This window comes from Actinomadura montaniterrae (assembly GCF_008923365.1).
Lineage (GTDB): Bacteria > Actinomycetota > Actinomycetes > Streptosporangiales > Streptosporangiaceae > Spirillospora > Spirillospora montaniterrae.
Genome location: NZ_WBMR01000001.1, coordinates 167,430 through 225,100 on the forward strand (window position 1 = coordinate 167,430; position 57,671 = coordinate 225,100).

The following is a 57,671-nucleotide window of genomic DNA, read 5'->3' on the forward strand; positions in this document are numbered from 1 at the left end:
GCCCCCGAGTCGCCTCCGCGCTGGCCGGCCGGGTCATGAGAGCCCTGTCCGCGACGGGCGACGGCGGCCTGGTCGAGCTGGTCCGGGTGCCCGAACCGTCCGCCGGCACCGGCGAGGTGCTGGTGGACGTGCGGGCCGTCTCGGTCAACCGCGGCGAACTGCACCGCCTCACGGGTGCGGCCGCGGGCTGGCGGCCGGGCTGGGACTTCGCGGGTGTCGTGGCGGATCAGGGAACGTCCGGCGCCGCGCCGGCCGCCGGCCGCCCGGCTCCCGGCACGCGGGTGTTCGGCATCGCGGACGGCGGGAGCTGGGCGGAGCGGGTCGCGGTCCCCGCGGCCAGGCTCGCCGTCGTCCCGGACGGGCTTTCGGTCGAGCGGGCGGCGGCGCTGCCGACCGCCGGCCTGACCGCGCTGCGGGCGTTGCGCATGCACGGTGACCTCGCGGGGGCCCGCGTCCTGGTGACGGGAGCGGCCGGCGGGGTCGGGCGGTTCGCCGTCCAGTTGGCGCACCGGTTCAAGGCCGAGGTGACGGCGGTGGCCGGCCGGCCCGACCGTCGCGAAGGGCTCGCCGCGCTCGGCGCCGCGGAGGTCGTCGTCGGCGTCGAGGGATTGAAAGCGGGGTTCGACCTCGTCCTGGAGACCGGCGGCGGTGAGTCCCTCCGGGAGGCGCTCCGCCTGGTCGCGCCGCACGGCACCGTGGTCTCGTTCGGCAATTCCTCGCGCGCCTCGACGACGTTTTCAGTGAGCGACTTCTATCCGAAGGAGGCGTCTCTGCGCGGCTTCTACGTGCTGAACGACCTGGACAGCCCCCGCACCGCGGACGACCTCGCCTATCTCGCCGGGCTGGCCGCCACGGGCGAGCTGGCGGTGGACATCGCGGCCACGAGCGATTGGCGGGACGCACGGGCGATTCTTCACCGGTTGAGCGACCGGCGCCTGGCGGGGAAAGCGGTGCTCCTGGTGACAAAGGAAAAGCAGAGCTGATGGATCGCGATTTCGAGGGCCCGCATCGCGGTCGGCGAGGCCCCGCCGGATCCGCCGCCCGACTCGGGAAAGGCCGTTCCCCGGCAGCCGGGGACGTCCCGAACCGCGGTTCTAGCATTGCGCCATGCTCGACGTGACGCGTTTGCGCGTGCTCCGGGAGGTGGCGCGGCACGGCTCTTTGACCCGCGCCGCGGAGTCCCTCTCCTTCACCATCTCCGCCGTTTCCCAGCAGATCGCCGTGCTCGAACGGGAAGCGGGGGCGCAGCTGCTCGTGCGGCATGCCCGGGGCGCGCGGCTGACCGAGGCGGGACGGGTGCTGGTGCGGCACGCCGAGGCGGTCCTCGCCGAGCTGCGTGCGGCCGAGACGTCCTTGGCCGCCGTCGCGCACGGTACCGGCGGCCGGCTGCGGCTCGGGTCGTTCACGACGGCGAACGCGACGCTGATGCCCCGGGCGGTGAGCGCCTTCCAGCAGCGTTTCCCCGATGTGGAGGTCGACCTGACGGAGATCGACCGGGACGAGGCGATCGCCGCGGTCGCCATGTACGAGCTGGACCTCGCCCTGGTCTACGAGTTCCCCGTGGTGCCGCTGGAGGTTCCGGCCAACGTGGAGCTCAGCCCGCTTCTCGTGGATCCCCTGCACGTCGCGCTTCCGCTCGGGCACCGGCTCGCGGACCGCGAGCGGCTCCGGCTGACCGACCTCGCAGAGGACCGCTGGATCCAGGGCGTGCACCACGGCTCGACCATCGACGTCCTTCCGCGCGCCTGCCGGAAGGCGGGTTTCGAGCCGCGGATCGCCTTCCGCACCGACGACCAGATGACGGTGCGCGGTCTCGTCGCGGCGGGGCTGGGCGTCGCCCTCGCCCCGTCGCTCACGCTGCCGGCGACCCCGTCCGGCCTGGTGGTGCGCCCGCTGAGCGAGCCGTCCCTGACCCGGACGGTTTCGGCGGCCACGCCGGCCGGCGAGTACCGGCTGCCGTCCTCGTCGATCATGATCGAGCATCTTCGCCGGGTCGCCGCCGGGCTGGGACCGCACTGCCGGCCCGTCGCGGAGCCCGAGCGGCGTGCCGTGCGCCCTGGCCATCGGCTAGAGACAAGAGGGGGCGAATATGTTTGACTGGGTCAATGAATATCGCGCCGGGGCCCGCCGTGCGGTCGCGTGACGGCGACCTCGTCGGCGAGGCGCGGGCGCTCGGCAGGATGTACCGGTATCTGGTGGACGGCCTGCGGCTCAGCTGGGAGAACGCCCCGTACTCCGTGACCGAGGGCTGGGTGATCGTCGAGCTGGCGCAGCGGGACGTCACCGAGGTGATGGAGCTGCGCCGGCGGATCGGCATGGATCCCGGCTACCTCAGCCGCGTCCTTGCCCGGTTCCAGGCCGACCGATTGATCACCAGAGCCAGATCGCCCGAGAACCGGCGCTTCCAGACGGTCCGGCTGACCCGGCGCGGCCGGGCCGCCTTCGAGGTCATCGAGGACCGCATGGCGGAGGCGCTGCGCGTCCGGCTCAGCGCGTTCCCGGAGAGCGACCGGCGGCGGATCGTCGAGGCGATGACGTCGATCAGCGGCGCGGTCGAACGGGCCCTTGGAGGTCGATGTGCCCTTTGAAGCCGATGTGCCTTTCGGAGCCGGTGCGCCCTTTGAAGCCGGTGCGCCCTTTCAAGCGGGTGTGCCCTTTCAGGCGGTCGAGCGGCAGCCCGAATTCCCCGCCATCGAGGAGCGCGTGCTCGAACGCTGGCGGGTCCGGCAGGTGTTCCGGCGGGCGGTCGAGCGTACTGCGGACGGCCCGCCGTTCACGTCCTACGACGGACCCGCCACCGTCGGTGGGAACCCGGGACTGCGGCACGTCCAAGCGCAGGTGTTCAAGGACATCTTCCCGCGCCACCGAATGATGAAAGGTGCGCACGTTCTTCGCGCCGCGGGCCATGGATGCCATGGGCTCGGCATCGAGGTCGAGGTCGAGAAACGACTCGGGATCGACCGGAAGAGCCAGATCGAAGAGTCCGGGATCGCGGAATTCAACGCACAATGCCGGGCTGCCGTTACCCGCTCCATCGCCGAGTTCGACCGGCTCACCTGGCGGATGGGGTCCTGGGCCGACGTCGAGCGGCCGTTCTCCACGATGTCCACCGAGTACGTCGAGAGCGTCTGGTGGTCGCTGAAGACCCTGTTCGAGAAAGGCCTGATCCACCGCGAGGAGCGAGTCGCGCCGTACTGCCCCCGGTGCGGCACCGCGCTGTCCGACCACGAGGCGGCCCAGGGGTACGCGCAGACCGACGACCCGAGCGTCTACGTCCGCTTCCCGCTGCTGGACGGCCCCCTGGCGGACGAGGGAGCCGACCTGCTCGTCTGGACGACCATGCCGTGGACGCTCGTGCCCGCCACGCTCGCCGTGGTCGGAGAGCACATCCGGTACGTCCTGGCCGCCGGAGGACGGGCGGGTGACCGTCCGGTCGTCATGGCCGCGGACCGCGTCGGGACGGTGCTCGGCGACGGAGCCCGGGTGATGCGGGACGTGCCCGTCGCGGACATCGCCGGAGCCCGCTACAAGGCCCCTTTCGACTTCGTCGGCCCCGGGTCCGCCGACGATCCGGACGGCGACCCCGCCTCATGGCGCTTCGTCGTGACCGCGGACTTCGTCAAGGTGAACGAGGGGACCGGGGTCGTGCACACCGGCGCCGCCTTCGGCGAGGACGACATGCGGGTCGCTCGCGAGCACGGCGTCCCCGTGGTCAGGCCGGTGCGGCCCGACGGCCGGTTCGACGACCGGGTCGGCCCCTACGCGGGCATGTACGTCCGGGACACCGACGAGCGGATCATCGAGGACCTCAGGGACGCCGGCCTGCTCTTGCACGCGGGCGTCCATCGCCACACGTACCCGTTCTGCTGCTGGTGCGCCACCCCGTTGCTGTACTACGCCACGCCGTCCTGGTACATCGCGACCACCCGCGTCCGGGACCGGATGCTCGACGGCAACGCCGGGATCGACTGGCGGCCGCCGCACGTCCGCGACGGCCGGTACGGCGAATGGCTGGCCGGCAACGTCGACTGGGCGGTGTCGCGGGAGCGCTACTGGGGGACGCCGCTGCCGTTCTGGTGCTGCGACGCCTGCGACCACGTGCTCGCCGTCGGATCGCTCGCCGAACTGGCCGGGCTCGCGGGAAGGGATCTCAGCGGGCTCGATCCGCACCGGCCCCATGTCGACGAGGTGACGATCCCCTGCGACCGGTGTCCCGGCGGCGTGCTGCGCCGCGTCCCCGAGGTCGCCGACGCGTGGTACGACTCCGGTGCGATGCCGTTCGCGCAGTTCGGCCACCCGCACACGGCCGGCGGCGAGGACCTGTTCACCGCCCGTTTCCCCGCGGATCTGGTCTGCGAGCCGATCGATCAGACCCGCGGCCGGTTCTACGCCCTGCAGGCGGTGGGGACGTCGCTGTTCGGGCACGCCGGTTTCCGCCGCGCGCTCTGCCTGGGGCCCGTCTCCGGCGCGGACGGCCGCGACCCGCAGGAGCTGATCGACGAGCACGGCGCCGACGCGCTGCGCTGGCTGCTCGCCACCGACGGCGCTCCCTGGCAGCCGCGGCCGGTCTCCGCCGAGCGGCTTCGAGAGATCACCCGGAAGACGATCCTCACCCTCTGGAACACCTACTACTTCTTCGTCACCTACGCCGGCCGCGCCGGATGGACGCCGCGCCCCGGCGTCCCGCCGATCGCGCGGCGGCCGGTCCTCGACCGCTGGATCCTCGCGCGGCTCGCCGAGGCGACCGAGCGGACCGACGCGGCGCTCACGGACTTCGACGCGGCGGGCGCCGGCCGCGAGCTCGCCGCGTTCGTCGACGACCTGTCGAACTGGTACGTGCGCTGCAGCAGGAGCCGCTTCTGGAACGAGGACGGCGAGGACAACGAGCACGGCGAGGACGGCGAGGACGCGGGCGCCGCGTTCGCCACTCTCTACTCCTGCCTGACGACCCTGGCCCGCCTCATCGCCCCGATGATGCCGTTCCTCGCCGACGAGCTCCACGAGAACCTGGTCCGCTCGGTCAGCGCGAGCGCGCCGGACTCGGTGCATCTGACCGGCTACCCGGTGCCGGACGAGAGCGCCCGGGACCCGGCCCTGTGCGAGGCCATGGCGGTCGCCCGCCGGCTCGTCACGCTGGGGCGCGACGCACGCGCGAAGGCCGGCGTCCCGGTGCGCCGTCCCGCGCGCCGGGTCCAGGTCACCGTGCCCGCGGACGCCCGGCGGCTGCTGCCCGCGGTGCGCCCGGTGATCGCCTCCGAGCTCAACGTCAGATCCGTCGAACTCGGCATCGGCGCCGCCATGGCCCGGACCCTCAAACCCGACTTCCGCGCGCTCGGCCGCGACTTCGGGAGCCGCACCAAGGCCGTCGCCGCCGCCATCGCGGGCGCCGACGCGGAGAAGGCCGTGGCCGAACTCGAAGCACGCGGGCACTTCACGGTGGAGCCGGACGGGGAGGCCGTCGCCCTGAGCGCCGGGCACGTCCAGATCGTCGAGCGGCCGGTGCGCGGCTGGCAGGTCTCCGCCGACGGCCCGTACGCCGTGGCCCTGGACCTGGACATCGACCGCGATCTGCACCTCGAAGGACTCGCCAGGGAGCTCGTCCGGCTGATCAACGACCTGCGGAAGCGGGAGGGCTTCGATCTCGCCGACCGGATCGCCGTCGACATCGTCCCCGTGGACGACGCCGACGGCGAGATCGGCGCGATGCTCTCCGCGCACGGCGAGGCGATCGCCCGCGACGTCCTGGCCCGCGCGGTCACCCACGACGGCGGCACGGCGGCGGATTCGGCGATACGCCGCCGTTTCGACATCGGACGCGGCGCCGTCCTGGTCACCGTCCTGCGATGACCGCCGACGGAAGCGAGCGACGCCGCATTCGTTATCGCGATGGATATGCCCACCGAAAGAGTCGTCGAGAGGATGCGCGATGACCGACGTACCGGATAATCGGCGAATGGAGGCGTCGCCGTTCGGCGGTTCCCCCTGGTGGGGGCTTGCCGGACCGGGGCTCGCCACGATCATCGGATTGTTCCTGCTGACCGCGGTCTACGGCACCGACGCGTTCTCGCCGATGCAGCGCGCCCTCTATCTGCCCGGCCACGCGTTGCTGATGAAGGCCGTCGTCCCCTACCTGATCGCGGCGGCGGTGGCACTTCCCGCCGGTGTCCTGCTCGGGGCCCGTCAACCGGCGGCGGTGACCATTCCCGCCGTCCTCGCGTCGGCCTTCGGCGGTCTGCTGGTCGCGTTCACCGAGAATGCCGGCGTGCTGTCGGCGGGGCGCGTGCTGGGAGGGCTGGGCACGGGCGCGTCGCTCGGAGCCACGGTGGCGCTGTTGCTGCGATTCGAGCGTCGGCGTGGCCTGGCGTCCGCGGCGATGGCGCTCCTGGGCGCCCTGGCGCTGATCGTGGCCCCGCCGGTCAACCAGGCCGTTTCCGAAGCGATCAGTTTCCGCTGGACGTTCCTGCTCGCGGAGCCATTGCTGTTCGTCGCGCTGGCCGCCGGCGTGGTCAACGGAATCCTGCTCATCACCAGTCGTCGCGCCGCCCGGCCGAACCCGAATGGCATCGCTTCGGGGCCGCCGTACCAGCCGCCATATCCGCCTCCATATCCGCCCCCACCGCCGTACCAGCAGCCGTACCCGCCATCAGGGCCTCACCAGTAGAGGCACCACGGCACTGTGTGCGCCGATGAGAACTCAGCTCGTTCGGGGGGCGTCACAGTGGCTGGTGATCGATCGTGGTGGCCCGCGGCCAGGGATCCGGCCAGGCTGGGGAAGGGGTTGTCGGAGTTGGTGGAGCGGTTGGAGCCGGGTGATCCCGAGCGGATCGGGGAGTTCTGGCTGGCGGGGCGGTTGGGCGCCGGTGGGCAGGGGGTGGTGTACGAGGCCTACGGACCCGACGGGGCGCGGGTGGCGGTGAAGGTCCTGCACGGGGCGAGCGGCTCCTCGGGGGAGCTGGAGCAGATGGCGGCCGAGGCGCGGGCCGCGCAGCGGGTCGCCTCGTTCTGCACCGCGCGGATCGTGCAGGTGCGGTTGAAGCCGCCGCGGCCCTACATCGTCAGCGAGTACATCGACGGGGTGAGCCTGCAGGCCGCGGTCGTCGGCGGGCCGGGACGCGAGCCCCGCCTGTTCGCCGGGGACGAGCTGCACCGGCTCGGGATCGGGATCGCCACGGCGTTGACGGCCATCCACCAGGCCAGGGTCGTGCATCGCGACCTGAAACCGGGCAACGTCATGTTGGGGCCCGACGGTCCCCGGCTGATCGATTTCGGGATCGCGCGGATGGTGGAGACCCACTCGGCGACCCAGGCCGGGGGGCTCACCGGGACGTTGCGCTACATGCCGCCGGAGGTGTACGCCGGGCGGCGCGCCGGGGCCGAGGCCGACGTGTTCGCCTGGGGCGCGATCATGGTGTTCGCCGCCACCGGCCGGCACGCCTTCCCCGGCGACACCCTGCCGCAGATCGCCCACCAGGTCCGCACCCACCACCCTGACCTGTCGGCCCTGCCCGAGCCGCTGCGGGCGCTGGTGGCCGCGGCCCTGGACAAGGACCCGCTGCGGCGCCCGTCGGCGCGCGCCGTCCTGACGGCGCTGACCGGCGACCCCCACCAGGACACCGGCCTGGAAGACCTGATGAACCTGGGGTCCGCGCAAGCCGCTCCGCACACCGGCTGGGAGCCGGGAGACCCCGCGCTGGGCAAGCTCGCCGAGGACGTCTACACAAGCCTGTCCCCAGAAGACCGGTACCTGGTCCCCGAAGTGTTCCTGCGCTGTGTGGTACCCGGGGAAGACGGGGGCTGGTCCATCCGCCCGGCAGCGGCCGAGGAACTGTTCGACCGTCATAGCCCGGCCGAGGCGGCGGCGCTGCGGCGGGTGGTCCGGGCCTTCGCGCCGCTGCTGGCCGTCACCGGTGCCCAGGCATCCGGTTCCCTCGGGCAGCAGCCGGGCTCGCGGACCGGTGAGCGGATCGTCGTGACGCGTCCGGCGCTGCCGCGGGCTTGGCCGCGGCTGCGTGACTGGCTCGACGGCCATCAGGAGCTGGCCGCCCATCACCGGGTCCGCCAGGCCGCCCACACCTGGAAGGCCAACGGGCAGCGCCGCGGTGACGTGCTGACCGGAGTCGACCTCGACCAGGCCATGCATTGGGCCGCCAGCGGGCACCCGCCGTTTCCCAACCGGACCGAACGCGCCCTGCTGGACGCCAGCAACCGCGCCCGGACCACCCGCACCCGGCGCACCCGTGCCACCGCGCTGGTCCTGGCCGTCGCCACCCTGCTGTCCCTGACCGCCACCGGCTGGGCCGTCCGGGCACAACGCACCGTCACCCGCCAGCGCGACTCCGCCGTCTCCGGCCAGCTCCTCACGCGAAGCGAACAGTCGGCCGACCCGGCGGTGGCGGCGCTCCTCGCTGCAGCGTCCCGCAGTGTCCGGAAGACCCCCGAGAACCGTGCGCGCCTCCTCGACATCCTGGCCGGACCGGAACGCGCCGTCCTCACCGGCCACACCGACTTCGTGTGGTCGGTGGCGTTCAGCCCAGACGGCAAGACCCTGGCCACCGGCGGCGACGACAAGACCGTCCGGCTGTGGGACGCCCGCACCCACCAGCCGATCGGCACTCCACTCGGTCACACGGACCCCGTGAGCTCGGTGGCGTTCAGTCCCGACGGGAACATCCTGGCCACCGCGAGCGACAAGACCGTGCGGCTCTGGGACCCCCACACCCGCCGACCGATCGGCGCCCCCCTCACCGGCCATACCGGCAAGGTGAATTCGGTGGCGTTCAGTCCCGATGGCAAGACGCTGGCCACCGGCGGCGAGGACAAGACCGTCCGGCTGTGGGACACCCGCACTCACCAGCCGATCGGCGCTCCACTCACCGGCCACGGCTACACCGTGCATGCGGTGGCGTTCAGTCCCGACGGCACCATCCTGGCCTCCGCCGGCCTCGATCAGACCGTGCGACTCTGGGACGCCCGCACCCATCAGCCGATCGGCAAGCCGCTCGCCGGCCACACCGACTACGTGAATTCGTTGGCGTTCAGCCCCGACGGCGGCACGTTGGCCTCCGCGGGATACGACGACACCGTCCGGCTCTGGGACATCCGCGCCCACCAGCCGATCGGCAAGCCCCTCAGCCACACCGGCCCCGTGACTTCGGTGGCGTTCAGCCCCGATGGCAAGACCCTGGCCACCGCCAGTGAGAACAAGACCGTCCGGTTCTTCGACACCCGGACCCGCCGACCGATCGGCACGCCCCTCACCGGCCACACCGGCTCCGTGTTGTCGGTCGCGTTCAGTCCCGACGGCAAAACCCTGGCCACCGGCAGCGACGACAAGACCGTGCGGTTGTGGGACACCAGCACCTACCAGCCGCCCCGCAATCCCCTCACCGGCCACACCGGCCGCGTGCAATCAGTGACGTTCAGCCGAGACGGTAAGACGCTGGCCACCGGCGGCGACGACAAGACCGTCCGGCTCTGGGACACCCGCACCCGCCAACCGATCGGCGCCCCGCTCAGCGGAACCGGCTTCGTCTACTCGGTGGCGCTCAGCCCAGACGGCAAGACCCTGATCACCGGCGACTACGACAACATCGCGCGGGCCTGGGACACTCGCACCCACCGCCAGACCGGCGGTACCCTCACCGGCTACTACGGGCCCGTGACTTCGGTGGCGTACAGTCCCGACGGGAAGATCCTGGCCGCCGCGAGTTACGACGACACTGTGCGGCTCTGGGACAGCCGCACTTACCAACCGATCGGCAACCCTCTCACCGGCCATACCGGCCCCGTGAGGTCGGTGGCGTTCAGCCCAGACGGCAATACCCTGGCCACCGCCGGCAACGACCACACCGTGCGATTGTGGGACACCCGCACCGGCCACCAGACCGGCCCTCCTCTCACCGGCCACACCGGCTACGTGAATTCGGTGGCGTTCAGTCCCGACGGCCACACGCTGGCCACCGCCAGCGACGACAAGACCGTGCGGTTGTGGGACACCCGCACCCACCAGCAGCTCGGCACCCCCCTCATCGGCTATAGCGGCTTCGTGCTCGCGGTGGCGTTCAGCCCTGACGGCAACATCCTGGCCACCGGCGGATACGACAAGACCGTGCGGCTCTTCGACACCCGATCCCACCAACAGATCGGCGATCCCCTCAGCGGTCATACCGGCTATGTGAGAGCAATGGCGTTCAGCCCGGACGGCAAGACCCTCGCGACCGGCGGCGACGACGAGACCGTGCGGCTCTGGGACATCGCGATGCCCCAGGACAAGGACCTGGTCGGCCTCGCCTGTCGAATGGCTGGGCGCTCGCTGACACGCAAGGAATGGGCCGAGTACGCGCCGACCGGCATCGGGTTCCAGAAGGCCTGTCCATGACGGGCCCAGGTCAGGGAGCGGAATCGGGGGCGCCGAGACCGGCCTGGCGGGCTCGGACGATCGCCTCGGAGCGGTCGGCCACCTGGAGTTTGGCGAAGATGCTGGAGATGTGGTTGGCGACCGTCTTGGGGGAGATGCCGAGCCGCCGGGCGATCTCGGCGTTCGGACGGCCCGCGGCGATCAGGCCCAGGACGTCGCGCTCCCGGCCGGTCAGTTCCGGGAACGGCTCCGTCGCGGCCGGCGGGGCGGCGAAGAAGCCCAGCACGCGGCGGGCGATGCCCGGCCCGAAGATCGCCTCTCCGGCCGCCACGGACTGGATGGCCCGGACGATCTCCGTCTGCTCGGACCCCTTGAGCAGGTAGCCGCGGGCGCCGGCGCGCATGGCGGAGAACACCGAGTCGTCGTCCTCGTACATCGTCAGCATCAGCACGGCCACGCCGGGGGCCGCGGCGGCGATCTGGCGGGTGGCCTCGATCCCGTCCAGGCCGGGCATCTGGATGTCCATGACCAGGACGTCCGGGCGCTGCGTGACGGCCTCGCGCACCGCGGCCCGGCCGTCGGCGACCGCGGCCAGGACGGTCAGGCCGTCGATGGAGCCGAGCAGGGCGGTGAGGCCGCTGCGGACGATCGGGTGGTCGTCGGCGACGACGATGCCGATCATCGGGGGACCGCCAGGGGGAGCGCGGCGGCGACCCGGCCGCCTTGCGGGCCCGGCCCCGCCTCGCAGACGCCGCCCACCTCGGCGGCCCGCTCGCGCATCGACGCCATCCCGACGCCGCCGCACCATGGCCGGTCGCGCGCGGTCCCGTCGTCCGTGACCTGGACGTGGAGCCTCCCGTCCAGGTGGATCCGCACGTCCACCCGGTGCGCTCCGGAGTGCCGCACCGCGTTGGTCAGCGCCTCCACCGCGATCCGGTACGCGGCCGCCTCGACCGCCGCGGGCAGGGCGGGCAGGGTCTCCGGCGCGGTCAGCCGGACGGCCATCCCGTCGCGGGCGAGCCGGTCGATCGCCTGCCGGACGGCGCCGACGAGCCCGAGGTCGTCGAGGGCGGGCGGGCGCAGGTCGTAGACGAGCCGGCGGATGCCGGCGACGGCGCGGGCGACCTCGCCGCGCAGTTCGGCGATCAGCTCGCGGGCGGCGGCCGGGTCCGCGGCCAGCAGGTTGCCCGCCGCGTCGGCCTTGAAGGCGACCCCGGTCAGGGCGGGGCCGAGCCCGTCGTGCAGGTCGCGGCGCAGGCGCCGCCGCTCCTCTTCGCGGGCCATCACGATCGCCTCCCGGGAGCGCTGCAGCTCGTCCGACAGTCCCACGGCGTGCACCGCGACCGAAAGGGGCGCGGCCAGCAGTTCCAGTACCGCCCGGTCGGTGCGGCCGAGGCGCTTCTCGCCCGGGCGCAGCCCGATGACGAGGTCGCCGATGCGGTCGGGCCCGTAGGTGACGGGCAGCGTGCGCAGCAGTTCCGGGGCGTCGCCGGAGGCGGCGATCTCGGTTCCGCCGGCGCGCAGCGCCGCGAACGGCAGGCGCAGCGCCTCCCGTACCGCCTCCAGCACACCGGGCAGCCCGGCCGCGAGCCGCTCACCGACCCGCGACACCGCCCGCACGGGATCGCTGCGGTCGCCGTACAGCACCCGGTCGACCAGGCGTTGCAGGCGGACCCGTACCGGGTTGAACCCGACGGCGATCAGGACGGTCGCGGCGAGCGAACTGCCCAGCCCGACCTGTTCGCGCATGACCCGGTCCAGGAGCGCGACCAGCCCGATGTAGACCCCGGCCACCCCCGTGGTGAGCAGGCCGTACAGGACGGTCCGGGACACCACGAGCCGGATGTCGAGCAGCCGGTACCGCAGGATCGCGATCGTCATCGCGGCCGGCACGAGCGGGATCGAGAACAGCACCACGACCAGCGTTCCGGCGACGAACGCCCACGGCACCCACGCCACCGCCATGATCAGCACCGCGGCGACCAGCCAGAGCAGCTGCCGCCGGCGGCGCTCGTCGCCGCGGCGGTAGCGCACCGCCAGCGCGGCGAGCCCGGCCAGGACGACGAGCAGGGTCCGCGCCTCCGCGACCGGTGTCAGCCAGGCCGCGGGTGAGCCTTGCACGGCGGTGTAACCCAGCGGATAGCCGTCGGCGATCGGGTCGTGCTCGGTGGCGAGCTCGGCCTCGAAGAGCGGGCTGGAGAGCACGGTCGCCCACGCCACCCATCGCCAGCCGCGGCCGAGCCCCGCGTCGCCAGGGAAGAGCTGCAGCAACAGCGGCAGGCACAGCCCGATCGCCCACGGCCACGAACACGTGGCGACCGTGACCAGGCCGCGGACGAGGACGTCAGGCCACCCGTGGGTCAGGCCGTACCTCACCAGCGGCACGGCGCCCGCGGTGACGGCCTGCAGTACGCCGGCCGCGAGCAGCAGCCGGCCGACCGGGTTGCGCGGCCGGTGCCAGGACACCAGGACCCCGCAGGTGGCGAAGGAGACGCCGATCAGCGCGTTGGTCACGACGAAGGCGTCCAGCGCCTCGCCGAAGCTCATCCCGACGGCCGCCGCGGAGACCGCGCCCGTGACCGCGGAGCCGACCGCGGCGCCGAACAGAGCCGCCGACAGGACGCGGCGGCGCCGCGTCCGGCCGTGAGGGTCGCGGTTCATGCCGCCATGATGACCCGCGGCGCCCGGCCTGTCGTGGGGGCCGGGTCCCAGCCGGGCCGGGAGATCCTCCCGGCCCGGACGCGCGGCGCACCCTCCCGGCGGGAGCACACGGGAGCCCACCGTGAGGGCATGACGACCACCACGGCGCCCGCCAGGCAGGGCGCGAACCACATGAGGGCCGGCACCATCGGCCTCGCACTGCTCATCCCGGTCGGACCGCTCGCCGTCGCGGTCCTGCGCGGGATACTTCCGTACCGGACGACCGACTCGATGACCGCGATGGCCGGGAAGGTCGCCGCCCACCAAGGAGCCGAGCAGGCGGTGCTGTGGCTCAGCATGGCGGCGGCCTTCGCCCTCGTCCCCGGCACGATCGCGATCGGGGCCCTGGCGGTCCGCGGCGCCCGGCGCCTCGGCACCGCCGCGACGATCCTGGCGGTGGCGGGCTTCTCCGCGCTGCCGGGCATCGTCGCCCCCGACCAGGCGGCCCTCGCGGGCACCGAGGCCGGGCTCTCCCCGGCGGCCGTCGGGCATCTGCTCGACCAGGTGAACGAGCAGCCCACGATCGCGCTCGCCGGGGTCGTCTTCGTCCTCGGCCACGTGCTCGGCGTGCTGCTGCTCGGCATCGCGCTGTGGCGCGCCGGAGCGATCCCCGCCTGGGCGGGCCTCGTCCTGGCGGTCTCCCAGCCCCTGCACGCGGTGTTCGCCGTCGGCGTCCCCAACCACGCGCTGGACGCCTGCGCCTGGGGCTTGACCGCCCTCGGCTACGCGGTCGCCGCCCGTGCCCTCCTCCTCGGACGGACGCCGCGATGACCCGGCAGGACACCGCCGTGAACGGATAGGGCCCCCGGACGACCGGCCGGTTGCTGTTGCTCACCGCCCGCAAGTCCGCGACCGTCTGACCCCCCGTTCCCATGGACGCGGTCAGGCGGGGTCGGGTCCCGGTGCAGTCAGGTGGGGTCGGGCCCCGGTGGTGAGGTCGCGGGGCGGACCGGCGGGCGCAGGGCCGGGGCGTCGGGGGCGAAGAAGAGCTGGTCGAGGTGCTCGATCGCGTAGTCGATGGCGCCGAGGACGACGCACTCGTCGCCGAGGGTGGACGCGCTGAGCTTCGGCATGCGCAGGCAGACCCGTTCGAGGCGGGAGCGCAGGGGCGGCAGCAGGACGTCGGCGGAGCGGGAGAAGCCGCCGCCGAGCACCACGATCTCCGGATCGAGGAGGAGGACCGCCGCGGCGGTGCCGACCGCGAGCTTGTCGGTGAAGCGGGCGACGGCGTCCAGGGCCGTCGGGTCGCCGTCGCGGGCGGCCGCCAGGGTGAATCCGGCGGCGTCCTCGGGCGGCAGGCCGTCGGGGACGATCGCGGCGTCGTTGAGGTCCACCGGCCCGTCCCGCCAGCCGGCCTCGGGGAGCATGACGATCTCGCCGGCCGCCGCCCCGAAGCCGCGGTGGAGCCGGCCGTCGATGATCAGGCCGGTGCCCATGCGGCGCCCGATGTGCAGGAAGACGACGTCCCTGGCGTCGCGGGCCACGCCGCGCCTGGTCTCGGCCAGGGCGGCGAGCCGGCTGTCGTTCTCGACCAGCACCCGGCAGGGGAACATCTCGCCGAGCAGGCCGCCGAGGTCGAGGTCGCGCCAGGCCGGGATCGAGGCCGACATGATGACCCGGCCTTCGGGGCCGACGAGCCCGGTGGTGCCGACCGCGACCGCCCACAGGTCGGCGATCGTCAGCCCGCCCAGGGCGAGGCAGGTGGCGGCGGCCTGCTCGATCGCCGCCAGCCGGTCCTCGAGCGGCGCGCCGGGGTGCGCCGGGCGGCGCGTCTCGGCGATGACGCCGCCGTCGAGGTCGGCGAGGGCGGCGCGGATGTGGTACGCGCCGATGTCGAGGCCCATGAGGTGCCCGCCGTCGGCGCGGAACCGGTAGCGCCGGGCCGGCCGGCCCATCGTCCCGGACGCCGGGGGGACCTCCTCCACCCATCCCATGGCGCTCAGCTCGTCGATGACCTCCTTGGTGGAGGGCCGCGACAGCCCGGTGCGCTCGGCCAGCGCGGACAGGGTCGCCGCCTCGGCTCCGCGCAGCGTCTTGATCACGGTCAGCGCGTTGAGCTGCCGTAACCGGGACAGGTCGCCACCCATCGGCGGCATCGTCGACATCAGAAGGTTCCCTTCGGAACTGAGGGGCGGGGGCGACAGCGGCTCACTCGATCAGCCTAGGCGGGCGGCAAGTCCAGTGCAAAGCACCCATTGCCATCCACCTCCGGCCCGTGTACTAATGATGGTCTCCTATATAACTCTCCTGGAAGTGAGAGCATCCGATGCCGTTCACCGATGTCGGAGAGATCACCCGTCTCTCGCCCCGGACGCGGGTGTTCGAGTTCGGCTGGCAGTCGTGGAGCCCGACCGGCGCCTACCGGCCCGGCGAGACGCCGCCGCGTCCCGCCGACGACAACGTGCAGACCATCTGCTACCGCCCGGAGACGCCCGTTCCGGCCGGGGCGTTCCAGGGCGAGGGGCTGCTGGCGGTCGACCCCGGTGACGGCGGGCCGGTGTCGGTCTTCGCGGGCCCCGGCCCGGAGGACGTGCCCTCCATCCGGGCCCGCGAGGCCGGCGGCCGGCTGGTCGTGTCCGCCGACGGGCCCGTCACGCGCCACGAGGTCGACGGCGGCCTGGACGCCGCGCTGCGGTGGTGGGCGGACGGCATCGCCGCAGGCCACGCCCCCGAACGGTGGCCGGCCGTGCCGCCCATGTGGTGCTCCTGGTACGGCTACTGGGACAAGGTCACCGACGCCGACATCCTCGACAACCTCGCCCTCGCCGAACGGCACGGCATCGAGGCCGACATGTTCCTCATCGACGACGGCTACGAGGCCGAGATCGGCGACTGGCTGGACCTCCGGCCCGGGTTCGGGTCGCTGGAACGGTCCGTCGGCGCCGTCCTGGAGTCGGGCCGCCGCGCGGGCATCTGGGTGGCGCCCTTCCTCGTCGGCCGACGCAGCCGGACTTTCCGGGACCATCCCGACTGGCTCGTCGGCGGAGCCCACGCGGGCGTGATGTGGGACCAGGACCTCGCCGTCCTCGACGTCACGCACCCCGACGCCGCCGCGCACCTGGCCGGGGTCTTCACGCGGTTCCAGGCGCTGGGCCTGAGCCATTTCAAGCTCGACTACCTCTACGCGGGGGCGCTGCCCGGGCGGCGGCACGAGGACATCGGCTCGATCGCCGCCTACCGGCGCGGTCTCGAGCTGATCCGCACGGCTATCGGCCCGGACGCCGCGCTGCACGCCTGCGGCGCCCCCATGCTGCCGAGCATCGGCCTGGCCGACATCATGCGCGTCAGCCCGGACACCGCGCCCCGGGTGCTGCCGAAGGCGGGCGACCTCAGCCAGCCGTCGCAGCTCGGCGCCCGGCTGACCGGAGCCGCGCGCGAGTTCCTGCACGCCCGCTGGTGGGTGAACGACCCCGACTGCATCATGGCCCGGCCGGAGGTCGAGGCGCGCGAGGAGTGGGCCGAGCACATCGCCGCCGGAGGCGGGCTGCGAGGATCCGGCGACCCGATCGCCGCGCTGGACGCGTGGGGCCTGGAGACGACCCGGCGGCTCATGGTGCCGACCCGGACGGAGCCGTCGTGACGAGCAGCGCCGACCACCTGCCGGGACGAGCCGACCCGGCGGACGGCGCCGAGCGCGACGGCATCGAGCGCGACGGCATCGAGCGCGACCGGGCCGTCGTGACCGCCCCCGCCGCAGGCACGCCTGAGGAGCCGGCCGATGGCCGGACGGCCGCGCGCGGAGCCGGGCACCGCCCGCGCCGCCGCCTGTGGCACACGAACTGGTACGCCTACCTGTTCGTCGCTCCAAGCCTGTTCGGCGTGTTCGCGTTCCTGCTGCTGCCCCTGCTGATCGTGCTCGGGCTGAGCCTGTTCCACTGGGAGCTGCTGTCCAGCCCGTCCTTCGCCGGCCTGGCGAACTACCGGCGGCTCGGAGGCGACGGCGAGACCTGGCACTCGGTCTGGGTGACGGTGCTGTTCGTGCTGCTGAGCATCCCGGCGCAGACCGTCCTCGGCCTGCTGCTGGCGCTGCTGCTCAACCAGCGGGTCAAGGGCGTGGCGTTCTACCGCGCGCTGTTCGTCGTGCCGTGGATGGCCACGCCGATCGTGATGGGCCTGGTGTGGACGTGGATCTTCGACCCGCGGGACGGCGCGCTGAACAAGCTGCTCGGCGTCGCCGGGGTGAGCGGGCCGGACTGGCTGACCGACCCGTCGTGGGCGCTGCCGTCCGTCGCGCTCGTCAACGTGTGGCAGTACAGCGGCTACACCATGCTGTTCTTCCTGGCCGGGCTGCAGGGCATCCCGCAGGAGCTGTACGACGCGGCGGCCACCGACGGCGCGAGCCCGGTCCAGCGGTTCTTCCAGATCACCCTGCCGCTGCTGAACCCGACGACGTTCTTCGTCACCGTGACGAACCTGGTCGGAGCGTTCCAGATCTTCGACACGGTCTACGCGATGACCGACGGCGGGCCGAGCGGCAGCACGGAGGTGCTCAACTTCAGGATCTACGAGACGGCCTTCCGGCAGTTCGACTTCGGCTACGCCTCGACGCTGGCCGCGCTGCTGTTCCTGCTCATCCTCGCGGTGACGCTCGCCCAGGTCCGGTTCTTCGCCAAGCGCACCACCTACGACCTGAGCTGAGGAGGGACCATGGTCAAGCGCACCGCGCTCTACGTCACGCTGGTCGCCGGCGCCTTCGTCTCCGTCTTCCCCTACCTCCTGGTCGCGCTGACCGCGCTGAAGACGCCGCGGCAGCTCAGCGGCACCGAGCCGTGGGAGCCGGGGCTGCCGCCGACCTTCGCCAACCTCGACCGGGTGATGCACTCGGGCTTCGCCGGCTACCTCGGCAACACGCTGCTGATGACGGCCGCGCTGACCGCCGGGCAGCTGGTGTTCACCACCTTCGCCGCCTACGCGTTCGCGCGGCTGCGGTTCCGCGGACGCGACGTGCTGTTCTGGCTGTACGTGGCCACGATGATGGTGCCCAGCGCGGTCACCATGATCCCGCTGTTCCTGATCATGCGCGAGCTGCACCTGGTCAACACCTGGTGGGGGCTGCTCGCGCCGTACCTGCTCGGCACGCCGTACGGGATCTTCCTGATGCGGCAGTTCTTCCGCGCCCTGCCCGCCGGGCTGGAGGACGCGGCGCGCATCGACGGCGCCGGGCCGCTCACCATCCTGCTGCGCATCGTCCTGCCGCTGTCGCGCCCCGCCCTCGGCACGCTCGCGATCATCACCGTCATCTCGTCCTGGAACAACTTCATGTGGCCGCTGATCATCACCAGCGGTGACGACACCAGGGTCGTCACCGTGGGGATCGCCGGGCTGAAGGGCTCCATCGGCGTCGACCCCAACCAGATGACCGCCGCCGCCCTGATCGCCCTGGTGCCCATGGTCGCGGTGTTCGTCGCCTTCCAGAGATACATCGTCCGCTCGGTGGTCCTCACCGGCCTCAAGTAGAAGAGGTCAGCCGCAATGACATCCCCCCGAATCCGCACGATCGCGGCCGTGCTCGGCGCCGCGCTCCTGTCCACCGCGACGGCCTGCGGCGGCTCCGGCGACTCCGGAGGCTCCGTCACGCTCACCTACCGCCTCTGGGACGACCAGCAGAAGGCCGGCTACCAGAAGGTGATGGCCGCCTTCGAGAAGGCCGACCCCGGCGTCCGCGTGAAGATCGAGCTGCTTCCGTACGACCAGTACTGGACCAAGATGACCGCCGACGCGGTCGCGGGCACGGCGCCGGACGTCTTCTGGATGCAGACCTCGCAGTTCCCCGAGTTCGTCACCAAGGGGATCCTGGCCGACCTGGGCGGCCTCAAGCTCGACACCTCCAAGTACAACGCGAACGTCGTGCAGTCCTACACCTACAAGGGCAAGCTGTACGGCGTGCCGAAGGACTTCGGCATCGTCGGGCTCCTCTACAACGAGGACCTGTTCAAGAAGGCCGGCGTCACGATGCCGGACAAGCTCACCTGGGCGCCCGACGGCTCGGGGACCCTGCTGGAGACGGCCCGCAAGCTGACGGTCGACGACAACGGCAAGCATCCGGACCAGCCGGGATTCGACGCCGGCAAGGTGAAGCAGTACGGCTTCGCGTCCTGGAACCATTACCAGACCCAGTGGATGAACTGGGTGAGCTCCAACGGCGGCAAGCTGGTCGACAAGCCGTTCGGCAAGTACGCCTTCAACGACGCCGCCTCGGTGCAGGCGCTGCAGTTCGGCGTCGACCTGGTGAACAAGTACCACGTGGCGCCGCCCGCCGCGCAGACCAACCCGCCCAGCGACAAGATCAACGAGATGTTCAAGCAGGGCCGGGTGGCGATGTTCCCGGCGAACAACGCGCTGCTGCCGTTCGTCGCCCCCGGCGCGAACTTCAAGATCGGCATCGCGCCGATGCCCGCGGGCCCCGCCGGACGCGTCGTGAACATCAACGGGCTCTCCGAGGCCGTCTACGCCAGGAGCCCGCACAAGGAGGCGGCGATGAAGCTGGCCCGCTTCCTCTCGGGTCCCGAGGCCCAGAAGATCATGGCGGACGGCGGCTACGTCTTCCCCGCGCTGGACGGCCTCTCCCAGGGCTACCTCGACTACTGGAAGCAGAAGGGCCTGGACGTCTCGCCCTTCCTCGAGGAGTCGCGGGGCGCCACGTTCAACCTGCCCGTCACGACCGGCTTCACCGCGTTCGAGAACAAGCTCAACCAGACCTTCAACGACATGTACCTCGGCAAGCTCACCCCGCAGCAGGCCGCCGACCAGGCCGTCCACGACGGCGACGCGCTGGTCAAGTAGTCGAGGAGCCTCATGATCACCCGGCGTTCCCTTCTCGCCGGGGGCGCGAGCCTGGGCATCGCCGCCGCACTGGGTGTCCCACCCGTGCGCGCGGCGGCCCGGCGCGCCCCGCTGGGCGAGGTGTTCCGGCTCGGTGTCGCCTCCGGCGAACCGGCCCCCGACGGCGTCGTCCTGTGGACCCGCCTCGCCACGGACCCGCTCGCCCCCGACGGCCTCGGCGGCATGCCGCACCGTCCCGTCCCCGTCGAATGGCAGGTCGCCGAGGACGAGCGGTTCCGCAAGATCGTCCGGAGCGGCGCGCAGGTCGCGGTTCCCGAGTCCGCGCACAGCGTGCACGTCGAACTCGACGGCCTGCGGCCCGGCGCCGAGTACTTCTACCGCTTCAAGGCCGCGGGGCAGGTGTCACCGGTGGGCCGGACGCTCACCGCGCCGGCGCCCGGCACGAGCGGCCGCGCCCTCAACCTCTCCTTCACCTCCTGCGCCGACTACCAGGTCGGCTGGTTCACGGCCTACCGGAGAATGGCGGAGGACCATCCGGATCTCATCGCCTTCCTGGGCGACTACATCTACGAATACGGCGACTACAAGTACCCCGTGCGGGACCAGGCGGGCGGCGAATGCTTCGACCTCGCCGGCTACCGGCTGCGGCACACCCAGCACAAGACCGACCCGGAACTGCAGCTCGCGCACGCGGTCGCTCCATGGGTCACCGTCTTCGACGACCACGACGTCGAGAACGCCTGGGCGGGCGACGTGCCCGAGCAGCCCGATCCGCCGTTCCTGCCCAGGCGGGCCGCCGCGTTCCAGGCTTTCTACGAGAACATGCCGCTGCGCCGCGCGCAGAAGCCCGTCGGCGCGGCGCTCCACCTGTACCGGACGGTGCGGTGGGGATCGGTCGCCAACCTCCACATGCTCGACACCCGCCAGTACCGCGACCTGTACGCCTGCAACGACGGCAAGTCGGGGACGATCGGCGCCGACTGCACCGAACGCCTCGCTCCGAACCGCACCATCCTCGGCCAGGAGCAGGAGGACTGGCTCGCCGGCCAGCTGAAAGAGTCGAGAGCAACGTGGGACCTCCTCGTCCAGCAGGTCTTCTTCATGGAGATGGACTGGACGAACGGCGAGGCGAAGGGCTACTCCAACGAGGGCTGGGACGGCTACACCGCCAGCCGCAACCGCGTGGCCGCGGCGATCGACGACAACAAGCGCAACGGGGTCGTCCTCACCGGTGACGTGCATTCGCACTGGGCGGGCGAGGTCAAGCGCGACTACCAGGACCCCGAGTCGAAGTCGGTGGCGGTCGAACTCGTGAGCACGTCGGTCACGTCCGCGGGCAACGGCCTGGACGAATACCCGAACACCGCGCAGCTGCTCGCCGAGAACCCGCACGTCAAGTTCTTCAACGGGCGGCGCGGCTATGTCCGCAGCGTCATCTCCGGACGGGAGATGAAGGTCGACTTCCGGTCGCTTCCCGTCGTGACCCAGCCCTACGCGCTCGCCTACACCTCCGGCTCGTTCGCGATCGAGCCGGGCGACCCGAGCCTCCACCCGGCCTGACAGGACGATCATGCGCAGACGCGTGACCGCCGCCCTCGCGGCGGTGCTCCTCGCCATGTCCACCGTGCCGCAGTCCGGTGCGATGGCCCGCTCGGCGGCGCCGCCCGCCATCGACACCCCGCCGATGGGCTGGAGCAGCCGGGCCCTCGGCTGCTCCGTCGCCGACGCCTCGGTGCGCCAGGCGGCCACCGGCCTGGCGGCGCTCAAGGCCGCCGGCTACCGCTACGTGATCATCGACGACTGCTGGGAGGCGGGGGAGCGCGACTCCTCCGGACGGCTGGCCGCCGACCCCGGCCGCTTCCCCGACGGCATGAAGGCGCTGGTCGACACGGTTCACGCCGAGGGCCTGAAGTTCGGCCTCAATCTGTCCGCGGGCACCAAGACCTGCGCGGGCGGTGGTCCCGGCTCCTACGGGCATGAGGCGGACGACGCCGCGCTCGTCAAGGAGTGGGGCGTCGACTACGTCAAGTACGACTACTGCTCGATCCCGACCGCCGACTTCCCCGGGCAGAACTCCCAGGCCATCGCTCAGAAGCTCTACCCGCGCATGCGCGAGGCGCTCGGCGACGGGATCGCGTTCGCCATGAACAACGAGGACGGCAACAGCGTCCCGTGGCTGTGGGGCGGGCAGCTCGCCACCACCTGGCGGACGAACGTCGTCACCAAGCCGATCACGGACTCCTACGCGAGCATGCTCGGCATCTGGGAGACCGCGATGCTGCGCCTGCAGTACGCCGGCCCGCACAGCTACGCCGACCCGGACCTGCTGCAGGCGGGCCTCGGCGGCATGACCGACACCGAGTACCGCACGCAGGTCAGCCTGTGGGCGATGGCCGCCGCCCCGCTGATCCTGCAGGCCGCCCCGGCCAAGGCGCCCGCCGCGATCGTCGCCAACCCGCGCGTGGTCGCGGTCGACCAGGACGCGCTCGGCCGTCCCGCCGCCTTCGCCCACACCGACGGCTGGTACCACGTCCTGTCCCGGCCGCTGGCGGGCGGCGACACGGCCGTCGCCCTCTACAACGAGAGCGACCGGGAGAAGACGATCTCCACCACCGCGAGCGAGCTGAAACTGCCCGCCGCGTCCCGCTACCGCCTGGAAGACCTGTGGAGTGGGGCCGCCTGGAGCACCACCGGGGACATCGCTGCGGCGGTGCCCGCGCACGGCACCGTCATGTACCGCGTCAGCACGCGGCGGGATTCGTCCGCGCCTTTGCCGACCTACGAGATCGACCCCGCCACCGTCCTGGGGGAGACCCGGGCCACCACCGTCGAGCCCGGCAAGGACAACTCCCTGCTGACGCGGGTGACCAACACCGGGGGCACCGCACCGGTACGGGACGTCGCCGTCTCGCTGACCGTGCCCGACGGCTGGAAGGCGAAGGCGGTGACCCCGTCCACCTCCGAGAGGCTGGCGCCGGGTGCGGCGTTCACCACCCGATGGACGATCACTCCGCCCGCTGGAGCCGCGCAGCGCGACTATCCGCTGACCGGGAAAGTCACCTCCGACCGCTGGAAGGGCGGGCTCGACGGGAGCGCGGTCGTCCACGTGGCGACCGCCCCCGGCTCCGGTACGAGCTACCTCAGCGACGTGCCGTGGGCGACGATGGTGAACCACCTCGGCCCCGTCGAGAAGGACATGAGCGGCGGCAACGCCGCCGCCGGCGACGGGCACACGCTCACCATCGGCGGCGTCCGGTACGCCAAGGGCCTCGGCGCGCAGGCCCCCGCCGAGATCGGCTACTACACCGCCGGGCGCTGTACGACCGTCGCGTTCTCCGCCGGGATCGACGACGAGGTCGACGCGCCCGGAGCCGTCCGCGGCTCGGCGGACTTCCAGGTGTGGGCAGACGGGGAACTGGCCGCCCGCACCGGCGTCCTCACCGGCGACCAACCGCCCCGGAAGGTCACCGCGTCCGTCAAGGGAGCCCGGTACATCCGCCTCGTCGCCACCAACGGCGGCGACAACGCCTATTTCGATCACACCGACTTCGCCGACGCGAAGATCACCTGCGACTGACGGGGGCATCGATGGTCATTCCGAAACCGGTACGTCTCGACACGCGTCCGGGACGGCTCGTCCTCGACCGGCACACCACCCTGACCGCCGCCCCCGCGCTCGCCGAGGTCGCCGCCTGGCTGCGCGGCGAGCTGAGCCCCGTCACCGGCGGCGAGCTGCCGCCCGGGCCGCGGCCGGGCGGGATCACGCTCGCGGTCCGGGAGATGCCGCCGGAGGCGTACCGGCTGAGCGTCGAGGACGGCGGCGCGCTCATCGAGGCCGCCGACGCCGCGGGCGCGTTCTACGGCGCGCAGACCCTCCGGCAGCTCCTCCCGCCCGAGGCGTACCGGAAGGCGGCCGCCGGCCGGAGCCTCCCGCTGCCGCATGTCCGGATCGAGGACCGGCCGCGGTTCGCCTGGCGCGGCTGCCTCCTCGACGTCGCCCGGAACTTCCTCCCCAAGGCGGACCTGCTGCGCTTCATCGACCTGATGGCCGTGCACAAGCTCAACGTCCTCCACCTGCACCTCACCGACGACCAGGGCTGGCGGCTGGAGATCAGGCGCTATCCGCGGCTGACCGGGGTCGGTGCGTGGCGCCGGGAGAGCCAGGTCGGCTGGAACGGTCCCGGCGACGGCCGCCCCCACGGCGGCTACTACAGCCAGGACGACGTCCGCGAGATCGTCGCCTACGCCGCCCGGCGGCACATCACCGTCGTCCCGGAGATCGACCTGCCCGGCCACACCCAGGCGGCGATCGCCGCCCACCCCGAGCTCGGCAACCTCGACACCCCCCTCGACGTCGCCACGACCTGGGGCGTGGGCCCGAACGTCCTCAACGCCGAGGAGCACACGGTCGCGTTCTTCCAGAACGTCCTGGACGAGGTCGTGGAGCTGTTCCCGAGCCCGTACATCAGCATCGGCGGCGACGAGTGCCGCAAGGACCAGTGGCGGGCGAGCCCGGCCGCGCAGCGCCGGATCCGCGAGCTCGGCCTGCGCGACGAGGCGGACCTGCAGAGCTGGATCATCGGCCGGATCGCGAGCCACCTCGCCGCCCACGGCCGGCGCACGGTCGGCTGGGACGAGATCCTGGAGGGACGGGGCGCGCCCGAGCACGCCGTCATCACCTCGTGGCGGGACGACCACGGCACCGTGGTCGCCGCCAAGAGCGGACACGACGTCGTTCCCTGCCCCAACACCTCCGTCTACCTGGACTACCGCCAGGCGCCCGGCGACGAGGAGCCGGTGCCGTTCGGCACCGTCCTCACGGTCGACGACGTCTACGCCTTCGAACCGATCCCGTCCGCGCTCGCGGGGGACCGGGCGGCCCGGCGCGTCCTCGGCGCCCAGTGCTGCCTGTGGACCGAGCTGATCGACTCCACGCGGCAGCTGGACTACATGGCCTTCCCCCGGCTCGCCGCCTTCGCCGAGACGGTGTGGAGCAGCGAGGACCGGGACCCGGCCGGGTTCCGGCGGCGGCTCGGCGCCCACCTGGACCGCCTCACCGCGCTCGGCGTGGAGTACCGTCCCGAAACGGGACCGCTGCCCTGGCAGCGCCGCCCCGGCGTGGCCGGGCGTCCCGAGGAGGACGACGCCTGGCAGGCGAAGGTCTCCGAATGGACCCGTCCGCTCCGCGAAGGCCGCTGAGGCGGCCATGCCCGATCTCCACGATCTGCGGCTGTCCGACTATGCGCCGCGCCCGAGCGTCGCCATCCCCGGGAGCCGTGTTCCGCGGCCGCGGTACCGATGCGTCGACGTCCACAACCACCTGGGCCGCTGGCTCACCGGAGACGGCGGATGGATGGCGCCGGACGTGGGCCGGCTGCTCGCCCTCATGGACGAGCACGACGTGGCCGCCATCGTGAACCTCGACGGCATGTGGGGGGAGGAGCTGTCGGCCAACCTCGACCGCTACGACCACGCCCACCCGGGCCGGTTCCTCACGTTCTGCCAGCTCGACTGGGGCCTGCTCCGCGAGCGCGACGGCGTCGGACGGCTGGTGAGCAGCCTGGAGGACTCACGCGCGCGCGGGGCCCGCGGCCTGAAGGTCTGGAAGATGCTCGGCCTGCACCACACCGGACCCGACGGCCGCCTGGTCCTGCCGGACGATCCGCGCCTCGCCCCCGTCTTCGCCGCGGCGGGAGACCTCGGCCTGCCCGTGCTGATCCACACCGCCGATCCGGTGGCGTTCTTCCACCCCGCCGACCGGCACAACGAGCGGCTCGAAGAACTGCTGGCCCATCCGGACTGGCACTTCGGCCGCCCCGGCCTTCCGTCCTTCCCACGACTCATGGACGCCCTGGAGGGCCTCGTCGCCGCCCACCCGCGCACCGTCTTCATAGGCGCGCACGTCGGCTGCTACGCCGAGGACCTCCGCTGGGTCTCGCGCATGCTGGACGAGCATCCGAACTTCCACATCGACATCGCCGGCAGGCTCGCCGAACTCGGCCGCCGCCCGCGCGCGGCCCGGACGCTGTTCACCCGCCACCCGGACCGCGTCCTGTTCGGCACCGACGCGTTCCCGCTCTCGGCGTCCTCGTACCCCACGCACTACCGCTTCCTGGAGACCGCCGACGAACACTTTCCCTACGCCCCCGACGAGGAGATCCCGCCCCAGGGCCGCTGGGCCATATCCGCACTCGACCTCCCTGACGACGTGCTGGAAAAGGTGTACAGCGGCAACGCCTTGCGCCTACTCCGGTAGCGGCAGGCCGACGTGAACGCGGAGGCAGCACCCAGAAGGGACTGGAAAGTGACCCAGGCAGGAAAAATCACCTGGCCCAATAGCGGAACGCTGCGAGTCAACTTCCTCGGCGACTCCGTCGGCTACCGGGGATCCTTCGCCAGCACGCTGGAGAACTCCTGGCGGTATCTCATGCGGGCCCGCCTGGAGTCGGTCGGCCCGGTCGCCTACGGCAGTTACGACCACACCCACAATGCCAATGGCAACACCGTCTTCACCTCGGTCTCCAACGTCAGCGGCGGCGAGGACCTGACGTTCGTCATGCTGGGCACCAACAACGTCCGGGAGGCGCAGGAGTACAACGCCTTCTCCTCCGACTGCGCCTCTGCGCTGGACCGGGTTCGCGCCGCCGCGCCGGACGCGCTGCTGGTGGTCGGAGGAACATGGATGCCGAGCAACGGAGGACCATGGGCCGACTGCGAGCGCGTCGCGCACTACAACGTGCTGATCGCGGAGCAGGCGCACAAGCACGACGGCCTGTACGTCCCGTTCACCGACTTGTTCGACCACGCCCCGAACCGCCACCCGACGGGAGATCCGGCATTCGGCGGATACACCACCGACGGATTCCACCCGAACGACACCGGGCATCGAGCGATCTATGACCGGTACCGGATCGCGCTCAGCCTCTAGCCCCCCGAAAGGCCCAACGACCGGACCCGCCAGCGGTTCCGTTGGAGGCCCGACCCTGCCGCGGCCACCGCGGAACGAAGCCCGGGCGTCGCAGCCGGTCTCGGCGCCCGCCGAAGCTCAGCCCGGCGCGTCCGAGGACTCCTGAGTCTCCGCCGGGTGGGCCGGTGAGGAGCTGTCGGTGGCGGGCTGCTTCCAGTCCAGGCACAGCGCCACCGCGTCGTCGGCGAGGTCCTGGCCTCCGAGGTGCTCCATGAGTTCGGCGATGACCGCCAGTGGCACCTCGGCGGCGTCCAGCATGCGGGTGCGCCGGGCGACCTGCTGCAGCGCGGTGGTCCCGAAGACGCCGTCCGGTGATGTGGGCGCGGTGTAGAGCCCGTCGCTCACGATGATCAGGCGGTCCCCCGACTCGATCTTGAATTGCTGGATCTGGTAGCGGGTGTCGGCGAACATGCCGAGCGGCATCTGGTGCTCGAGCTCGATCGGGATCATCGTCGTGCCGCGCATCAGCAGGATGTGGGGCGAGCCGGCGTCGACGGCGGAGACGACACCGTCGGCCAGGTTCACCCGCATCACCAGCGTCTCGGTGAACTCCGTGCCGCGGTAGCGGGCGTGGACCATGTCGCCGGCGAGGGCCGCCTGCTCGGCGACGTCGGCGCCCGAACGGCGGGCGTTGCGCAGCGCGCCGACGGCGAGGGAGGTCAGCAGCGCTGCCTGGATGCCCGTCCCGGACCCGTTGGTGACGGTCAGGGTCAGATGGTCTTGCTCGGTCGACCAGTCGAAGTTGTCCCCGCCGATCGCATAGGCCGGCTCCAGGTGCCCGGCCAGGCTGAACTCCTCACCCGCGCAGCCGTGCCCGGGCAGCAGCTGCCACTGGATCTCGGCCGCGAGAGTGAGCCGCCGCAGACGACGAGCCCTCTCGTAGCGGTCGGTGTGGTTCCAGGCGACCTTCAAGGCGCAGCCGATGATCTCCGCCACCTCGGCCAGATCCGGGAGGAGATCCTCAGGGGCCGGATCACCGGTGGTCACGGCGAGCACCCCCAGCCGCTCACCGCGGGCGGTGACCGGCACGCAGACCTCACACCCGTCGGGAGCGGCGCCCCGTCCGGCGACCGGGTTGAGGGTCGGCTTCCGGGACACGAACGCGCGTCCGGCCAACGTCCCCGCTATCCGGACAGGTTCCGGCTCGTCCTGGCCGTCGAGCGGGACCAGGACGTTGAGGTGATAGTCCGCGAGCAGGATTCGGACGGCGGAGACCGCGGGCAGGCACCCCTTGAGCGCCTCTTCCACGGCCTCGGGCAGAGAATGCGCTGGTGTGCGGCGCAGGCGGTCCTCCACCTGCGCGGGGCGTGTTGCGCGCGTCATCGCAAGCGCTCCGGCGTCACGCCGACCTGCCCATGGCGGTGGCCGGCGCCGGGCCGCTCATCGAGCCGGCCCCTCTTTGGCACTGCATAGGCGGCGGCTCCTCCACCAGTTCTCGGCACCGGGGCCGACAGCACCCCGGCCACGGCCGCGGAGCGGTTGTCGGCCGCCGATGTGATGCCCTGCGTCACGGCCTCACTGACCTGCGGGCCGGCCTTGAAGATACCCGCAGAAGCGACAAATCAGGAACTAATGGTCACTTTTGCTCTGACCCGACGGCCGAGGTAGTCCTGGTCACCGGCGACTTCCCGGCCGCGCGACGGTGGTATGCACGGTGGCCAGGTGGCGCGAGACGGTTGCGGCGCGGCAGCGGGTGAGCGGTGTCGGCCTGTAGACGCAGTTGGCTGCGGTGAGGTCTCGCGCAGGATGAGCTGGGTGCTGGTCGCCGCGGCGATCACCCCACCCGACGCGGACCGCCGCAGCCGGGCCCGGTGGTTCGATCGCGCTGAGGTCCGATGCGGCTGGGGCCAAGTGTTGATCCTCGAGCCCTGAGTCGGGTGAGCTCGGCGGCGGATGCGTCGTGGTCGAGCGCCCTGAGGGCGGCTTGATGTGCTCGGGCGTCCGCGTGATCCTCCGGGCCAGATCACGCCTTTTTGGCTGATGATTCCCCGCCGCGCTCATGGTGTCCTGGGACGGCTTCAGATTGACCGCCCCCGCCCGCTGGCAAGCCGGTGGTTTCTGCCGCCGGTGCTGTCCCGATCTGCGTCTTCGGTGCCATCCTGCGGGCAGAGACGGCAGGGCTCGGCGGCGGCGTGTGATCCGTCGGAGGCTTATCGGGCCTGCGGGACAACGGGCGATGACGATGGCCCACTGGATGGCCTCACCACCCCGAGGAGATCGGCAACACATCCTGAGTGGGCCGATAGGACGTCAGCTCTGCTTCAACTCCTCGGCGAGCATCACGATGATGCCGCTGGGACCGCGGACGTACGCGAGCTTGCAGATGTCCTCATAGGTGGCCACGCCGCGAAGCGGACGGCATCCGTGTTTCGCGGCTATCTCAAGGGCTTTGTCGATGTCGTCGACCGAGAACGCGACGCGGTGCATGCCGATCTCGTTGGGACGAGTGGGCGTCGACTCGATCGCTGTGGGGTGGATGTACTCGAAGAGCTCGAGGTGACCGTGGCCATCTGGCGTCCGGAGCATCGCGATGTTGACGTGGTTGCCATCAAGGCCGACGGCGGTGTCGGTCCACTCACCACTGACCGTGTCACGGCCGACGACCGTGAGACCGAGGTCTGCGAAAAATGCGATCGCTGCTTCGAGGTCGCGAACGGTGATGCCGACGTTCTCAAGCTTGATGGCCATGGGCCGCATGCTACCGAGCCAGGGCCGACCAGCTCCGACGGCGAGCCGGGTGACAAGCACGCGACCGTCTACCGCGCCGCCGCCGTCCTCAACGCCGTCATGGCCTGGACCCGGCGGTTTGTCAGGGCTCACCGTAGTTCCTGATTGCTCACGGGGTTTGTTCGATCGAGTCGGGACCACTAGAGCCGTCGGCGGTGGCGCTCTCCCGAACCCGGCCGCTACGGCGACTCGCCCGCTGCAGGCCCCGCCGTTGCGGACCGCCCTTGGCTGGTGGGCGGCGCAGTCGTGTGACGGCACGAGAGCCGGGCCGGCGCGTTCTGAGGGAGGGAACTCGCCGGCCCGGTTGATGCGCTGACGCTGAGCGAGACTGTCTCTGCCGGTTGCCGTTTCCTCCTTCCGTCGTGACGTGCTGCCTCGGCATATACGGCTGCTCGTCCCGAGGACCACCCCGGGAGGTGCTCGCTCCGTCATCGGGATGCTCCACCGTCGGGTGCGTCATGGCCGGGCCGTCGCGGGAATCCGACCTCCAGGCTCCGGCTGGAGCACCGATGCAGGAGAGCGACGTCGGCGCGGCGGAGGTGAGCGCTGACGCCGGATCGCGTTGCCGCCGACGGCGGCCGAGCCCCCGGCCCGGCGGTGACCAGGGGACTCCGGCACGTCATATCGCCACGGTCGCCCGGTGGGGGGAGTGGACGGGGGTGCAGGCGGCCCGGGCCAGGTAGGTGGCGCGCCATAGCTTGCCGCGATCAGGGCGTCGAACTCCTCGCGCAGCCACTGGTCGTCGGCGCAGATCAGCTCTGCGAACTCACGGCCGACCCGCCGCGGCACACGAATCGGGGCCATCCCTTGCATGTCGATCACTCCCGGAAACCTCTACCAGCGTCACCAGGTCTACGACCGATACACATTTTCTATACCCACGACCGAAGAAAAATGTCAAGCCCCTGGTCGTCAGCAAGCCCACCGCCGAGAGGTGTCGGCGAAGAGGCCGAGGAGAGGGCTGCCGTCGGCTACGCCACCTCGTCCAGGGGCGACAGCCTCTCTTGGCGCCCCCACTTGGCCTGATGGTCTGCCTTGACACGTCGAACCAACCTCAGAGGGCGGGCTGGATGCTTGGCTGCCGACCAATGTTTGACAACCAGCACGGCATGGTACTTATGATTTCAGTTGCAGGGTTCCTTCCCTGCGAGACGCAAACAGTCCCGGGCGTGGAGGCCCCGGGGATCTTCGGAGGTGAGCGAGCGATGCTGCTGACGTCGATCGACCCGTTCGTGCAGGAGTTCGAGCGCCAGTTCGACCGCGCGATCCGGCAGGCCGGGCTGAGCGGCCGCGGCGAGGGTGCGGGGATGCCGATGGACGGGATCCGCCGCGCCGATGACGTCGTCCTGCGGTTCGACCTGCCCGGGATCGACCCCGGCTCGATCGAGGTCACCGTGGACCGCGGCGTGCTGACCGTCAGCGCGCGGCGCGAGGAGGAGTTCGGCGAAGGCGAGCGCGTCTTCGTCCGCGAGCGCACGATGGGCGCCTTCACCCGCCGCGTCTACCTGTCGGAGCACCTGGACGCCGACGCGATCGAGGCCGCCTACAACAACGGCGTCCTGGCCGTCCGCATCCCCGTTCTGGAGCAGGCGAAGCCCCGCAAGATCGCCGTCCAGGCTCAGAAGGCGATCAGCAACTGACGTCCAATGGGCCACAGGCAACCGTCCCGATGAACGGCCGTCACCGACACGGCACCGCACCGCGAGGGTGTCGGTTTCGGATCGGGGAACCCGGTGAACGCCCGGCCGGCAGCGGACCCGCCGCGACGAGTGCGGTATTCAGGGTCACACCAGCACCACCGCGCCGCGTCTGCGGCGGGCCGCTGCCTCGAAGCCGTCCGAAGCCCCCGAGCACCAGGCCCGGCACGAAGGCCGGTGATCACTAGAAAGGAGGGCGGCCGGTGAAGCTTCCCATGGACGACGAGTACGCGGCGCTGTTCACCGTCGGGCAGGTCGCCGACATGCTGCAGGTGCAGCAGGCGTTCCTGCGTCGCATCGACACCCAGCAGGTCGTTTCGCCGCAGCGCTCGGCGGGTGGGCAGCGCCGCTACAGCCGTGCCGAGATCGGCCGCATCCAGCAGGTCGTCACCATGATGGACGAAGGCATGACGCTGCCCGCCATCCGCCGGATCTTCGAGCTCCAGCACGAACTCGCCGAACTCACGCGTGAACGCGACGAACTCGCCCGTCGTCTCGCTGCCTACGGCGGGACCCGCGCGCCGACAAGCCACGCGCCAGGTCGCCCAGAAGAACAAGGAGCCGGTGCACCACAGCTCTGCGACCGGCCGCCCCTGGCTTCGTCCTGAGCCGCAAGGACGCAGTCGCGTTGCCCAGTTCTTGATCACAGATCCGCCCGTGAACCACCAGCCGCCACCTGGCCACGGTGGTCGTTGATGTGCAGGAGAAGACAGCTTGTCCGCCCTCACAGAGCAGGTCGAGGACCTTCCCGCGTTCGGATACGGTCGCTGGCGGCAGCCGCTGAGGTCCCGCCGCGACCGTGACGCCGAGACCATTCGGGAGGTGTTGCGCAACGCCGGACGCCCCGAATTCGGCCACCCTGGCGACGGCTTCTTCGTCGACGGCGGCCGCGACGGCGACCCCTTCCTGGTCGCCTGCGCCTCTCGCGCCCGCCGCCGCACCCTCAGCCCCGCCGCCGAAATCGCCGCCTACACCACCGCCCTCACCACCGCCGGAATGCGCGTCGAGCCCCCAACCGGTCCGGACCTCAGCCCCCTGCTCCTGCACGTCTACCCCCGCCAAGAGGACGAACGTGCGATCGAACCGGATACCGGAACATCGATGAGAAAGCCGCCAGCGGCGCGCTGACCACCCCTGCCACGCACCTCGGTCGGCAGTCGACGACACATCGACTGCCGACCGCCTGAAGCCGCCGAGATTGGTCTTGGCTGCGGCCAGACTCCGTTCATGAACGCCATCGCGGGCGGCCTCCGTCCTCTTTGAGGACGCGACCGGGCGGCGGCCGCCCGGGCTGCCAAACGACATGGCCAATAACCTGGCGTAAAACGATCGTTTTGCGACGCCTCAAACGGCGGCGCCTCTTCGTGAAGCGTCTCGGCAAGGCCACGTTGGCTGGGGTGAACACGAACCTCTTCCAGGCGGTCTTGAGAACGACCCGGGAGTCGTTCAGGCTCAGAGAGCCGAGCGGCCAGGGGACGCCGAGGTTCCCCCAGGACCACATGGTCGACGGAACCGTGGCTCCACCCCGCTACCTCCTCGGCTGTGTCATTAGCCTTACCTGCTTCATAGATCACCTATCGGGGAGGGCGATCCGAGTGCCGGGCGGTCGTGATCGTATACTTCACCGCGAACACCCGGGCGACGCTGCCGTGGCTGGACGCAGGCGTCGAAAACATTCGTTTCTTGGATACGGTCCGTCGAGGGCTCTCCAGGCGAGCCGAATCGGCCGAAGCGGCGTTAAAAGCGCGTCGGAAATTCCGAGTGTTCATCTAGTCTCACCCCACCCATTTTCGTACAGTCGCGGGCATGGAGGAGAGGCAGGTATCGGAGGACGTCGAGCTTCCGGCGGGCCCGCTGCTGGACGGCTCGCTGGGCGAGGACCCGCTCGCGCCGGAGCCGGCCGTAGTCGAGGGTGGAATCCTGATCGGCTACGCCCGGGTGTCGACCGGGCGGCCCCTGGACCGGCAGCTCGCCGCGCTCGAGCAGGCCGGGTGCGCACGGATCTACGCTGACAAGAAGTCCGGCCAGAACGTCGAGCGCGCCGAGCTGTGGAAGGCGCTGGAGTACGCCCGGCCCGGCGACACCCTCGTCGTGCCCTCGCTGGACCGCTTGAGCCGCTCACTGAAGGAGCTCATCGCGATCGTCGCCGGCCTGCGCACGCGGGGGATCGGGTTCCGGTCGCTGCACGAGGCGATCGACACCACCACGCCGGGCGGGCGCCTGGTCTTCCATGTGTTCGCCGCCCTGGCGGAGTTCATCCGCGAGCTGATCGTGGAGGGCACCCGCGAGGGCCGGGAGGCCACGCCGACGCGGGGGCGGCCTTCGGCGCTCACTCCTGATCAGGTCCGCCGGGCCCGTTCTCTGCTGACCCGGCCGGACGAGTCCGTCGCCTCGATCGCCCGGCTGCTCGGGGTCAGCCGCTCCACGCTGTACAGGAACGTCCCCGAGGCGGCAGGCGGGTCCCGCGTCATCGAGCCTCCCGCCGACCCCGCGCTCGCGCCCGGGGAGAACGCATCCGCGGACGGCGCTTTTCGGGAGAACGAGGATGCGGCACCTGTTCGCTGGGACGGGGAATGGCGGCTGGTCCCCGACGATCAGGACGAAGACCGCTGGCACATCACCCACCACGGACACCTCGCCGGGACCATCACCAAGACCGAACCGCGGGAAGGCCCTCGCGCCGAGGAGCCCGCCGACCGTGAATGGCCCACGGGAATCCGCCCGGGATGGCGGGCCGTGACGTCCAACGGGCGGCACCTGCCGGCCGAGCCTGGTTACAGCTACAGTCCGCGCAGCACCGAGACCTGGCGTACCCGGGACCTGGCGGCTAGCGCGGTCGCCCGAGCGCACCTGCTCCACTGCCGGTGATCCACGCGACACCGGCCTGATAACGCCGGCCAGCAGCGTCATCGGGCGTCCGGTGCCGGTCGTTGGACTCGCGATTGCCCCGCCGCCGGCAATTTCCGTCAAGGACCCTTTCAGGCCGCTTTAGGGAGATGACTCAGGCTTCAATGACGCCATCAGATTCGGCAAACGCTGCCCCATCTGTTCGCCGTCAGCGAAATCGACGTCCTCTCCTGAGCGGTGACCGCCTACTGGCCGGTCTGGCGACGCTCCAACTCCGCGTAGAACTCGCAGGTGTGCTGTTTCGATACGTCGGCGATATCCCCTCGCGCCTACGATTTGGAGCATGAGTGTGCTGGTTGTCGAGGATGAGCCCTACAAGGCCGAGGCCATCTGCGATGGACTGCGCCAGGAGGCCATCGCGGCCGACATCGCCGGAGACGGCGACGCCGCCCTGGGGATGCTGAGCATCAATCCCTGGGCCATCGCCGTCCCCGACCGCGATATCCCCGGGCCTTCCGGCGACGAGGTCGCCGAACGTATCGTCGCTTCAGGCAGCGGCAGGCCGATTCCGATGCCCACGGCTGCGGGCCGTCTGTACGACAAGGCCTCCGGGGCCGAGTTCGGCGCCGATGACTACCTCACCAAGCCATTCGAATTGCAAGAACTCGTGCCCCGTCTCAGGACTCTTGACCGCAGGCGTGCCCACAACAAGCCGCCAGCACGAGGGCTCGCCGATGTGCGGCTGGACTCGCGCTGCGAGGCCGACCGGGACGGCCGGTACGTCTCGCTATCCCGGAAGCAGTTCGCGGTGCTCGAAGTCCTCGTGGCCGGCCCGTTCACCAATGCCGTGCGCATCACGGTGTCCGCACTGCGCAAGCGGCATGGCGATCCCTGGCTGATCGCCACGGCGCCTGGCGTCGGATATCGAATCGACACAGGGCAAGAAGTCAGGAGCGGGGGAGGCGAACGTGGATAGGGCGCCCGGGTTGAGCGTCCGCCTCAAGCTCACCCTCAGCTACGTCGGATTCCTCATGATCGCGGGTGCCTTGCTGCTCGCCGCCGTGTGGGTGTTCCTCCTGCGGGGAAGGTCGAACAGCCTGTACGCCCCTGATTTGTCCGACTTCCGACGCGCCTTCGACCCGAGCAGCAATTTCGGCCCAGCCGTCTTCGTCCCGGCCGCGATAATGGTGCTGGCGTTCCTGCTGGTGTTCGGCCTCGCCGGAGGGTGGATCCTCGCCGGGCGGATGCTGGTCCCGCTGACCAGCATCACGGACGCCACGCGCATGGCTGCGCGAGGGTCGCTCTCTCACCGGATCCAGTTGGAGGGACGCCAGGACGAGTTCCGGGAACTCGCTGACGCCTTCGATGGCATGCTCGCGCGGCTCGAAGCCCATGTCGCCGAACAGCAGCGCTTCGCGGCCAACGCTTCCCACGAACTGCGTACTCCACTTGCGATCATGCAGACCATGCTCGATGTCGCGCGCAATGATCCGAACCGGGAAAGCAGCGAGTTCGATGAACGCCTCCGCGTCGTCAACGCCCGCGCGATCGATCTCGTCGAAGCACTGCTGCTGCTCAGCCGCACTGACCGGGGCTCCTTCGCCCGAGATGACGTTGATCTGTCTCTCATCGCGGAAGAAGCCACCGAAACGCTCCTCCCGCTTGCCGAGAAGCGCGGCGTCGCCATGGAAATCTCCGGAGACATCGCCCCGACCGTCGGCTCCCATGCGCTCCTGCTGCAGTTGACCACGAATCTCCTGCACAACGCGATCGTCCACAACTTGCCGGAATCCGGCGTCGTTCAAATCAGCACCGCAGTCGGTCCTGAAGACGTCGTGCTCACGGTCGAGAACACCGGCGACAAGCTCAGCCCGCACGTGGTGGCCACCCTCACCGAGCCGTTCCAGCGCGGCACCGACCGGATCAGCAGCGACCATGTAGGTGCCGGCCTCGGTCTCGCGATCGCCAAGAGGATCACCCAAGCGCACGACGGAACGCTCTCGCTGAGCCCGCGCGCGGACGGCGGGCTCTGCGTCACGGTACGACTGCCCGCGACAGTTCGGCAGGCCCCCTCGGAGGCGGGACGAGCTTTCAGCGCGGACAGCGAAGAAACCGAGTGATGACTCGTCGTCGGTTGCGGCTACGGCCAGCGCGTGGCGCCGGCCGTAGCCGCATGGTTCACTCCGAGCCTCGTGAGGCGATACTTCGCTGCTCCGCGACCGTGGTGAGCACGTGCCCGGCCAGGATGACGTCCGCGTCCGGTGCGCCGGCCGCCGACGCGTGGGCCGACATCTTCGCGATCCGCTCGGGATCGGTGAGCACCGGGATCAGGGTGGTCTCGATCCAGGTCGGATCGATGTCGGCGTCGTCGACGAGCAGTGCCCCACCGGCCGCGATGACCGGCTCGGCGTTCAGCCGCTGCTCACCGCCCCGCAGCGGGAGCGGGACGTACGCGGTCGGCAGGCCGACGGCGGCCAGTTCGGCGCACGTCATCGCTCCCGAGCGGCAGATCACGAAGTCGGCCGCGGCGTAGGCGTACTGCATCTCGTCCACGTAGGGCATGATGACGTAGGGCGGGTCGGCGGGGTCGCGGTCCGGTGCTTCGACCACGTGCTGCGGCCCGGTGATGTGCAGCACCTGCACGCCGGTCGCCCGCAACGCCGCGGCCGCGCCGGACACCGCGGCGTTGATCGACCGGGCGCCCTGCGAGCCGCCGGTGACCATCAGTACCGGTCCGTCGGGTCGAAGGCCGAATCGCCGGCGGGCGGCTTCGCGCAGCGCGGGCCGGTCGAGCCTGGTGATCGCCGGCCGCAGCGGGATTCCGATGGCGGTGGCGTGAGCCAGCCGGACACTCGGCGCGGCGGTGAACACGTGCGTCGTCATCCGGGCCGCCACCCGGTTGGCCACTCCGGGCCGGGCGTTCGCCTCGTGGACGACGATCGGCAGGCCCTGCCTGCGGGCGGCGAGGTAGGCCGGCATGGCCACGTAGCCGCCGAAGCCCACCACGACCTCCGCCCGGACGCGGTCGAGCACGGCCTCGGCCGCCCGCACCGAGTCGCGCAGCCTACCCGGCGTTTGCAGGAGGGCCCGGTTCGGTCTGCGCGGCAGCGGCGCCGGCGGGATGAGTTCGAGCGGGTAGCCGCGCGCGGGAACGAGCGTGGTGTCCAGGCCGCGGACGGTGCCGAGGGCGGTGATCTCGGCCGTGGGCTCCAGACGGCGCAGCGCGTCGGCGAAGTTCATCGCGGGCTCGATGTGCCCTGCCGAATGGCCACCGGCGACGACGACGCGCGGGGGCGGCCCGCCGGGCATCACGATGTCCCTCCGATCAAGATTCCGCGGTTCGCGTGAAACCGCTCGAATACCTGCAGGGGCAATGATGCGGAGTCTGAGTTGTGTGAATAGCCCGACGGATTGTGGAACCGCACGACACCGTCATCGGCCGCATAGACCAGCACGAGGTGGCCTCCACGTTGGGGCGCGCGGGTGTTCGGGTCGCGAATCTCAGGCGATACTGACGCGATCATGACCTGCCCGGGTCGCACCTCTCGGCTGGATACGTGAATGGGCGTGCGCTCGACCAGTTCGCAGCGGAAACCGAACTGTGAACCGACCCAGGCCATGAACGGCCGGTAGATGAGTCCCTGGACCTTGCCGGAGGGCTCCACCACGTAGCAGCCCCAGTCGAGGGCCAGCGCGAGGAGTTCGCCCATCGACAGCCGGATGTCGGTCCAGCCGTGGAGCAGCGACTGCAAGCACGCCAGACCGCAGACCTTGCGGGACCAGAACAGGTATTCCTCGCTTGAGCGGTATCCGTCGGAGGCCCAGTCGTGCAGACGGGATGGAGCGGCGCCGCCCAAGAAGACCTCCAGCCCCGATGGGCCGGTGCGCCGCATGACGACGTCGTCGTTGCGTTCTAGATGTCCCCACTGCGAGATGCAATGGAGGCTCCGGTCACGTGATGGGGAAGTCGAAGTAGACATCAGGATGGGGTTCGTTTCGCAGCGTGTAGTGCCACCATTCGCGGTCGTACCGATCGAATCCGCAGTCCTCCATGACGGAACGGAGATGCTCACGGTTCTGGGCTTCGATCGGCGTGATTCCGCGGGCTCGATGACGTGAGATCGGGTCCATGAGGTCGTGGCCGCCACCCATGGGAGCAAGCTCACCGGTGGCAAGGTGATAGAGGGTCAGGTCGACGGCGCCGCCCCTGCTGTGGCCCGACTTCTCGGCCACATATCCGTGCTTGAACAACTGGGTCCGGTCGATGTTCGGGTAGTGCCGCGGTTTGGTCCGGCCGTCCTCGGGCTGCTCCGACCAGCGGAGAAAGCAGTCGACGGCGCGTTGGGGGCGATACCCGTCCCAGAGAAGCAGCCCGAAGCCGAGGGCGGCCGCCTTCTCGCGTGCTTGCTCCAGGGCCGCGCACAGGGATCGGGTGCCGACGATGCGATTGGCGAGATAGCCGTCCACCGGTTTGCCGGTGAAGTTGTCCCAGGTGGCGTACTTGGCATCCCAGCGGACGCCCGGCACCAAGTCGTCGACGTAGCCGAAGTCGTCGTTCACCGCTTCTTCCCGTGCAGGGTCATCGCGATGAGCCGGTCGATCACGGCGGACAGCGACAGTCCCGCGGCGGCCATCATCCGTGGGTAGCGGCTGTAGGACGTCAGGCCGGGCATGGTGTTGACCTCGTTGAGCACCGCCTGTCCGTCGTCGGTGAGGAACATGTCGACGCGGGCGAGTCCCTTGCAGCCCAGGGCGCGGTAGATGGTCTTGGCGGTCTCCTGGACGAGCCGGCGCGAGTCGTCGGAGATGTCGGCGGGAACGATGAACGTCGAGTTCTCCGATCCGGTCTCGGGTGAGTCCTCCTGGTGGATCCTGAAGAACCCGTGCGAGAGGTCGACGCGGTCCACTTCGCCGGTGACGAGGCCGAAGGGTTCTTCGAGGACCGCGCAGCCGATCTCGCGGCCGGCCACGGCCTCCTCGATCAAGGCCTTCGAGTCGTATCGGTACGCCGTGCTCAGCGCGCTCGTCAACTCGTTCTTGTCGCTGACCTTGCTGACGCCGAACGAGGAGCCCGAACGGGCCGGCTTCACGAAAACGGGATACCGGAGACGGTCGGAATCGACCTTCTCGTTCTCCGCGATGACCCAGAAGTTCGGCGTGGCGATCCCCGCGCTCTTGGCGACGGTGTAGGCCAGGGACTTGTCCATGCACAAGGCCGAGCCCTGGATGTCACAGCCGACGTAGGGGATGCCGGAGAGTTCCAACAGGCCTTGGATCGCGCCGTCTTCGCCGAGCTTGCCGTGAAGTACGGGGAACACGAGGTCGAGGCGCACCGTCTCATAGCCCTCCTCGCCCATGACCAGCAGGCCGTGCACGCTCCGGTCGGGTGACAACGTGACGGGACGGGCACTGCCGTTCTCCCAGTCCGCGCCGGGGCCGTCGCACAGTTTCCACACGCCGTCGGCCGTGATGCCGATCCAGAACGGCTCGTACTTCTCGGTGTCGAGGTTCCTCGCCACCTCGCGCGCCGACTTGATGGAGACGGGATGTTCCTCGCAAGCGCCTCCGAAGATGAGTCCGACCTTCAGTCTGCTCATGCCGTTCTCCCGCATTCGAAGTCCAGGAAGTTGACGATGGTGTTCTCGACGATGTCTTTCAGGGCGTGGTCGGTGTCGTAGGCGGAGTGCGGACTGATCAGGACATTCGGCAGGCGCTGCAGCCGCACCAGGGCCTCGTTCTCGAGATTCCTGTTTCGGCAGTCGGCGTAGAAGATGCCTTCCTCGCCTTCGAGAACGTCCAGTGCCGCGCCGCCCAACCTGCCGCTCTCCAGTGCGGCGAGGAGCGCGTCGGTATCGAGCAGCGGTCCTCGACCTGTGTTGACGATGTACGCGCCGGGCTTCATCCGCTCGATGCGATGGCGATCGAGGAGGTGGTGGGTGTCCGCCGTGAGCGGGACGTGGAGCGTCACGATGTCGCTCAGTTCGATCAGTTCGTCGAGCGGCACGTGGCCGGTTGAGACGTGAGATCGGGTGTCGTGGGTCAGCACGCGGCAGCCGAAGCCTCGCAGCCGGTCGATGACCGCTGTGCCGATGCGGCCTGTTCCGACCACCCCGACGGTCAGGTCCCGCAGCTCCCTGCCGCGAGCGTCGCTCAGCCGATAGTCATGAGCGTCGGTGCGGCGGATGGTGGATTTCGCGTGGCGCACGGCCATCAGCATCAACATCAACGTGTAGTCGGCCACGCTGTCCGGTGAGTAGGCGACATTGCCGACCGAGATGCCGACGCGCTCGGCGTACACCAGATCGATGTGGTCGTAGCCGATGCTTCTGGTGCAGATGTATTCCACGCCGGCCTCGCTGAGCGCCAGAAGCGTGGGATTGGTGATCTGAGTCTTATGGTTCACGCTGACGCACCGGTTGCCACGTGCCAGTTCAGCGTTGCTCTCGCAGACGGCGGCCTCGGTGATGGTGAGCGACAATCCGAGGCGTGCCCCTGCCTGCTGGAACAAGCCGGCTTCGTCCTGGCCGCATCCGAAGACCGCGAGTCCCGTCGCCGGGATGGGCGAGGGAGATGGCCCGGTCACCGTTCGGGCGCGATGCTCCGTGGTCGCTTCGCTATAAGACAGACCCAATTCGTTGGAGGCCATGTCTCAAGTCAAGACGGCGCCGTGTTGTCAGCACGTATGCGGTTTCCGATACGCGGACGATATGCCGCCCCAAGCTGCCGAGTCACGTGAGCGCAGCGGCCATCTCGTTGCAGACGTGCCACGCGGGAATCCTTGACGAGCGCCGTATCGCCCACGGCGAGATGGCCCCGAATCCTTTCGACGACCGTCCTGTCAACGTGGTGTACCCGGCAGCTTGCACCGCGCGCGAACCAGCTCCTCCAGTCCACGCTGATCAGTTCCACCGGCGCCGGTGCTAGGGGAGCGGTGGCACCGTACGGGCGTCCAGGTGCTCCGGCACGGGGAGACCGGACATGCGCAGACCCCTACGGACGAGGGCCCGCACGGCGGCATACGAGCCGCGACCCGGCTCCGTACGGCGTGGGACCGGTGCCTGTGCCTGCCGAAAACCTCGTCCATGCAGGTGAGAGGCATGGGAGTTGGCGGGCTCCGACGCGAGGCTCGGTCAGTTTCAGATCAGACGTGTGACTTCTTGGAAACCGTCACGCTCCCGGGTACGCGGACGTACGTGCTAGGCCCGGTCCGCTAGCACAGAGCCGGCGATGACCCACATGCCTGGCCACGATTCCGATGTGCTCACCGCTGCCGAGCTTGCGACCAAGCTGGGTCTCTCGCCTTAGACCGTTCGCCGGATGGGCAACGCCGGGAAGATCCCCGCGCTGAAGACCGGTAAAGACTTCCGGTACTCCTGGGAAGCGTTCCGCGAGGTGCTGCGGCAGCCCCACCGTCAACCTGGGGACGTCGCCGATGACCCATGCGACACCGAGGCGTCAAAGAAAGGTGCCGGCCACCGCGCCCAGCGCCGGGCACGGGCCGGTGCCTCAGACTCCATTACGAATAGCGGCGGTGACCAGCCGCTAGGTTCACCTTCTCGTGACGGACTCCGACTGGTGGCCTGCTGCTTTTCGCCGCCGCCCCGTGTGGTCCGCTGACCATACGATCAGGTTGGCCTCTCGTGGTGGTCCGCGGAAGTTCGTGGAGTGGAGGGGGAGGTGCGAGCACGTCGCGTTTGTGAGACGAACGAGAAGTGCGCGGCGGCTTCGGCGGGCGTGGTCGCTTGGCGACGTCCGGGGACATCGTGGACGCTGGTCGCGCCCTCGGAGCGGAGCTGGTCGGCACCGGCGTCCCGGGTCATGATGGCGGCGTAGGCACGGACGTCCGCGGCGGTGAGGTCCGTACGCCCTCGCTCTGTGTGCTGCTGGAGAAGATCGGTGACGTCCGGGGTGAATCGCAGCATGATCACCGGGGCCTTGAAGCGCCTGGCGATGGCGATGAGTCGTGCACGTGCCTGCGGCGTGACGTTCGTTGACTCGGCGACCGCGCTGTGCCCGGCCGCGAGCCTGGCGACGATCCTGCGGTCACGTTCCTCGAAGATCCGTGCGTCCGCCGCGTCGGATTCCGCCGGCGCGGGTGAGGTGCCGAAAAGCTCCGCGCGGATCTCGTCGCTGGACACCACGGCTTCCGCGTCGATCTGCCGGCGCGCGATCAGTGCCCGAACGAAGCTGGTCTTACCCGAGGCTGGTGGACCGACGAGGACGACGAGTCCTGCCGGCACCCGGATGGCGGGCGCGAGTGTGTTGAGGTAGATGTGGCCTGCGCAGTCGAGGGCTTCCTCCGGGGAGCCGGCCGGCAGCCCGCTGGGCAGGATGTTGTCCCGGTAGCTGTCGTTGTCTGCCAGGTAGAGCCCGAAGCCCCAGGTGTGCAGTACGCCGGTGAAACGCAGTCGGCACAGTGGCAGGCTCTGCTCGCCGGGCAACTCGGCCGCCACGTAGGCGAATCCGCTGCGGAAGCTGACCGTGATGGTGTCCACGTGGGGCCAGCAGGCGCGGGCGTGGTGGTTCAGACGCTGGCGTAGGTGGTGCTGCATCGATTCCGGGGGGTTCTTCGGCACGCGCCCATCCTGCCGGGTGCGGCAACGGCCCGACCATGATCGGTGGCTGTGGAGGATGGGCGACGGGCGGGGACAGCGGTGGCGGTGGCGATCGATTCGCGGGTCCGCGAGCGGCTGGTGCTGACGGTGGCATCGGCCAAGTCCGAGGTGCGGGCGATGCTGCCGGCCCGGATCGTCCTCGGCGCGGCGGACGGGCTCGCCCATGGTGCGATCGCCAGGGAGCTCGAGGTCAACGTGAACACGGTGCGCAAGTGGCGTGGACCGTTCTCCGCACTGGGCCCGGGCGGCTTGCGGGACGCCGAACGGCTGGGGCAGCCGAAGATCTACGGGCCCGAGGTCCGCGTAGCGATCGTGGCCACAGAAACCAGCATGCCGCTGCCCCAGCAGCGACCTGGTCCCACCGGGCTGTTCCCCCAGCACGTGGCCGGTGCCTGCCGCGTGTCGGCCGCCACCTCCCAGGTCGGCCGGATCGCGAAACACGGCGACTTCCCATGCAAGGGCATTCGCATCGGCACCTAGTACGGCCAGCAGGTCGCGGGCCTGTCCGGTCAACTCGGCATGTCCTGGCGCGGGCGCCTTGGGCAGCCACGGCACCAGGACGTTCACCCGGCGCCGCGCCCGGTGCCGCCGCAGTGCCACTGTGCGGATCCAGCCGCGAGGCTCGGCGATCTGCTCTACGGGCCCTCCCGTGCCCTGCTCGCATCGACCGGCTGGTGGACATGCTCGCCGCGGCCGACTTCCTCGTCGGTTCCACCTGATCTGCGGCCTGCTGGAGGGTGCTGAGCTGCCTGGTGCGGTGCGGTCGGAGACGTAGCGGGGCCGGGGGTGAGCCGACTCAGGCAGGTGGGCGTCGGGCTGTGAAGTACTGGTTGGACCGCCTCAGGAAGACCAGCGGGATGAATGCGGCCATGGCGACCAGATCCAGGGCGCTTCGCGTGTAGTCCAGTACGAGGTATGAGCTCGGGAACTCGAAGAAGGGGGGTATGTAGCCGGTGGTGAAGCCCTGGGTGTCGCCGCGGATCAGCGCGACGAGGCTGGACAGGGCCCACAGGGAGGCGAACACGGTCAGCGTGATCCGAGCCCAGTGTCGGCCGCCGCGCATCTTGAGGCCGAGCAGGATCCACAGACCGCTCAGCAGCAGGTAGAGGGCCGTGAAGAAGAGGAACAGGCCGAGCAGGGGCCCGTTCACCTTGTCACGGAGTTCGTACATCGACGCCTGAGCGTCCCCGCCCGTCGTGCCGAACACGTCGTCCACGGCCCTCTTCACGACCACGAAGGCGGCCACGTTGAGCACGGTCGCCAGCGGCGGCACCACGACCGCGATCCAGAACGCGATCTCGACCGCGGCCGGTCGCCTGCGGGTGAAACCGTACGAGGGCGGCGGCGAAGTCATGCGACAGAACTGTAGGCCCGCGAGGAGGCTTCGGGGCCGAGACTGTGGCCAGGTCTTCCCGCCGCCCGGGGCCGGGCCCGGTCGCATGTCGGCGCTCAGCGCTGAACCGCAGGCCGGCAGGGCGCCACCGACCATGTCCCGGGGGTCGGTCTCCGGCTGCCGACCAAGCTCCGGTTGCGCCTGTCCATCCGTTTGCGGCCATCGCCACGTTCGTTAACGGCATCCGTCCTTGCACTTCAAGGGCCGGCCTGGCGGCTGCCGGCGGGTCCTGGGCGTGCGGTCTCTCCGGGCCGGTCCCGTCGCCCGCCACCTGACCAGAACCTGACCGCCGAACGCCATCGGCGGCGTCGTCCGTCGGAACGGCACCCTTCTCCTTGAAGGGGCGGCGCCGCGCCCAAGTGCTGCGGTCATCGGCGCAGGATGTCTTCCATGGTCTGGAGCGGCAAGGCCGGGTTGCACGCGGCTGCTTCAGCGGTGTCGTCGTGGGACAGCATTTCCAGGAGCCGTGGTGTGGGCAGTCGGGCGTCGGCGGCCGCTGAACGCCGCACCGTCAGGTCGGGATCGCGGCTGAGAGTTTCGATCGCTTGGGGTGGGATGTCCGGGTCCAGGGTCGCCAATGCGCGTTCGCGCGGGTCGGGTGAGGTGGCGTAGTGGCGCAGTCCGGAGCGCGGGAAGTTCGGGTGGTGCAACATCTTGGCCTGGGAGTATCCCTCGAACTCCAGGACCATCCTGAGCAGCAGCTCACCGGGTGGGTCCGGATGGTTCTCGGCCAGGAACAGCCGAACCACGAAATCGTCGTCGTTGGCCAACGTCCGCACGAGGTCGGCTGGAAGATGCGGACAGTACGCGGCGCTGCGTCTCAACGCGGGATGCGCCGACGTCGCGCACCGGCGCATGATCTCCGGGTCGCCGCACGCATCGGTCACCCACTCGAGTGGATGAAAGAGCCGGCCGGGGTCGTCGGTGTAGTCGATGGCCGCGCGCTGCTGCTCGGTGAGATCGGCGCGCCGGGACACGGCGAGCCGCACCTCCGGGTCCGGATCGATGGCCAGCTCGGCGACGAGATCGGCCGGCAGGCTCGGTTCGGTGGCCACCCTGGCGCGTGTGCCGGCATCGCCGTCGCGGGCAAGACGCTCGGCCAGCGGGCGCGCGAGGATCACCCGTTTCGAGGTCCAAGGGGAGAGGTCGCTTTCGGACTCGATGATCGCCGCAGGGGCCTGGCGTTGCGTGGCTGCCTGCCGCACCTGGGGGTCGGCATCCGACAGCAGGGCGGCCCTGGCCGCGGTGCTCAGCTGCGACCAGGCATCGATCAGGCAAAGGCGGACGGCCGGATCGGGATCGGCTGCCAGTAGATCCCTGACATGCGCAGGTGTGTACCGCTGCAGGGCGACTTCTTCGCGGACCACTCGTTCGGGATCGGTGGCCAGGAGTTCGTACGCCTCGACGGTCAGGGGCGTCCGCGGCTCGAGGGTCGATACCTGGGACCGGTAATTGCAGTGCTCGACCAGGTTCACCCTGACGCCGAGATCGGGGTCGGTGGCCAGCCGGGACCGGACCTGAGGCCCCACCGCCAGATTCCAGGACAGAGCCCGCCGCACGCTCCGGTCGCGATGATGGACGATTTCGTCGACAAGCCTTTCCGGCATCGCCGTGCGCGTGGCCAGTGCGTGCCGTACATCGTGCGGCCCCGCCTGCAGGAGTCTCAGCAGGATATGGAGTGGAGCGGCCTGGTTGTAGGCCAGGCCGATCAGCCGAGGGTCGGAGTCACCGCAGACACTGCACACAGGCGGCCCCCTTCGCTCCGGTATTCCGCCCCCTGAGCATGACGCATGACTCTCGGTTCCGGTGCAACCGTTGTGGGGCTCGGGGATCACCGGGGCGGCTCGTAGTGGTGGCGTGTCGCTTCCCGGGTCGGCGGGCTGGGACCGGAGTCACCCGCGGAACGCTGCTTGCGGGCGCGGGCGCCAGCGAGCGGAGCGTACCGGCGGTCTTCGCAGCGGTAGGGGCGCTTGACTGCGCTCACGACCAAGTCTGTGAGCTTGACTTTGGTGCCGTTGGGGTGGACTCCAACGCCGGCGCCGCCCCCTGGCTCCTGTCTCCTGCTCATCATCGTCGGGTGCGTCCCCGTCCTGACCAAACTGCTCGGTGGTACCGGCATGTATGACCGCCTGCACGAGGCCCGCCTAACGGTCAACGAGACCATGCACCGCCGCTGATACCGCCCGCCGTCGTCCACCGTTCGCGGCGTGTGGTGCCGGCTTCAGGGGGCCTCCCACCACGGTTTGACGTCCTTCTGAGCGACGAATTCGTGGAAGTCCATGTTGGCGATCTCCAGATTGCATGCCAGCGATCCGACTTTGTTGCAGGGGAGGACGGCAGGCTGCCCAGGGGTGTCGTAGAGGTCGACGACGGTCAGCGGGCGGCCCGCTTCGGCGAAGGTCCTGGCGTCGGCGAGCGCGACCAGCGTGGTGTGCACCTCCGGCGGGACCAGCGCGGGGACCTGGCCCGGTTGGAGGTCCTCGAAGGCCCGGTCGTCGACGACCCGCGCCATCAGCGGGTAGTTCTCGACGTCGATCTCGTCGGGGTCCAGATCCGCGCCGACCCAGCCCTTCTCGTCGGCTCCGTGCAGATCGGCGAGCAGGGCGTGCCAGCCGTCCTCGTCGTCGAAGCAGGTGCGGACCAGCAGGGCGGCGTCGGTGGCGGGCAGCACCGGGAAGGCGCGGTGCGGGGGCGCGGCCGGTGCGGGGAAGGCCGGCCGGCCTCGATCCCCCTGGTACATCCCGGTCACGTCCATGTCGCGCACGAGCTGGTCGAAGGTGAGGGTGCCGCTCGTCAGGGCGATCAGGATTTCGCCGAGGCGGGCCGACGGGACGCGGACGCCGCGTCCGGGCGCGCCGGCCAGGTCGATCAGCAGCGGCCCGCTGCCGCCATAGGCCACCGGAATGTCCGCCAGGACGGCGACCTGCTGCGCCGAGTCGCCGTCAGGGACGACCGCCGGTACGTTCCCGCCGTGCAGTGAATTCCACGCGGGGCCTTCGACCAAGCGGAGCCGAACGTCGCCGTCCACGACGAGCACATCACCTTCCCGACGACCTCGGATCTCATCGAGCAGCCCGCCCCATAATGGCGCGCCGTCCCTGAAACAGGTGCATACCAAGAGCACTTCGCCGGGCGCGGGCTGGGGAAGGGCGGGAAAGGCCATGGTTCTCCTCCGGAAAAGCCGCTGTCGTGGTGACGGTTCCGGCCATGGTGGTGCATCGGTAGGACACTTTTGCCCTCAAGGCCGTCGCCGCCGGCGCAGGGCCGGGCGCCCAGTACTGGCAGTTCGCAACCGCTACGTCGAGGCGTGCCCCGTTCCCCGGGGCCGGGTCAAGCCCCGGCGGTGATGGTGCGCAGCAGATGGTCCCTGTCTCCGGTGGCGACGGCGCGGCGCTGCCGCTGGGCACCGTTGCCCTGCTCCAGGAGCCGGTGGATCTCGGCACTGACGGCGGGCCAGGCGGGATCATCGGTGCGGGAGGCTAGATGCTCGATGAGCGCCCTGGTGAGGTCGCGGACCGGACGGGCCCGATCGGTGAGCGGGACGGCCAGTTCGGCGTCCAGGCCGTGCCGCGCCGCGAGCCACGTGGTGCCCTGGAGGATCTCGGGATGGTCGAACCGGCGGTCGGGGGCGCCCCCGGTGAGACACGCCGTGGCCAGCGCCCGGGTGAGGCCGGCGAGGGCAACGGCCGTGTCGGCGTGGAGCTGGACGTCGAGCACACGGATTTCCAGCGTGGGATGCCCCTCGGACGGCCGCGCGTGCCAGTAAAGGTGCGATCGGTCGGGAATCACGTGCGCGTCGATCAAGCCTGCGACGCGCTCGTCGTAGTCGGCGGCGCTGGTGCAGGAGGGCGGCGGGCCGCTGACCGGCCACCGGCCGAAGATGAGCGTGCGCCAGCTCGCGTACCCGGTGTCGTTCCCTTCCCAGAACGGTGAGTTGGCGCCCAAGGCCAAGAGCAGCGGGAGCCAGGGGCGCATGCGGTTCAGCACGCTGACCGCCACGTCCCTGTCGGGTATGCCGAGGTGGATGTGCATCCCGCAGATGAGCTGCTCGTCGGCGAGGATGCGCGAGTCGTCGCGCATGGCGTGGTAGCGCTCGGTCGCGGTGACGGGGACGGGCTGCGGCGCGCGGTAGGGGGCGCAACCCGTGCAGGCCAGCCGGTGCCCCGTCTCGCGGGCCGCCTCGCCGACGTTCCCGCGCAGCCGCCGCAGGTGGTCGCTGAGTTGGTCGAGGGTGTCGCACACCGGTGTCGCGATCTCGATCTGGGCCTGGAGGAGTTCGAGCTGGACCTCGTCCGGGTGCGGGTCGCACATCCGGCGTGCGGCCTGCCTGACTCTGCGGCTGTCGGCGACCGGCAGACCCGAGTGCTCATCGATCAGGAGGTACTCCTCCTCAACGCCCACGGTCAGCACGTACCGCCTCCAGACACTCCGCCGGCGCCCGGTCGCTCGTGTGCCGGCATCGGACACCGCGTCCTGTGCCGCGCGCCCGCAAACTCATCGAGCCGCCGGGTGCGCCGGTTCGCCGGTGGTTTGCGCAAAGCTCGCTCCCGCCGGTGTGCCGGTTCAAGAGAGCCGGTGCCGCCTTCGTCGTCGGCGAGCCGGACCGCCGCCCAGCGACGGGCGAAGGCGTCGGAATTCCGCCCGCCTTGCGAAGAGAACCGTCCCCGGTCGCCGTCCAAGCGTCGAAGACCATCTGGACCTTGTCCCGCTGAAAAGAGCTTGCCACGCTCTCACTCTCCCCTTCTCTGGGAAGGAAACACTGACCTCACAACGCCCTTTGACGTCACACTTCGGTAATGTTCTATTGCTCAGAGTGACGATCGATGGCAGCGTTCGGGGCTCGAAATCCCCGATCGACTTTTGGATCATCGGACGAATCTCGGCCTCGACCCCGGCGCCGGATGCGGCCGATATCGGCGTTGACGCAGGCCGGCCCTGCACTTGCCGAGGACTATGTCCACGCAGGTGGAAGGCGTAGAGGAGTGCTCAGAAGTTGCGCTCGGTCGCCGCGAGGAGCCCCCTGTGGACACGTGCAGCATCGTGACCGAAAGCAGATCGCCTGCTACTTCCATACCCGCGGTGCACTCTGGGCTGCGGGCACTGCCTTGTGCCGGCGGACCTTATGAGTCGCGGAGGCGGCGAAGGCCCGGTCCTGCGAGGAGGTCGAGGGCGGCGTAGCGGCCGGTGAGCAGCAGGAGCAGCGCGAAGATCGGGCCCTCGACCTTCGCGCCGGCCCCCGCGGTCCAGGAGACGTCGGTGGCTTCCAGGTGTAGGCCGTGGAGCCGGCGGCGGGCGTGGAAGGGGAAGCGGTGCCGCCACGCGTCGTCCGCGGCGACCCGTGCGGCGTGGACCGGCATGGGGTGGTCCAGGCCCAGCGGGATGGCCAGGTCCTGGGCGTGGACCAGGATGTCCAGCAGCGCGTTGCGGATGGTCTGGCTCGGGGCGAGCCGGCGGGAGCCGACCGCCGCGCGCAGTCCTTCGACGAGTTCGGCAGGCGGCTTGGCGGCCTCCCGCCGGGCGGTCGCGTCGATCATCCGGTCGAAGCCGCCGCCTGCCCGGACCGCCTGGACGAGGACGTCGCCGAGGCGCGCCCGCGGGCCGTAGCCGAGGTGCCCGGCCAGCTCCCGCACCGTCCATCCGGCGCACAGGGTCGGCGCCCGCCACTGGTCGGGGCGAAGCGACTGCAGTGCATCGGCCGTCCACGCCCGCTCCGCGCGGATGGCGCGCCACATCTCCGCCGAGTCCACGCTCGCCCCCTGATTGGTAAGATGTTCTGTCTATTGAGCATCATCAGTTAGACAGAACTTCTGACCAATGTCAAGGGGTGCCATGGCCGACCGGCCCACCATCGGGGTGCTGCTGTTCATCGCCTACCGGGCCATCGAGAACGAGGCCTTCGCCGCGCTGGCCGCGGCGGGCCACACCGACATCACCCGGGCCCAGGGCAAGCTGTTGCAGCGCGTCGCCGAGGACGGCTCCCGCATCACCGAACTCGCCGAGTCCGCCCAGGTCACCAAGCAGACCGCCGGATATCTGGTGGACCAGCTGGTACGCGCCGGCTATCTCGAGCGGGCCCCCGACCCCACCGACGCCCGGGCCCGCCTGGTCCGCCTCACGGACAAGGCCGAACGCCTGCGCCCCGTCGCCGACCGCGCCGTCGCCGAGGTCGAGGCGCGCTGGGCCGCCCATCTCGGCGAACGCCGCATGGCCCAGCTCCAAGACATCCTCGTGCGGCTCCGCGAGATCACCGACCCCTACCTCGGAGCCGACGACTACTGACCCGGGCTGCGCCTCGGCCCTTCGACCCGGGCATCCGGGGCCTGGAGCGTCCCGGTTCGAAGGCGGCCGCCGCCGCTCGCCGGCGTCGGAGTGGCGCCGGCTGCCTTACGGGCCGGTCGGGAACGCCTTCGGCGCAAGCGGCGGGTGATGCAGTTGCGGCTGCCGTAGCGCCCGGTGGATCTGCCCGGCCAGGACGTCGATGCCGCGTTGCCGACCAGCCCGGCGCAGCGCTGCTGCGATGCGGGGGCGCGTCAGTTCGGCGGCGGCTGTCGGGGTGAGGGCGATCGCCACAAACCGTCCTCCAACGACGGGCAGCACGGCCAACGGGTGGTCGGCCAAACACTCGGCCGCCAACCCTGGCCCAGAACGACACTGCAGCCCGCAGATTGACGCACCCAAGGCCGCGGGATGCCGCAAGGTGTTCGCCGACAAAAGGTTCGGCCGCAATGCCCGACGCGCCGAACCGAAGGTGGCTGGATCTACGCGGGGAGGAACTCGGCCAGCGCTTTTCGGACATGGGGCTGGTGGCCGCCCTGGTTGAGTTCGAGGATTGCGGCCTCCACGACGGCGCTGTTCCACATGGCCGCGCTCGGCTCGGGGTGCGCACGGCCCATGGCGGCGAAGTCGGGACTGGTCAGCTGGACGACCTTGCTGTTCCGGGACGCGATCGCCTCGATGATGGTGGGGTCGACGCGGGCCTCCAGCAGCAGTGCGCGGACACCGCGATGGCGCAGGCATTCGTCAAGGTAGGCGTTCGCGGCGGCGAGCAGCCGGGCTCGCCCCGGTGCCATCCCAGCGATCCTCTTGTCGATCTCGGCGAATGCACGGTCGTGGAATTCGGTGTGCAGCGCCAGCAGGAATTGCGACCGGTCGCGGAAGTGATGGAAGAAGGTGCCCTTGGCCACGCCCGCCTCAGCGACGATGAGGTTGACGCTCATGCCTGCCAGTCCTGTCCGCTCTGCCAGGGACAGGCCCGCGGTGATGAGTTGCTGGCGAGTGGCCGCCGCGCGCTGCTGCCGGACGCCGGGGCTCACTGCGCGCTCCCTGCGGTCCGCACCGATTCCAGGAAGGGCAGTACGAGCCCCACGAAGCCGTCCGGATCGGCGGCGAAGGGCACGTGCCCGGTCTCGAGCGTCCGCAGGTCCGCGTCGGGTATCGCCGCCTGCGTCTGGCGTGCGGCCGACATGGGGAGGATGATGTCGCGGGCCCCCCAGGCCAGCAGCACGGGTACACCGAGCCGGGGTCCGTCGGCCCGCAGGTCGTAGGCCGGATCGGCGATGCTGCGCCACAGCGCGGCGGACACGGCGGCGCCCGTCCTGCTGCGCGCCCTGCCCTGGACCCGGCGGGTGATGGCGCGGAGCCGGTCGCTGTCCGGCTTCATGTACCGGGGGACGAGCCGGGGGAACACCGCCCGGTTCACGGCCGGGACACCCAAGGCCCGGGCCGCGAGGCGGGGGACCTTGACGAACCCGCCGGCATTGACCAGGACCAGCCCGGCGACCCGGTCCGGGTGGTCCAGCGCGAGCCTGGCCGAGGCGTACCCGCCGACCGAATTGCCGACGAACACGGCCCGCTCCAGGTCCAGTTCGGCGACGAGATCGGCGAGAACGCCGGCCAGGAGCGGAGCCGTCACCGAACGCGGCCCCCCGTTCGGCAGCTCGGAACGACCGTGACCCGGCCAGTCCACGGCCAGCACACGATGACCGGCGGCTGCCAGAGGCTCCGCCACCGCGTCGAAGTCGGTGTGGTCGTGCAGTGCGGCGTGCAACAGCACGACCGGCCGACCGCGGCCCTGCTCGGCATAGAACAACTGTCCCGCTCTACTTCGGACGAAAGGCATCGCACATCCTCGATTCGATGACCGACCGGTCGGTCACTCTTGAATCAAGTTACTCCTTGTTCAAGCGAAGAGAACTCTTGTGGCGTGTGTCCTGGATCACGGACTGAAGTGGCCACGCCGGGCCGCCCAGGTCCGTCACCCCAAGGGAAACGGTCTCCGAGAGTGGGCGGCGCGCCCCCCCGGGGGCTGGGGGGCGTATCGGTGAGGGCGGACAGGTGAGGCTTTGATATGCCCTCTACCTGGATGCCGCAGTCAAGCAGATCCGCAGCGACGCGTTCCCTGGCACGGACGAGATGTGCGCGCGGCTGTCGCCGGTCGCGTTCGAACGCAAGGCGTCGTTGGACTCAGCGCAGGTCCGTGAGGATCTGGTCGATGCGGCGTGCGCGGGTCTGGGGTTTCTTGGCGCCGTCGACGGCCAGGATGTGGCGGCGGCGGTGGGTGTGGGACAGCCGGTCCCAGGCGGCTCTGGCCGCCGGGTCCGTGTCCAGGGCGCGGGCGAGGTCCTCGGGTTCGACGAGGCGGGGAGGGTCGTCGTCGAGTTCGACTCCGACTTCGACCTCTTCGCCGACGGAGACGCCGGCGGCCTTTCGGTTGGCGTTGCTGAGGCCGATCAGGTGGCGGCCGCGCATGATCGCGATCCTGCTCTGCCACGTGTGCCCGTTGAGGGTGATCGTCACCCTGGGGCGCGCGCCTCCGCCGAGCGCCTCCACGACCTCGGCGGGGACCTCCAGGCCGCGCATGGGCTCCGGAGGCTCGACCATGGTGCGGAACCTCATGACCTGCTCCCTCCATGCCCGCGCCGTCGTGGCCATGCGGGCCCCGGCGTCCCCGGGGCCCGCGGATCCACTGCGATCACGAGCCGTAGGTGGTGACCTTCCACAGGTACCCGTCGGGGTCGGCGAAGTACCCGAAGTAGCCGCCCCACGGGGCCGGAGCCGCTTCACGCACGACGCTGCCGCCCGCCGCGACGGCCTTGCGGATCGTCTCGTCGACCTCGTCCCGGGACTCGGGGTTGAGGTGGAAGGACGCGCCGCGAAAACCGGACCCCTCGGGTGCGACCCCGGCGTCCTGAGCCGCGGCGTCCCACTCGTAGAGGGCCAGTCGCGGGGCGCCCTCGCCCAGGTGGAGCGCGACGAAGTGGCGGGTGTCCTTGTCGATCTCGCAGCCCAGCCCCTCGGTGTAGAAGCGCTTGGCGCGGCCCAGGTCGGCGACGCCGAGCATGACGGCGCTGATCTGCGGTGGCATGGTGTGCTCTCCTCACGGTCCGCCCGGCCGGCCGGGCGTCTTGCCGATCTCGGGGTCTACTCGGCGTACGGCTGGTCCTCGCCCTGTTCGCTGTAGCCGAGGCTCCAGATGTAGCCCTCGGGGTCGGCGAAGGTGCCGCCGTAGCCTCCCCACGGCAGGGCCCCGGCGGGCTTGAGGACGGTGGCGCCGGCCTTCTCGGCCTCGGCCATCACCTCGTTCACCCGGGCCTCGCTGCGGACGACGTAGGTGAGGACAAGGCCGCTGAAACCGCTGCCCTCCGCGCTGGTGCCGACCTGGGCGGCGAGGCCGTCGCGGCCATAGAAGCCGACGGGCGAGGCGCCGTCGGAGGCGAAGAAGACGGAGATGCCCCAGTCGTCCTTGATCGTCCAGCCGAGGCCCTCGGTGTAGAACCGCTTGGCGGCGTCCATGTCCCGGACGCCCAGGAGGATGGAGCTGACGTGCGCCTTCATGGTGGTCTCCTTCTGGGATGTCACATGGGTGCGGTGGCACCTGTCACTTCCCATGACAGGAGTTTTCGCGGGAGTGTGACATGAGTGAGCACGACTGGGTGAGCGCGCGGTTCGCCGAGCACCAGCGGCACTTGCAGGCGGTGGCGTACCGGATGCTGGGCTCGCCGGGCGAGGCCGAGGACGCGGTGCAGGAGGCGTGGGCGCGCGTCAGCCGCGCCGACACCTCGGGTGTGGAAAATCCGGGCGGGTGGCTGACCACGGTCGTCGCGCGGGTGTGCCTGAACATGCTGGAGGCGCGCCGCGCCAGGCGGGAGGACACCGCGGGGGCGCTGCCGCCCGAGCCGGAAGCGCCCCAGGAGCGGCTCCACCCGGTGGACGGGACCGATCCTCAGGACGAGGCGCTGCTGGCCGACTCCGTCGGGATCGCGCTGATGGTCGTGCTCGACACGCTGAGCCCGGCCGAGCGGCTCGCCTTCGTCCTCCACGACGTCTTCGCGGTCTCGTTCCCGGAGATCGGCGCCGTCCTGGACCGTTCTCCGGCCGCGGCCCGCCAGCTCGCCAGCCGGGCCCGCCGCCGCGTACAGGGCGCCGCCGAGGCCGCGGACACCTCGCGCCCGGCGAAGCGGGAGATCGTCGCGGCGTTCCTCGCCGCGGCCCGCGACGGCGATTTCGACGCCCTGCTCGCCCTCCTCGACCCCGACGCGGTCGCCGTCGGCGACCTGCACGGCGCCGAAGCCGTCGCCGCCTTCTTCTCCGGCCGCGCCAAGGCCGCCCGCCTCGCCCTCGTCGACGGCGTCCCCGCCGCCGTCTGGACCCACCGCGGCACGGCCAAGGCCCTCATCGAGTTCACCATCGACCACGACCGGATCACGTGGATCGCCGTCGACACCGACCCCGGCCGGCTCGCCGCCCTCGACATCGTCTTCCTGCCCACCCACCCGAAAGAGGCATGATGAGCGATGCTCTCCGTCCGGCAAGCGCCCCGGGCACGGTCCTGCGCCCGTCGTCCTGCGTCGTGGCCGTCGCCGACCTCGAAGAGGCGGTCGCCTTGCGGCCACAGGCGCCGAGGTGATGCAGGAACCGATCGACCGCCCGGGCTTCCGCGACTGCGCCTTCCTTGACCCCTCCGGCACCTTCTTACGCTTCGTCCAGACCACCCGCGCCAACGAGATCGGCCCACTCGCAGCGGCTCCGACGAAAGGCCGAGCCCGAACCACCGGCGACGCAAGCGGGCACCCGCATGATGAACCGTGACCTCAGCGGCTTCCTTTCCTCCGCCACCGCCGGGAACCCATAGGGGAGGTGGCTCGGAAGCGCTGCCCACCCTCCCGCCGGAGGACAGCACGTCCCCGGTCAGCCGCCTTCACTTCCGCATGCCTCCAGCAGCGGCGCGAGCCGTCGCGCGGAGGCGGCCGGATGCACGGCCAAGTAGGTCTGTACGGTGAGCGGTCGGCCGATGGGGCGGAACCCGATGCGCTGGGCGGGCAGGGTCTCGGCCTGGGCGGCGTAGAAGACCGTCCAGCTCGGCCTGCCGGTCGCGATCGCGGCGAGTGTGTCCTGCCCGGCCCCAGCCGCCCTTTCCGTAGGCGACCGCTACCGCCACGGACGCGACCAGGATGGAAGACAAGGCCGGCATAGTGATCCACCGTCAGCGCGCAGGTCTCTGGTTTAGATCGTGCGAATGATGATGTTTGCCTTTCACAGACGGTTCGGATCTGGCGTTCGTCCGGATTCGAAATGGCTGCGGCATTGCCCGTCGAGCTGGCCCGGGCTTCCGCCAGGGGAACGCACCCAGGCGGCGAACGCTTCGACCGTGTCCACGACCGCCTCGAAGCGCAGCGAGGGGAACAGGTCGAACGCGTGCTGCGCCCACGGCAACTCGGCGTACACGACCGCGTTGGCGCTGACCTCGCGCAACCGCGCGGCGAAGCTCCGGGCGCTCTCGACCGGGACGATCGTGTCCCGGTCGCCGTGCACGAGCAGGACCGGCGGCGCGTCCGGCCGCAGGTGGGCAGCCGGAGCCGAGTCATCGCTTTCGCCGTCGCCGAAATAGGGGCCGTAGTAGCCGTTGAACACGATGACGGCGGTGACAGTGGTATCCGCGTCTTCGAATCCCGGCTGGTAGGCGGGGTCGTCGGGGGTGAGGCCGGCGAGGAGGGCCATGTGCCCGCCTGCCGAACTGCCCGAGACGAACAGGGCCCCGGGGTCGGCGCCGTACTCGTGCCCGTGCCGGCGCACCCACGCGATCATCTTCTTGGCATCGATGAGGTGGTCGGGGTGGGTCGCGGCGGGGCGCAACCGGTAGTTCGCGCTGACGACGACCCAGCCCTGGCGGGCGAGCCGGTGGACGAGCGGCATCGACTGCGTGCTCTTCCTGCCCTGCCGGTATTTGCCGCCGTGCAGGTGGATCAGGACCGGCGCGCCGGCGGGACGGGATCGGTGATGGTAGACGTCGAGCAGGTTGCGGCGCCCGGCCTCGCCGTAGCTGATGTTGCGCACCTTCACCACCGCGCGGGGGCGCAGCCGGAACGGCATGGCGAGGATCCGCAGGTACGGCGGGCGCCTGCCCAGTGCAGCGGCCAGGTCGGGGGCGACGGCGGCGCGCCACCCGGCCCCGAGGCCGTCGTCCAAGGCCCGCGGGAGGGCGTGCGCTGAGCGACGGCCCCGCGCGGCGATGACGACGAGGCCGGCCACGATCAGCCCCGCCGCGGCCCAGCCGGACACGCCGAGATCGCCGTCCAGCGCCGTCATCACCGTGGCCGGCGCCAGCAGCACCAGGGCGAGATGGGGGACCTCGTTGATCGCCAGATTGACCAGGAAGGTCAGTTCGGCGAGCGTGGCCGGGCGCCGCACCGGCCAAAGGGCCAACAAGGTCGGCACCCCCACGAGGATCAGCGTGGTCAGGTATCCGATGGTCACCGGCGCCTCAACTCCCGACGTCCCGGGCCGCGTGCCGTCTGTCCGGCGCGGCCTGTGCGACGACTGTCGCGCCGGGGCGGCGGTCCGCACATCAGCCGCGAGTCCGCGGCGTCTCCGACTTTGGTAGGGGCCCGCGGCGAGGCGAGCTCCCGGGCGGTCCGCCGACCAGTTGTTCCGTGCTGTGAGGGCGGGGGCGCGAAGTGACCGGGCGCCTGCGCCGAATCACCCTCCTCGCGGCTCGGCCGGCCCCGGCCGCTTCATCGTGGCCGCCCGGCCGGGGCGTGCGGGCGCGGGCGTTGCTCGCCTCGTTCTCAAGTGGCGGCGATCCAGCTTCCGTGCAACCCGAGCGGGATCCGGCTCGGCAGGTGGATCTGGGCGATCGGCTTTCCGGTGAAGTCCTGCGCCGAAAGGATCACCAGGTCCGAGGCGTTCCGTTCGGGATTGTGGACGTAGGACAGGACGTAGCCGTCGTCCTCGGCGCGGGCGCCGGAACGCGGGACGAACCGCCTCACTCGCGCTCGCGTGCTTCGGGAACCGGTGGAACTGCGATCGTCCGGTGGCCAGGTCGTGCTTGACCAGGCCGTTGCTGAACGCCGAGTCGGGGGTCGTGCCGTGCCCGTAGGCCTTCAGGAAGTCGGCGGTCGCGGCGGTGTATCCGTACCGGTGCTTGCGGCTGACCTGCGCGTCGGGAACCCGGGGGAACTCCTGCGGCCGGTCATCGAGCTGGGTCCGGCGGACGCCGCCGCGGGCCCGGTCGATCGTCCACCGCACCAGCGCGGGCGGCGCGCTGGTCGACAGCCGGTCGGCGCTGAACGGCGCGGGGAACTCGACG

49 protein-coding genes and 1 pseudogene (2 of these 50 cut by a window edge) are annotated in these 57,671 nt (G+C 70.7%); 26 read left to right on the forward strand and 24 right to left on the reverse strand.

The features are described 5' to 3' along the window. The 7 genes from F9B16_RS00810 to F9B16_RS53455 form a co-directional block, all read left to right on the forward strand. Positions 1-39, forward strand: partial view of a cupin domain-containing protein gene (locus F9B16_RS00810; RefSeq protein ID WP_192808537.1) — the final stretch only. The gene continues 378 nt to the left of window position 1, outside the view; the window shows 39 of its 417 coding nt (coding positions 379-417); its start codon lies off the left edge, out of view; the stop codon is at positions 37-39. Continuing rightward, positions 36-983, forward strand: coding sequence for a zinc-binding dehydrogenase (locus F9B16_RS00815; protein ID WP_151537831.1), 948 nt, complete (start codon positions 36-38; stop codon positions 981-983). The genes F9B16_RS00810 and F9B16_RS00815 overlap by 4 nt, the downstream gene beginning before the upstream one ends. Positions 984-1,107: 124 nt before the next feature. Further along, positions 1,108-2,097: a LysR family transcriptional regulator gene (locus tag F9B16_RS00820; protein WP_151537832.1), complete on the forward strand. Its 990-nt coding sequence runs from the start codon at positions 1,108-1,110 to the stop codon at positions 2,095-2,097. A gap of 8 nt (positions 2,098-2,105) precedes the next feature. Then, positions 2,106-2,588 (forward strand): MarR family winged helix-turn-helix transcriptional regulator, encoded by a 483-nt coding sequence (locus F9B16_RS00825; protein WP_151537833.1) that lies wholly within the window; start codon positions 2,106-2,108, stop codon positions 2,586-2,588. A gap of 61 nt (positions 2,589-2,649) precedes the next feature. Then, positions 2,650-5,847 carry an isoleucine--tRNA ligase gene (gene ileS, locus F9B16_RS00830; RefSeq protein WP_192808538.1) on the forward strand — a complete coding sequence of 1,066 codons (3,198 nt, stop codon included), beginning with the start codon at positions 2,650-2,652 and terminating at the stop codon, positions 5,845-5,847. Between the two features lie 79 nt (positions 5,848-5,926). After that, positions 5,927-6,661 (forward strand): MFS transporter, encoded by a 735-nt coding sequence (locus F9B16_RS00835; protein ID WP_192808539.1) that lies wholly within the window; start codon positions 5,927-5,929, stop codon positions 6,659-6,661. 117 nt (positions 6,662-6,778) lie between these two features. Continuing rightward, the gene (locus tag F9B16_RS53455; RefSeq protein WP_192808540.1) at positions 6,779-10,378 is read left to right on the forward strand and encodes a protein kinase domain-containing protein; all 3,600 of its coding nucleotides are present in this window, start codon (positions 6,779-6,781) and stop codon (positions 10,376-10,378) included. Between the two features lie 10 nt (positions 10,379-10,388). On the opposite strand, the gene F9B16_RS00845 is transcribed toward F9B16_RS53455, so the two are convergent. Then, on the reverse strand, positions 10,389-11,039 hold the full coding sequence (locus tag F9B16_RS00845) for a response regulator (RefSeq protein ID WP_151537836.1): 651 nt from the start codon (positions 11,037-11,039) through the stop codon (positions 10,389-10,391). Then, positions 11,036-13,018, reverse strand: coding sequence for a sensor histidine kinase (locus tag F9B16_RS00850; RefSeq protein WP_151537837.1), 1,983 nt, complete (start codon positions 13,016-13,018; stop codon positions 11,036-11,038). The genes F9B16_RS00845 and F9B16_RS00850 overlap by 4 nt, the downstream gene beginning before the upstream one ends. Before the next feature lie 129 nt (positions 13,019-13,147). On the opposite strand from F9B16_RS00850, the gene F9B16_RS00855 reads away from it, so the two are divergent. Continuing rightward, positions 13,148-13,828: a hypothetical protein gene (locus tag F9B16_RS00855; protein WP_151537838.1), complete on the forward strand. Its 681-nt coding sequence runs from the start codon at positions 13,148-13,150 to the stop codon at positions 13,826-13,828. Between the two features lie 137 nt (positions 13,829-13,965). Here the strand turns inward: F9B16_RS00855 and F9B16_RS00860 are convergent, their stop codons facing one another. Further along, positions 13,966-15,162: an ROK family transcriptional regulator gene (locus F9B16_RS00860; RefSeq protein WP_225991223.1), complete on the reverse strand. Its 1,197-nt coding sequence runs from the start codon at positions 15,160-15,162 to the stop codon at positions 13,966-13,968. Positions 15,163-15,323: 161 nt separating this feature from the next. Here F9B16_RS00860 and F9B16_RS00865 point away from each other — a divergent pair, with 161 nt between their 5' ends. From F9B16_RS00865 to F9B16_RS00905, 9 genes are read left to right on the forward strand one after another with little or no spacing between them, the layout of a single operon-like run. Next, a complete protein-coding gene (locus F9B16_RS00865) occupies positions 15,324-16,637 on the forward strand; it encodes a glycoside hydrolase family 36 protein (RefSeq protein WP_151537839.1) in 1,314 nt (437 codons plus the stop codon). Continuing rightward, on the forward strand, positions 16,634-17,695 hold the full coding sequence (locus F9B16_RS00870; RefSeq protein WP_225991224.1) for a carbohydrate ABC transporter permease: 1,062 nt from the start codon (positions 16,634-16,636) through the stop codon (positions 17,693-17,695). The genes F9B16_RS00865 and F9B16_RS00870 overlap by 4 nt, the downstream gene beginning before the upstream one ends. A gap of 9 nt (positions 17,696-17,704) precedes the next feature. Next, positions 17,705-18,514: a carbohydrate ABC transporter permease gene (locus F9B16_RS00875; protein WP_151537840.1), complete on the forward strand. Its 810-nt coding sequence runs from the start codon at positions 17,705-17,707 to the stop codon at positions 18,512-18,514. A 15-nt stretch (positions 18,515-18,529) separates the two neighbouring features. Further along, positions 18,530-19,840, forward strand: coding sequence for an ABC transporter substrate-binding protein (locus F9B16_RS00880; protein ID WP_151537841.1), 1,311 nt, complete (start codon positions 18,530-18,532; stop codon positions 19,838-19,840). A 12-nt stretch (positions 19,841-19,852) separates the two neighbouring features. Further along, complete coding sequence (locus tag F9B16_RS00885) at positions 19,853-21,400, forward strand: alkaline phosphatase D family protein (protein WP_151537842.1); 1,548 nt, start codon at positions 19,853-19,855, stop codon at positions 21,398-21,400. A 10-nt stretch (positions 21,401-21,410) separates the two neighbouring features. Further along, on the forward strand, positions 21,411-23,417 hold the full coding sequence (locus F9B16_RS00890) for an NPCBM/NEW2 domain-containing protein (protein WP_151537843.1): 2,007 nt from the start codon (positions 21,411-21,413) through the stop codon (positions 23,415-23,417). A gap of 11 nt (positions 23,418-23,428) precedes the next feature. Beyond that, positions 23,429-25,039 (forward strand): beta-N-acetylhexosaminidase, encoded by a 1,611-nt coding sequence (locus F9B16_RS00895; RefSeq protein WP_151537844.1) that lies wholly within the window; start codon positions 23,429-23,431, stop codon positions 25,037-25,039. A 7-nt stretch (positions 25,040-25,046) separates the two neighbouring features. Continuing rightward, positions 25,047-26,096, forward strand: coding sequence for an amidohydrolase family protein (locus F9B16_RS00900; RefSeq protein WP_151537845.1), 1,050 nt, complete (start codon positions 25,047-25,049; stop codon positions 26,094-26,096). 48 nt (positions 26,097-26,144) lie between these two features. Beyond that, positions 26,145-26,768, forward strand: a complete 624-nt coding sequence (locus F9B16_RS00905) for an SGNH/GDSL hydrolase family protein (protein ID WP_192808541.1) — start codon at positions 26,145-26,147, stop codon at positions 26,766-26,768. A 117-nt stretch (positions 26,769-26,885) separates the two neighbouring features. Here the strand turns inward: F9B16_RS00905 and F9B16_RS00910 are convergent, their stop codons facing one another. Together F9B16_RS00910 and F9B16_RS00915 are read right to left on the reverse strand one after the other, a co-directional pair. Further along, a complete protein-coding gene (locus tag F9B16_RS00910; RefSeq protein WP_151537847.1) occupies positions 26,886-28,130 on the reverse strand; it encodes a PP2C family protein-serine/threonine phosphatase in 1,245 nt (414 codons plus the stop codon). Between the two features lie 927 nt (positions 28,131-29,057). After that, positions 29,058-29,495: a VOC family protein gene (locus tag F9B16_RS00915; RefSeq protein ID WP_151537848.1), complete on the reverse strand. Its 438-nt coding sequence runs from the start codon at positions 29,493-29,495 to the stop codon at positions 29,058-29,060. A gap of 1,244 nt (positions 29,496-30,739) precedes the next feature. Between F9B16_RS00915 and F9B16_RS00920 the strand changes: the two genes are divergently transcribed. The 6 genes from F9B16_RS00920 (at position 30,740) to F9B16_RS00940 (ending at position 36,198) form a co-directional block, all read left to right on the forward strand. Beyond that, positions 30,740-31,174 carry an Hsp20/alpha crystallin family protein gene (locus tag F9B16_RS00920; RefSeq protein WP_151537849.1) on the forward strand — a complete coding sequence of 145 codons (435 nt, stop codon included), beginning with the start codon at positions 30,740-30,742 and terminating at the stop codon, positions 31,172-31,174. 260 nt (positions 31,175-31,434) lie between these two features. After that, positions 31,435-31,839 carry a MerR family transcriptional regulator gene (locus F9B16_RS00925; RefSeq protein WP_151537850.1) on the forward strand — a complete coding sequence of 135 codons (405 nt, stop codon included), beginning with the start codon at positions 31,435-31,437 and terminating at the stop codon, positions 31,837-31,839. Positions 31,840-32,053: 214 nt separating this feature from the next. Continuing rightward, complete coding sequence (locus F9B16_RS50560) at positions 32,054-32,359, forward strand: hypothetical protein (protein WP_192808542.1); 306 nt, start codon at positions 32,054-32,056, stop codon at positions 32,357-32,359. A gap of 678 nt (positions 32,360-33,037) precedes the next feature. Continuing rightward, the gene (locus F9B16_RS00930) at positions 33,038-34,099 is read left to right on the forward strand and encodes a recombinase family protein (RefSeq protein ID WP_151537851.1); all 1,062 of its coding nucleotides are present in this window, start codon (positions 33,038-33,040) and stop codon (positions 34,097-34,099) included. 322 nt (positions 34,100-34,421) lie between these two features. Beyond that, positions 34,422-35,054: a response regulator transcription factor gene (locus F9B16_RS00935; protein ID WP_151537852.1), complete on the forward strand. Its 633-nt coding sequence runs from the start codon at positions 34,422-34,424 to the stop codon at positions 35,052-35,054. A 10-nt stretch (positions 35,055-35,064) separates the two neighbouring features. Continuing rightward, positions 35,065-36,198 carry a sensor histidine kinase gene (locus F9B16_RS00940; RefSeq protein WP_318839207.1) on the forward strand — a complete coding sequence of 378 codons (1,134 nt, stop codon included), beginning with the start codon at positions 35,065-35,067 and terminating at the stop codon, positions 36,196-36,198. A gap of 58 nt (positions 36,199-36,256) precedes the next feature. Here F9B16_RS00940 and F9B16_RS00945 read toward each other — a convergent pair whose 3' ends face one another. From F9B16_RS00945 to F9B16_RS52250, 6 genes are all read right to left on the reverse strand, one after another. Beyond that, on the reverse strand, positions 36,257-37,387 hold the full coding sequence (locus F9B16_RS00945) for a UDP-N-acetylglucosamine--N-acetylmuramyl-(pentapeptide) pyrophosphoryl-undecaprenol N-acetylglucosamine transferase (RefSeq protein ID WP_151537854.1): 1,131 nt from the start codon (positions 37,385-37,387) through the stop codon (positions 36,257-36,259). Next, positions 37,387-37,971 carry a hypothetical protein gene (locus F9B16_RS00950; RefSeq protein WP_151537855.1) on the reverse strand — a complete coding sequence of 195 codons (585 nt, stop codon included), beginning with the start codon at positions 37,969-37,971 and terminating at the stop codon, positions 37,387-37,389. The genes F9B16_RS00945 and F9B16_RS00950 overlap by 1 nt, the downstream gene beginning before the upstream one ends. A 58-nt stretch (positions 37,972-38,029) precedes the next feature. Continuing rightward, complete coding sequence (gene vanX, locus F9B16_RS00955) at positions 38,030-38,638, reverse strand: D-Ala-D-Ala dipeptidase VanX (RefSeq protein ID WP_151537856.1); 609 nt, start codon at positions 38,636-38,638, stop codon at positions 38,030-38,032. After that, positions 38,635-39,675, reverse strand: a complete 1,041-nt coding sequence (gene vanA, locus F9B16_RS00960) for a D-alanine--(R)-lactate ligase (RefSeq protein ID WP_151537857.1) — start codon at positions 39,673-39,675, stop codon at positions 38,635-38,637. Before vanA ends, vanX begins: the two co-directional genes overlap by 4 nt. Further along, on the reverse strand, positions 39,672-40,637 hold the full coding sequence (locus F9B16_RS00965) for a D-isomer specific 2-hydroxyacid dehydrogenase family protein (RefSeq protein WP_225991241.1): 966 nt from the start codon (positions 40,635-40,637) through the stop codon (positions 39,672-39,674). Before F9B16_RS00965 ends, vanA begins: the two co-directional genes overlap by 4 nt. A gap of 1,066 nt (positions 40,638-41,703) precedes the next feature. Next, positions 41,704-42,654 (reverse strand): ATP-binding protein, encoded by a 951-nt coding sequence (locus tag F9B16_RS52250; protein WP_151537859.1) that lies wholly within the window; start codon positions 42,652-42,654, stop codon positions 41,704-41,706. 78 nt (positions 42,655-42,732) lie between these two features. Between F9B16_RS52250 and F9B16_RS00975 the strand changes: the two genes are divergently transcribed. Next, the gene (locus F9B16_RS00975; RefSeq protein WP_151537860.1) at positions 42,733-43,173 is read left to right on the forward strand and encodes a helix-turn-helix domain-containing protein; all 441 of its coding nucleotides are present in this window, start codon (positions 42,733-42,735) and stop codon (positions 43,171-43,173) included. 316 nt (positions 43,174-43,489) lie between these two features. On the opposite strand, the gene F9B16_RS00980 is transcribed toward F9B16_RS00975, so the two are convergent. From F9B16_RS00980 to F9B16_RS01000, 5 genes are all read right to left on the reverse strand, one after another. Next, positions 43,490-44,047, reverse strand: a complete 558-nt coding sequence (locus tag F9B16_RS00980; RefSeq protein WP_151537861.1) for a hypothetical protein — start codon at positions 44,045-44,047, stop codon at positions 43,490-43,492. 407 nt (positions 44,048-44,454) lie between these two features. Then, complete coding sequence (locus F9B16_RS00985; RefSeq protein WP_151537862.1) at positions 44,455-45,831, reverse strand: hypothetical protein; 1,377 nt, start codon at positions 45,829-45,831, stop codon at positions 44,455-44,457. A 476-nt stretch (positions 45,832-46,307) separates the two neighbouring features. Next, the gene (locus tag F9B16_RS00990) at positions 46,308-47,249 is read right to left on the reverse strand and encodes a DUF6924 domain-containing protein (protein WP_151537863.1); all 942 of its coding nucleotides are present in this window, start codon (positions 47,247-47,249) and stop codon (positions 46,308-46,310) included. Positions 47,250-47,416: 167 nt separating this feature from the next. Next, the gene (locus tag F9B16_RS00995) at positions 47,417-48,496 is read right to left on the reverse strand and encodes a carboxylate-amine ligase (RefSeq protein ID WP_151537864.1); all 1,080 of its coding nucleotides are present in this window, start codon (positions 48,494-48,496) and stop codon (positions 47,417-47,419) included. A 710-nt stretch (positions 48,497-49,206) separates the two neighbouring features. Then, complete coding sequence (locus tag F9B16_RS01000; protein WP_151537865.1) at positions 49,207-49,833, reverse strand: maleylpyruvate isomerase family mycothiol-dependent enzyme; 627 nt, start codon at positions 49,831-49,833, stop codon at positions 49,207-49,209. Positions 49,834-49,915: 82 nt separating this feature from the next. Between F9B16_RS01000 and F9B16_RS01005 the strand changes: the two genes are divergently transcribed. Then, complete coding sequence (locus tag F9B16_RS01005; protein ID WP_151537866.1) at positions 49,916-50,365, forward strand: MarR family winged helix-turn-helix transcriptional regulator; 450 nt, start codon at positions 49,916-49,918, stop codon at positions 50,363-50,365. Between the two features lie 105 nt (positions 50,366-50,470). Here F9B16_RS01005 and F9B16_RS01010 read toward each other — a convergent pair whose 3' ends face one another. The 6 genes from F9B16_RS01010 to F9B16_RS01035 form a co-directional block, all read right to left on the reverse strand. Next, positions 50,471-50,656 carry a hypothetical protein gene (locus F9B16_RS01010; RefSeq protein ID WP_151537867.1) on the reverse strand — a complete coding sequence of 62 codons (186 nt, stop codon included), beginning with the start codon at positions 50,654-50,656 and terminating at the stop codon, positions 50,471-50,473. Positions 50,657-50,844: 188 nt separating this feature from the next. After that, positions 50,845-51,399, reverse strand: a complete 555-nt coding sequence (locus F9B16_RS01015; RefSeq protein WP_151537868.1) for a TetR/AcrR family transcriptional regulator — start codon at positions 51,397-51,399, stop codon at positions 50,845-50,847. Next, on the reverse strand, positions 51,396-52,205 hold the full coding sequence (locus F9B16_RS01020) for an alpha/beta fold hydrolase (protein WP_151537869.1): 810 nt from the start codon (positions 52,203-52,205) through the stop codon (positions 51,396-51,398). The genes F9B16_RS01015 and F9B16_RS01020 overlap by 4 nt, the downstream gene beginning before the upstream one ends. A gap of 344 nt (positions 52,206-52,549) precedes the next feature. After that, complete coding sequence (locus tag F9B16_RS01025; protein WP_151537870.1) at positions 52,550-52,981, reverse strand: YdeI/OmpD-associated family protein; 432 nt, start codon at positions 52,979-52,981, stop codon at positions 52,550-52,552. 76 nt (positions 52,982-53,057) lie between these two features. Then, a complete protein-coding gene (locus tag F9B16_RS01030; RefSeq protein ID WP_151537871.1) occupies positions 53,058-53,450 on the reverse strand; it encodes a VOC family protein in 393 nt (130 codons plus the stop codon). 56 nt (positions 53,451-53,506) lie between these two features. Continuing rightward, the gene (locus F9B16_RS01035; protein WP_151537872.1) at positions 53,507-53,920 is read right to left on the reverse strand and encodes a VOC family protein; all 414 of its coding nucleotides are present in this window, start codon (positions 53,918-53,920) and stop codon (positions 53,507-53,509) included. Positions 53,921-54,000: 80 nt separating this feature from the next. Here F9B16_RS01035 and F9B16_RS01040 point away from each other — a divergent pair, with 80 nt between their 5' ends. After that, positions 54,001-54,873, forward strand: coding sequence for a sigma-70 family RNA polymerase sigma factor (locus tag F9B16_RS01040; protein ID WP_151537873.1), 873 nt, complete (start codon positions 54,001-54,003; stop codon positions 54,871-54,873). Between the two features lie 745 nt (positions 54,874-55,618). Here the strand turns inward: F9B16_RS01040 and F9B16_RS01045 are convergent. Together F9B16_RS01045 and F9B16_RS53970 are read right to left on the reverse strand one after the other, a co-directional pair. Further along, positions 55,619-56,839, reverse strand: coding sequence for an alpha/beta hydrolase (locus tag F9B16_RS01045; protein WP_151537874.1), 1,221 nt, complete (start codon positions 56,837-56,839; stop codon positions 55,619-55,621). Positions 56,840-57,150: 311 nt separating this feature from the next. Further along, a pseudogene (locus F9B16_RS53970) lies at positions 57,151-57,671 on the reverse strand (carotenoid oxygenase family protein) (it continues 185 nt past the right edge of the window).

Coding starts and splice junctions, on each gene's coding strand:
- F9B16_RS00815 (WP_151537831.1), top strand. CDS start 36: ATGAGAGCCCTGTCCGCGACGGGCGACGGCGGCCTGGTCGAGCTGGTC.
- F9B16_RS00820 (WP_151537832.1), top strand. CDS start 1,108: ATGCTCGACGTGACGCGTTTGCGCGTGCTCCGGGAGGTGGCGCGGCAC.
- F9B16_RS00825 (WP_151537833.1), top strand. CDS start 2,106: ATGAATATCGCGCCGGGGCCCGCCGTGCGGTCGCGTGACGGCGACCTC.
- F9B16_RS00835 (WP_192808539.1), top strand. CDS start 5,927: ATGACCGACGTACCGGATAATCGGCGAATGGAGGCGTCGCCGTTCGGC.
- F9B16_RS00845 (WP_151537836.1), bottom strand. CDS start 11,039: ATGATCGGCATCGTCGTCGCCGACGACCACCCGATCGTCCGCAGCGGC.
- F9B16_RS00850 (WP_151537837.1), bottom strand. CDS start 13,018: ATGAACCGCGACCCTCACGGCCGGACGCGGCGCCGCCGCGTCCTGTCG.
- F9B16_RS00855 (WP_151537838.1), top strand. CDS start 13,148: ATGACGACCACCACGGCGCCCGCCAGGCAGGGCGCGAACCACATGAGG.
- F9B16_RS00860 (WP_225991223.1), bottom strand. CDS start 15,162: ATGTCGACGATGCCGCCGATGGGTGGCGACCTGTCCCGGTTACGGCAG.
- F9B16_RS00865 (WP_151537839.1), top strand. CDS start 15,324: ATGCCGTTCACCGATGTCGGAGAGATCACCCGTCTCTCGCCCCGGACG.
- F9B16_RS00875 (WP_151537840.1), top strand. CDS start 17,705: ATGGTCAAGCGCACCGCGCTCTACGTCACGCTGGTCGCCGGCGCCTTC.
- F9B16_RS00880 (WP_151537841.1), top strand. CDS start 18,530: ATGACATCCCCCCGAATCCGCACGATCGCGGCCGTGCTCGGCGCCGCG.
- F9B16_RS00885 (WP_151537842.1), top strand. CDS start 19,853: ATGATCACCCGGCGTTCCCTTCTCGCCGGGGGCGCGAGCCTGGGCATC.
- F9B16_RS00890 (WP_151537843.1), top strand. CDS start 21,411: ATGCGCAGACGCGTGACCGCCGCCCTCGCGGCGGTGCTCCTCGCCATG.
- F9B16_RS00895 (WP_151537844.1), top strand. CDS start 23,429: ATGGTCATTCCGAAACCGGTACGTCTCGACACGCGTCCGGGACGGCTC.
- F9B16_RS00900 (WP_151537845.1), top strand. CDS start 25,047: ATGCCCGATCTCCACGATCTGCGGCTGTCCGACTATGCGCCGCGCCCG.
- F9B16_RS00910 (WP_151537847.1), bottom strand. CDS start 28,130: ATGACGCGCGCAACACGCCCCGCGCAGGTGGAGGACCGCCTGCGCCGC.
- F9B16_RS00915 (WP_151537848.1), bottom strand. CDS start 29,495: ATGGCCATCAAGCTTGAGAACGTCGGCATCACCGTTCGCGACCTCGAA.
- F9B16_RS00920 (WP_151537849.1), top strand. CDS start 30,740: ATGCTGCTGACGTCGATCGACCCGTTCGTGCAGGAGTTCGAGCGCCAG.
- F9B16_RS00930 (WP_151537851.1), top strand. CDS start 33,038: ATGGAGGAGAGGCAGGTATCGGAGGACGTCGAGCTTCCGGCGGGCCCG.
- F9B16_RS00935 (WP_151537852.1), top strand. CDS start 34,422: ATGAGTGTGCTGGTTGTCGAGGATGAGCCCTACAAGGCCGAGGCCATC.
- F9B16_RS00945 (WP_151537854.1), bottom strand. CDS start 37,387: ATGCCCGGCGGGCCGCCCCCGCGCGTCGTCGTCGCCGGTGGCCATTCG.
- F9B16_RS00950 (WP_151537855.1), bottom strand. CDS start 37,971: ATGCGGCGCACCGGCCCATCGGGGCTGGAGGTCTTCTTGGGCGGCGCC.
- vanA (WP_151537857.1), bottom strand. CDS start 39,675: ATGAGCAGACTGAAGGTCGGACTCATCTTCGGAGGCGCTTGCGAGGAA.
- F9B16_RS00980 (WP_151537861.1), bottom strand. CDS start 44,047: ATGACTTCGCCGCCGCCCTCGTACGGTTTCACCCGCAGGCGACCGGCC.
- F9B16_RS00990 (WP_151537863.1), bottom strand. CDS start 47,249: ATGGCCTTTCCCGCCCTTCCCCAGCCCGCGCCCGGCGAAGTGCTCTTG.
- F9B16_RS01005 (WP_151537866.1), top strand. CDS start 49,916: ATGGCCGACCGGCCCACCATCGGGGTGCTGCTGTTCATCGCCTACCGG.
- F9B16_RS01020 (WP_151537869.1), bottom strand. CDS start 52,205: ATGCCTTTCGTCCGAAGTAGAGCGGGACAGTTGTTCTATGCCGAGCAG.
- F9B16_RS01025 (WP_151537870.1), bottom strand. CDS start 52,981: ATGAGGTTCCGCACCATGGTCGAGCCTCCGGAGCCCATGCGCGGCCTG.
- F9B16_RS01030 (WP_151537871.1), bottom strand. CDS start 53,450: ATGCCACCGCAGATCAGCGCCGTCATGCTCGGCGTCGCCGACCTGGGC.
- F9B16_RS01035 (WP_151537872.1), bottom strand. CDS start 53,920: ATGAAGGCGCACGTCAGCTCCATCCTCCTGGGCGTCCGGGACATGGAC.
- F9B16_RS01040 (WP_151537873.1), top strand. CDS start 54,001: ATGAGTGAGCACGACTGGGTGAGCGCGCGGTTCGCCGAGCACCAGCGG.